The organism is Embleya sp. NPDC056575 (assembly GCF_042793325.1).
Taxonomy (GTDB): domain Bacteria; phylum Actinomycetota; class Actinomycetes; order Streptomycetales; family Streptomycetaceae; genus Embleya.
Window position 1 is genome coordinate 151048 of the sequence record NZ_JBHTVA010000006.1, and the last position, 55844, is coordinate 206891.

The 55844-nt window shown below is 69.9% G+C and carries 55 protein-coding genes and 5 pseudogenes (1 of these 60 running past the window's edge); 26 read left to right on the forward strand and 34 right to left on the reverse strand.

What is annotated here, in order from left to right:
• Nucleotides 1-138: 138 nt before the first annotated feature.
• Entirely contained in the window at nt 139-2331 is a 2193-nt protein-coding gene (locus tag ACFRCG_RS06745) for an MMPL family transporter (RefSeq protein ID WP_380029490.1), read from the reverse strand.
• 126 nt (nt 2332-2457) lie between these two features.
• Between ACFRCG_RS06745 and ACFRCG_RS06750 the strand changes: the two genes are divergently transcribed.
• Entirely contained in the window at nt 2458-2847 is a 390-nt protein-coding gene (locus ACFRCG_RS06750) for a DUF302 domain-containing protein (protein ID WP_380029492.1), read from the forward strand.
• On the forward strand, nt 2844-3092 hold the full coding sequence (locus ACFRCG_RS06755; RefSeq protein ID WP_380029494.1) for a YgaP-like transmembrane domain: 249 nt from the start codon (nt 2844-2846) through the stop codon (nt 3090-3092). Before ACFRCG_RS06750 ends, ACFRCG_RS06755 begins: the two co-directional genes overlap by 4 nt.
• A gap of 211 nt (nt 3093-3303) precedes the next feature.
• On the opposite strand, the pseudogene ACFRCG_RS06760 reads toward ACFRCG_RS06755, so the two are convergent.
• A pseudogene (locus ACFRCG_RS06760) lies at nt 3304-4151 on the reverse strand (IS5 family transposase).
• 110 nt (nt 4152-4261) lie between these two features.
• The gene (locus ACFRCG_RS06765; RefSeq protein WP_380029496.1) at nt 4262-5101 is read right to left on the reverse strand and encodes an IS5 family transposase; all 840 of its coding nucleotides are present in this window, start codon (nt 5099-5101) and stop codon (nt 4262-4264) included.
• Between the two features lie 155 nt (nt 5102-5256).
• Here ACFRCG_RS06765 and ACFRCG_RS06770 point away from each other — a divergent pair, with 155 nt between their 5' ends.
• Nucleotides 5257-5526 (forward strand): hypothetical protein, encoded by a 270-nt coding sequence (locus tag ACFRCG_RS06770; protein WP_380029498.1) that lies wholly within the window; start codon nt 5257-5259, stop codon nt 5524-5526.
• 963 nt (nt 5527-6489) lie between these two features.
• Nucleotides 6490-6927, forward strand: a complete 438-nt coding sequence (locus tag ACFRCG_RS06775) for a DUF4259 domain-containing protein (RefSeq protein ID WP_380029500.1) — start codon at nt 6490-6492, stop codon at nt 6925-6927.
• Nucleotides 6928-7037: 110 nt separating this feature from the next.
• Here ACFRCG_RS06775 and ACFRCG_RS06780 read toward each other — a convergent pair whose 3' ends face one another.
• The gene (locus ACFRCG_RS06780) at nt 7038-7481 is read right to left on the reverse strand and encodes an Imm21 family immunity protein (protein ID WP_380029502.1); all 444 of its coding nucleotides are present in this window, start codon (nt 7479-7481) and stop codon (nt 7038-7040) included.
• A gap of 35 nt (nt 7482-7516) precedes the next feature.
• Here ACFRCG_RS06780 and ACFRCG_RS06785 point away from each other — a divergent pair, with 35 nt between their 5' ends.
• On the forward strand, nt 7517-8479 hold the full coding sequence (locus tag ACFRCG_RS06785) for a class I SAM-dependent methyltransferase (RefSeq protein WP_380029504.1): 963 nt from the start codon (nt 7517-7519) through the stop codon (nt 8477-8479).
• Nucleotides 8476-8979 carry an oxidoreductase gene (locus tag ACFRCG_RS06790; RefSeq protein ID WP_380029506.1) on the forward strand — a complete coding sequence of 168 codons (504 nt, stop codon included), beginning with the start codon at nt 8476-8478 and terminating at the stop codon, nt 8977-8979. Before ACFRCG_RS06785 ends, ACFRCG_RS06790 begins: the two co-directional genes overlap by 4 nt.
• Nucleotides 8980-9173: 194 nt before the next feature.
• Here the strand turns inward: ACFRCG_RS06790 and ACFRCG_RS06795 are convergent, their stop codons facing one another.
• Nucleotides 9174-9671 carry an Imm21 family immunity protein gene (locus tag ACFRCG_RS06795; protein ID WP_380029508.1) on the reverse strand — a complete coding sequence of 166 codons (498 nt, stop codon included), beginning with the start codon at nt 9669-9671 and terminating at the stop codon, nt 9174-9176.
• Here ACFRCG_RS06795 and ACFRCG_RS06800 point away from each other — a divergent pair.
• Nucleotides 9626-9775: pseudogene (locus ACFRCG_RS06800) on the forward strand (hypothetical protein); the annotation flags it as partial. The gene ACFRCG_RS06795 and the pseudogene ACFRCG_RS06800 overlap by 46 nt on opposite strands.
• On the opposite strand, the pseudogene ACFRCG_RS06805 reads toward ACFRCG_RS06800, so the two are convergent.
• The 9 genes and pseudogenes from ACFRCG_RS06805 to ACFRCG_RS06845 form a co-directional block, all read right to left on the reverse strand.
• Nucleotides 9724-9858 (reverse strand): annotated as a pseudogene (locus tag ACFRCG_RS06805) (transposase); the annotation flags it as partial. The pseudogenes ACFRCG_RS06800 and ACFRCG_RS06805 sit on opposite strands and share 52 nt — an antisense overlap.
• 165 nt (nt 9859-10023) lie before the next feature.
• Nucleotides 10024-11487, reverse strand: coding sequence for a phytoene desaturase family protein (locus tag ACFRCG_RS06810; RefSeq protein WP_380029510.1), 1464 nt, complete (start codon nt 11485-11487; stop codon nt 10024-10026).
• Nucleotides 11484-13265 (reverse strand): ABC transporter ATP-binding protein, encoded by a 1782-nt coding sequence (locus tag ACFRCG_RS06815; RefSeq protein WP_380029512.1) that lies wholly within the window; start codon nt 13263-13265, stop codon nt 11484-11486. The genes ACFRCG_RS06810 and ACFRCG_RS06815 overlap by 4 nt, the downstream gene beginning before the upstream one ends.
• Nucleotides 13262-14017, reverse strand: a complete 756-nt coding sequence (locus ACFRCG_RS06820) for a methyltransferase domain-containing protein (RefSeq protein ID WP_380029514.1) — start codon at nt 14015-14017, stop codon at nt 13262-13264. The genes ACFRCG_RS06815 and ACFRCG_RS06820 overlap by 4 nt, the downstream gene beginning before the upstream one ends.
• Before the next feature lie 30 nt (nt 14018-14047).
• Nucleotides 14048-14983 (reverse strand): hypothetical protein, encoded by a 936-nt coding sequence (locus ACFRCG_RS06825; RefSeq protein ID WP_380029516.1) that lies wholly within the window; start codon nt 14981-14983, stop codon nt 14048-14050.
• Nucleotides 14984-15144: 161 nt separating this feature from the next.
• The gene (locus ACFRCG_RS06830) at nt 15145-15360 is read right to left on the reverse strand and encodes a linaridin-like RiPP (protein ID WP_380029518.1); all 216 of its coding nucleotides are present in this window, start codon (nt 15358-15360) and stop codon (nt 15145-15147) included.
• 178 nt (nt 15361-15538) lie between these two features.
• Nucleotides 15539-16120, reverse strand: a complete 582-nt coding sequence (locus ACFRCG_RS06835; protein WP_380029520.1) for a hypothetical protein — start codon at nt 16118-16120, stop codon at nt 15539-15541.
• The gene (locus tag ACFRCG_RS06840; protein WP_380029522.1) at nt 16117-17040 is read right to left on the reverse strand and encodes an alpha/beta fold hydrolase; all 924 of its coding nucleotides are present in this window, start codon (nt 17038-17040) and stop codon (nt 16117-16119) included. The genes ACFRCG_RS06835 and ACFRCG_RS06840 overlap by 4 nt, the downstream gene beginning before the upstream one ends.
• Nucleotides 17041-17259: 219 nt before the next feature.
• Nucleotides 17260-17592 carry a helix-turn-helix domain-containing protein gene (locus ACFRCG_RS06845; RefSeq protein ID WP_380029524.1) on the reverse strand — a complete coding sequence of 111 codons (333 nt, stop codon included), beginning with the start codon at nt 17590-17592 and terminating at the stop codon, nt 17260-17262.
• Nucleotides 17593-18482: 890 nt separating this feature from the next.
• Here ACFRCG_RS06845 and ACFRCG_RS06850 point away from each other — a divergent pair.
• A pseudogene (locus ACFRCG_RS06850) lies at nt 18483-18701 on the forward strand (helix-turn-helix domain-containing protein); the annotation flags it as partial.
• A 531-nt stretch (nt 18702-19232) separates the two neighbouring features.
• Nucleotides 19233-19595, forward strand: a complete 363-nt coding sequence (locus tag ACFRCG_RS06855; protein WP_380029526.1) for an acyltransferase domain-containing protein — start codon at nt 19233-19235, stop codon at nt 19593-19595.
• On the opposite strand, the gene ACFRCG_RS06860 is transcribed toward ACFRCG_RS06855, so the two are convergent.
• The 4 genes from ACFRCG_RS06860 to ACFRCG_RS06875 form a co-directional block, all read right to left on the reverse strand.
• Nucleotides 19585-20469, reverse strand: coding sequence for a hypothetical protein (locus tag ACFRCG_RS06860; RefSeq protein WP_380029528.1), 885 nt, complete (start codon nt 20467-20469; stop codon nt 19585-19587). The two genes, ACFRCG_RS06855 and ACFRCG_RS06860, sit on opposite strands and share 11 nt — an antisense overlap.
• 181 nt (nt 20470-20650) lie before the next feature.
• On the reverse strand, nt 20651-21706 hold the full coding sequence (locus tag ACFRCG_RS06865; protein WP_380029531.1) for a ribosome-inactivating family protein: 1056 nt from the start codon (nt 21704-21706) through the stop codon (nt 20651-20653).
• Between the two features lie 253 nt (nt 21707-21959).
• The gene (locus ACFRCG_RS06870) at nt 21960-22145 is read right to left on the reverse strand and encodes a hypothetical protein (RefSeq protein ID WP_380029533.1); all 186 of its coding nucleotides are present in this window, start codon (nt 22143-22145) and stop codon (nt 21960-21962) included.
• A gap of 199 nt (nt 22146-22344) precedes the next feature.
• Entirely contained in the window at nt 22345-23235 is an 891-nt protein-coding gene (locus ACFRCG_RS06875) for a helix-turn-helix domain-containing protein (protein WP_380029535.1), read from the reverse strand.
• A 147-nt stretch (nt 23236-23382) separates the two neighbouring features.
• Here ACFRCG_RS06875 and ACFRCG_RS06880 point away from each other — a divergent pair, with 147 nt between their 5' ends.
• Nucleotides 23383-24927 (forward strand): MFS transporter, encoded by a 1545-nt coding sequence (locus ACFRCG_RS06880; RefSeq protein WP_380029538.1) that lies wholly within the window; start codon nt 23383-23385, stop codon nt 24925-24927.
• Nucleotides 24928-25609: 682 nt separating this feature from the next.
• Here ACFRCG_RS06880 and ACFRCG_RS06885 read toward each other — a convergent pair.
• A complete protein-coding gene (locus ACFRCG_RS06885) occupies nt 25610-27469 on the reverse strand; it encodes a type IV secretory system conjugative DNA transfer family protein (protein WP_380029540.1) in 1860 nt (619 codons plus the stop codon).
• Between the two features lie 899 nt (nt 27470-28368).
• Here ACFRCG_RS06885 and ACFRCG_RS06890 point away from each other — a divergent pair.
• Nucleotides 28369-28968: a cysteine dioxygenase gene (locus ACFRCG_RS06890; protein WP_380029542.1), complete on the forward strand. Its 600-nt coding sequence runs from the start codon at nt 28369-28371 to the stop codon at nt 28966-28968.
• A 332-nt stretch (nt 28969-29300) separates the two neighbouring features.
• Nucleotides 29301-30088 (forward strand): annotated as a pseudogene (locus ACFRCG_RS06895) (DUF1266 domain-containing protein).
• A 220-nt stretch (nt 30089-30308) separates the two neighbouring features.
• Here ACFRCG_RS06895 and ACFRCG_RS06900 read toward each other — a convergent pair.
• Nucleotides 30309-30548, reverse strand: a complete 240-nt coding sequence (locus ACFRCG_RS06900) for a hypothetical protein (RefSeq protein WP_380029544.1) — start codon at nt 30546-30548, stop codon at nt 30309-30311.
• A 402-nt stretch (nt 30549-30950) separates the two neighbouring features.
• Nucleotides 30951-31328, reverse strand: coding sequence for a hypothetical protein (locus ACFRCG_RS06905; RefSeq protein ID WP_380029546.1), 378 nt, complete (start codon nt 31326-31328; stop codon nt 30951-30953).
• 382 nt (nt 31329-31710) lie between these two features.
• Between ACFRCG_RS06905 and ACFRCG_RS06910 the strand changes: the two genes are divergently transcribed.
• The 3 genes from ACFRCG_RS06910 (at nt 31711) to ACFRCG_RS06920 (ending at nt 33357) form a co-directional block, all read left to right on the forward strand.
• Complete coding sequence (locus ACFRCG_RS06910) at nt 31711-32553, forward strand: DNA polymerase beta superfamily protein (RefSeq protein WP_380029548.1); 843 nt, start codon at nt 31711-31713, stop codon at nt 32551-32553.
• A 262-nt stretch (nt 32554-32815) separates the two neighbouring features.
• Nucleotides 32816-33022, forward strand: coding sequence for a hypothetical protein (locus ACFRCG_RS06915; protein ID WP_380029550.1), 207 nt, complete (start codon nt 32816-32818; stop codon nt 33020-33022).
• A gap of 20 nt (nt 33023-33042) precedes the next feature.
• Entirely contained in the window at nt 33043-33357 is a 315-nt protein-coding gene (locus tag ACFRCG_RS06920; RefSeq protein WP_380029552.1) for a transposase, read from the forward strand.
• On the opposite strand, the gene ACFRCG_RS06925 is transcribed toward ACFRCG_RS06920, so the two are convergent.
• The gene (locus tag ACFRCG_RS06925) at nt 33313-34713 is read right to left on the reverse strand and encodes an IS30 family transposase (protein ID WP_380029554.1); all 1401 of its coding nucleotides are present in this window, start codon (nt 34711-34713) and stop codon (nt 33313-33315) included. The genes ACFRCG_RS06920 and ACFRCG_RS06925 overlap by 45 nt on opposite strands.
• 52 nt (nt 34714-34765) lie before the next feature.
• On the opposite strand from ACFRCG_RS06925, the gene ACFRCG_RS06930 reads away from it, so the two are divergent.
• The gene (locus ACFRCG_RS06930; RefSeq protein WP_380029556.1) at nt 34766-35047 is read left to right on the forward strand and encodes an integrase core domain-containing protein; all 282 of its coding nucleotides are present in this window, start codon (nt 34766-34768) and stop codon (nt 35045-35047) included.
• A 218-nt stretch (nt 35048-35265) separates the two neighbouring features.
• Here the strand turns inward: ACFRCG_RS06930 and ACFRCG_RS06935 are convergent, their stop codons facing one another.
• The 4 genes from ACFRCG_RS06935 to ACFRCG_RS06950 form a co-directional block, all read right to left on the reverse strand.
• Nucleotides 35266-35646 carry a hypothetical protein gene (locus tag ACFRCG_RS06935; protein ID WP_380029558.1) on the reverse strand — a complete coding sequence of 127 codons (381 nt, stop codon included), beginning with the start codon at nt 35644-35646 and terminating at the stop codon, nt 35266-35268.
• Between the two features lie 403 nt (nt 35647-36049).
• The gene (locus tag ACFRCG_RS06940) at nt 36050-36589 is read right to left on the reverse strand and encodes a flavoprotein (protein ID WP_380029564.1); all 540 of its coding nucleotides are present in this window, start codon (nt 36587-36589) and stop codon (nt 36050-36052) included.
• Nucleotides 36586-37005, reverse strand: coding sequence for a hypothetical protein (locus tag ACFRCG_RS06945; RefSeq protein ID WP_380029566.1), 420 nt, complete (start codon nt 37003-37005; stop codon nt 36586-36588). The genes ACFRCG_RS06940 and ACFRCG_RS06945 overlap by 4 nt, the downstream gene beginning before the upstream one ends.
• Before the next feature lie 174 nt (nt 37006-37179).
• Complete coding sequence (locus ACFRCG_RS06950; RefSeq protein WP_380029568.1) at nt 37180-37656, reverse strand: hypothetical protein; 477 nt, start codon at nt 37654-37656, stop codon at nt 37180-37182.
• Nucleotides 37657-38491: 835 nt separating this feature from the next.
• Between ACFRCG_RS06950 and ACFRCG_RS06955 the strand changes: the two genes are divergently transcribed.
• Together ACFRCG_RS06955 and ACFRCG_RS06960 are read left to right on the forward strand one after the other, a co-directional pair.
• The gene (locus tag ACFRCG_RS06955; protein WP_380029570.1) at nt 38492-39079 is read left to right on the forward strand and encodes an RNA polymerase sigma factor; all 588 of its coding nucleotides are present in this window, start codon (nt 38492-38494) and stop codon (nt 39077-39079) included.
• A 5-nt stretch (nt 39080-39084) separates the two neighbouring features.
• Nucleotides 39085-39813: a hypothetical protein gene (locus ACFRCG_RS06960; RefSeq protein ID WP_380029572.1), complete on the forward strand. Its 729-nt coding sequence runs from the start codon at nt 39085-39087 to the stop codon at nt 39811-39813.
• Nucleotides 39814-39837: 24 nt separating this feature from the next.
• Here the strand turns inward: ACFRCG_RS06960 and ACFRCG_RS06965 are convergent, their stop codons facing one another.
• The 3 genes from ACFRCG_RS06965 to ACFRCG_RS06975 form a co-directional block, all read right to left on the reverse strand.
• Complete coding sequence (locus tag ACFRCG_RS06965; RefSeq protein ID WP_380029574.1) at nt 39838-40089, reverse strand: hypothetical protein; 252 nt, start codon at nt 40087-40089, stop codon at nt 39838-39840.
• Nucleotide 40090: 1 nt separating this feature from the next.
• A complete protein-coding gene (locus ACFRCG_RS06970) occupies nt 40091-40369 on the reverse strand; it encodes a hypothetical protein (RefSeq protein ID WP_380029657.1) in 279 nt (92 codons plus the stop codon).
• Nucleotides 40370-41325: 956 nt separating this feature from the next.
• On the reverse strand, nt 41326-41694 hold the full coding sequence (locus ACFRCG_RS06975) for a hypothetical protein (RefSeq protein WP_380029576.1): 369 nt from the start codon (nt 41692-41694) through the stop codon (nt 41326-41328).
• 918 nt (nt 41695-42612) lie between these two features.
• Here ACFRCG_RS06975 and ACFRCG_RS06980 point away from each other — a divergent pair.
• Both ACFRCG_RS06980 and ACFRCG_RS06985 read left to right on the forward strand, forming a co-directional pair.
• The gene (locus ACFRCG_RS06980; RefSeq protein ID WP_380029578.1) at nt 42613-45177 is read left to right on the forward strand and encodes a tetratricopeptide repeat protein; all 2565 of its coding nucleotides are present in this window, start codon (nt 42613-42615) and stop codon (nt 45175-45177) included.
• Nucleotides 45178-45397: 220 nt separating this feature from the next.
• Nucleotides 45398-46054, forward strand: coding sequence for a hypothetical protein (locus tag ACFRCG_RS06985; RefSeq protein ID WP_380029580.1), 657 nt, complete (start codon nt 45398-45400; stop codon nt 46052-46054).
• A gap of 692 nt (nt 46055-46746) precedes the next feature.
• Here the strand turns inward: ACFRCG_RS06985 and ACFRCG_RS06990 are convergent.
• Both ACFRCG_RS06990 and ACFRCG_RS06995 read right to left on the reverse strand, forming a co-directional pair.
• Entirely contained in the window at nt 46747-47844 is a 1098-nt protein-coding gene (locus tag ACFRCG_RS06990; protein WP_380029582.1) for a methyltransferase domain-containing protein, read from the reverse strand.
• 197 nt (nt 47845-48041) lie between these two features.
• Nucleotides 48042-49379 (reverse strand): hypothetical protein, encoded by a 1338-nt coding sequence (locus tag ACFRCG_RS06995; RefSeq protein WP_380029584.1) that lies wholly within the window; start codon nt 49377-49379, stop codon nt 48042-48044.
• Between the two features lie 356 nt (nt 49380-49735).
• On the opposite strand from ACFRCG_RS06995, the gene ACFRCG_RS07000 reads away from it, so the two are divergent.
• Nucleotides 49736-50368 (forward strand): DUF6368 family protein, encoded by a 633-nt coding sequence (locus tag ACFRCG_RS07000; protein WP_380029586.1) that lies wholly within the window; start codon nt 49736-49738, stop codon nt 50366-50368.
• A gap of 120 nt (nt 50369-50488) precedes the next feature.
• On the opposite strand, the gene ACFRCG_RS07005 is transcribed toward ACFRCG_RS07000, so the two are convergent.
• A complete protein-coding gene (locus ACFRCG_RS07005; protein WP_380029588.1) occupies nt 50489-51073 on the reverse strand; it encodes a nucleoside 2-deoxyribosyltransferase domain-containing protein in 585 nt (194 codons plus the stop codon).
• Nucleotides 51070-51390 carry an HIT family protein gene (locus ACFRCG_RS07010; protein ID WP_380029590.1) on the reverse strand — a complete coding sequence of 107 codons (321 nt, stop codon included), beginning with the start codon at nt 51388-51390 and terminating at the stop codon, nt 51070-51072. The genes ACFRCG_RS07005 and ACFRCG_RS07010 overlap by 4 nt, the downstream gene beginning before the upstream one ends.
• Before the next feature lie 327 nt (nt 51391-51717).
• Between ACFRCG_RS07010 and ACFRCG_RS07015 the strand changes: the two genes are divergently transcribed.
• The 4 genes from ACFRCG_RS07015 (at nt 51718) to ACFRCG_RS07030 (ending at nt 53881) form a co-directional block, all read left to right on the forward strand.
• On the forward strand, nt 51718-52059 hold the full coding sequence (locus tag ACFRCG_RS07015; RefSeq protein ID WP_380029592.1) for a hypothetical protein: 342 nt from the start codon (nt 51718-51720) through the stop codon (nt 52057-52059).
• A gap of 223 nt (nt 52060-52282) precedes the next feature.
• A complete protein-coding gene (locus ACFRCG_RS07020) occupies nt 52283-52813 on the forward strand; it encodes a hypothetical protein (RefSeq protein WP_380029595.1) in 531 nt (176 codons plus the stop codon).
• 172 nt (nt 52814-52985) lie between these two features.
• Entirely contained in the window at nt 52986-53324 is a 339-nt protein-coding gene (locus ACFRCG_RS07025; protein ID WP_380029597.1) for a hypothetical protein, read from the forward strand.
• A 164-nt stretch (nt 53325-53488) separates the two neighbouring features.
• On the forward strand, nt 53489-53881 hold the full coding sequence (locus ACFRCG_RS07030) for a hypothetical protein (protein WP_380029599.1): 393 nt from the start codon (nt 53489-53491) through the stop codon (nt 53879-53881).
• A 142-nt stretch (nt 53882-54023) separates the two neighbouring features.
• Here the strand turns inward: ACFRCG_RS07030 and ACFRCG_RS07035 are convergent, their stop codons facing one another.
• Nucleotides 54024-54695 (reverse strand): DUF6461 domain-containing protein, encoded by a 672-nt coding sequence (locus ACFRCG_RS07035; RefSeq protein WP_380029601.1) that lies wholly within the window; start codon nt 54693-54695, stop codon nt 54024-54026.
• 600 nt (nt 54696-55295) lie between these two features.
• Between ACFRCG_RS07035 and ACFRCG_RS07040 the strand changes: the two genes are divergently transcribed.
• Nucleotides 55296-55844 carry the 5' portion of a DUF6461 domain-containing protein gene (locus ACFRCG_RS07040; protein WP_380029603.1) on the forward strand. 237 nt of this gene lie beyond the right edge of the window, so only the first 549 of its 786 coding nucleotides appear in the window; it begins with the start codon at nt 55296-55298; its stop codon lies beyond the right edge, outside the window.

A 55844-nucleotide genomic window follows, 5' to 3' on the forward strand; every position in this document is an offset into this window, starting at 1 on the left:
CTCGTCCCCGGTCATGGGGTCGCCTACGTTCCCTGCCCACCCTTGGCACCCGGGGGGGTTTGGGGGGGGGGGGGTGGTGTGGCGGGGGGTGGGGGGGGGGGCCCCGGCCCCGCCGCCGAAGTCCCGCCGACGGGCGGGTCAGTCGTGGGAGAAGCGGACGTCGGGGAGGACCCGGCGCAGCCACCTCGGGCTCCACCAGGCCGCGTGGCCGGTCAGGCGCAGGAGGACGGGCAGCAGGACGAGGCGTACCAGGGCGGCGTCGAGCAGCACGGCCAGGCCCAGGACGATGCCCATCTCCTTGGGGGGCAGTGGTCCGGAGAGGGCGAAGGTGAAGAAGACCGCGACCATGACCGCGGCGGCGGCGAAGATGACGCGTCCGGAGTGGCCGAGCGCGCCGACGACCGCTTGGCGGGGGTCGCGGGTCTTCTCGTAGTGCTCCTTGGCGGAGGCGAGCAGGAAGACGGTGTAGTCCATGGCGATGGCGAAGATCATCGCGAAGAAGAACACCGGGGCCCAACCGTCGAGGAAGCCCTGGGGGGTGAAGCCGAGGAAGCCGGAACCGTGGCCGTCCTGGAAGATCAGGCGCGCGGCGCCGAACGCGGCGGCGGTGGCGAGCAGGCTGGTGGCGGTGCCCAGCAGCGCGGCGAGCGGGGCCTGGAGGGCGAGGACCAGCAGGAGGAAGCCGAGTCCGAGGACGACGCCCAGGACGAGCGGGGTCTTGGCGTCGAGGGTGGCCTGGAGGTCGAGGTTCTCCACGGCCGCGCCCCCGATCTTCGCGTCGTCGGGGAGGGTGCCGCGCAGGCGGTCCACGGTGTCGGCCAGGTGCGGGTCGGACGGGTCGACGGCCGGCATGGCCTGGAGCAGGGTCAGGGCGGAGCCGTCGTCCGCGTGCCGGGCGGGCATGACCGCGGCGATGCCTGGGTCGCCGGCGAGCGCGGCGGCGGTGGCGTCGGCCGCGGCCGTGGGCGTGACGATCTGGAGCATGCCGGGGGCGCCGCGGCCGAACGCCTGCTGGACGGCGGTGTATCCGGTGCGGGCCGAAGAGTCCTCGGGGACCACCGTGATGGACGGCATGGCGGTGCGCAGCCCGATGATCGGGGCCGCGAGGGCGATCAGGACCAGCAGGGCGGGGAGGCCGTAGCGCAGCGGGTGGCGCCACAGCCGCTCGCCCCAAGAGGTGAACGCGACGGAGGCGCCGGCCCGGTCGGCGTTGCGGCGGGTCCAGGGCGGGGCGGCGGCGTTGACCTTGTGGCCGAGGCGGCCCAGCACGGTGGGGAGCAGTGTGAGGGTGGCGGCGAGGACGAAGGCGACGGCCAGCATGATGCCCAGCGCCATGGAGCGGAACGCGGGGGCCGGGACGAGCATCACCGCGGACAGGCTCACCAGCACGGTCGCGCCGGACAGCAGGACGGCCTTGCCGGCGGTGTCCATGGTTTCGCCGACCGCGCGTCGCCCGTCGCCGTGCCGGGCCAGGGCCGCGCGGAACCGGACCACGAGGAACAGCGCGTAGTCGATGCCGAGTGCCAGGGCGAACATCATCGCGAAGTTCATCGCCCACACCGACGTGGGCGTGACGTGGTTGAGCAGTACCAGCGCTCCGGCGGACGCGGCGAGTCCCGCGAGGGTGAGCAGCAACGGCAGTCCGGCCGCCACCAGCGATCCGAACGCGAGGACCAGGATCGCGAGGGTGACGGGCCAGGACAGCATCTCGGACTTGATCATCGCGTCGTGGTTGGCCTTGTTGAAGTCGCTCCACAGGACCGAGGCCCCGGTCGCGGAGACCTCGACGCCGCCGCCGGACAGGGCGGCGAGCGGCCTCTTGAGGTCGTCGGCGGCCCGGACCATGTCGTTGGTGTCGGCCCGGGCGCCGGCGAGCAGGATCGCGGTGCGCCCGTCGGGGCTGATGGTGACGCCGCTCTGTGGCGGGATGACCTCCGCGATGCGGGAGTCCGCGCGCAGTAGGACGGTGGCGCGGTCGACGACGGCGCGTACGGACGGGTCGTCGACCGGACGGTCGGCCGCGACGACCACCTGGAGCGCCGAGGAGGCGTTCCCGCCGAAGTGCGCCTGGGCCAGGTCGCGCACCTCGACGGACTCCGAGCCGTTCGCCTGCCAGCCCGCGCCGGCGAGGGCGGAGGTGACCTGCGGGGCGAACGCGCCCAGTCCGGCGACCAGTGCCAGCCACAGCACCGCGACCAGGCGCAGGCGCCCGGCGGCGAGGACGCCGAGGCGCCCGAGGAGCCCGAGACGCGTCGGCGGGTCGGCGGCGGCGCCGGGCTGCGGCGCGGTCGCGTTCCGCGCCGTGGCGCGGGTGGGGTCGGTGGTCGTCACAAAGCCTCCTGATGGATACCCCCGGGGGTACGTTCAAGACAACGGTAGTCGATACCCCCACCGGTATACAAAAATACGGGTGGGGGTATATTGGGGCTGCTCGGGGTTCACCGAAGGAGGCCTGACATGGGCTATGACCGCACCGTGAGCGTCGACACCGACTTCACCACCACCGTCGCCGCGGTACGCGACGCGCTCGCCGCCCACGGGTTCGGCGTGCTCACCGAGATCGACGTCACCGCGACGCTCCGGGCCAAGCTCGGCGCCGAGATGGAGGACTACCTGATCCTCGGTGCCTGCAACCCGGCGCTCGCCCACCGCGCTCTGGACGCCGATCGCGCCATCGGGCTGCTGCTGCCGTGCAACGTGGTCGTGCGCCGCGACGGCGAGCGCACCCTCGTCCAGGCACTGGACCCCATGACCATGGTCGCGCTCAGCGGCGACGCGGACCTGGAGCCGGTCGCCCGCGAGGCGGCCGGCCGCCTCGACGCGGCCCTCGCCGCCCTCGTCGCGTGACCAGCCGTACCCGACGCCGGGACCAAGAGCAGCGGGTGACCTTCCTCGCCTTCATGAGCAGCCCGCCGGGACGGGTCCTGCGCATCGCCGCCGGCACCGCCATGATCGCCGCCGGCGCGACACTCGGCGGCGGCTGGTGGACCCTCGCGGCCCTGGGCCCGCTCCCGCTCCTCACCGGCGCGGTCGGCATCTGCCCAGTCACCATGCTCGCCAACCGCAGGTCCCGCCTCCGCAAGCACGGCTGACCCGACCCTGGGTTCCGTGTCAGAACTGTGATGGGTCACGCCGCCGAACGGCGGACGAGCCGCTCATCAGGGCACGGGGCGGGCCAGGCCGACGCCGGCACCCTGGCAGACGTCTCGAAAAACAAGGTAGCCCGTGGGCGCCGGTTCCGATGTGGGTCATGCCCGAGTACCGGCGACAGCCCGGCAGTAGAGGGCGTCTGAGAAGGGTTGCTCAGGAGCGCGTTCTTGCTCCGGTTCGGTGGAGCAGAAGCATGATGGTGGCGAGGTAGACGGCGCTTTCGGAACTGCCGAGGCAATATTCGTAGTCCTTGGACAGTCGCCGGTACCGTCCCAGCCAGGCGAAGGTTCTCTCGACGACCCACCGGCGGGGGACCAGGGCGAACGGGGGTACCTCTCGTGGCGGGCCCCGGCCGGGGCCCGGGTGCTTCGGAAGCCGCCGTCGCGGCGTTGGACGACCCCGATGGTGATCCCGTGGGTTTCGCGGATGCCGTCCGCGAAGTCCCGGCCGCGGTAACCCCGGTCGGCCCACAGGTACCGAAGTCGCGGGAACTTGCCGGCGGCGCGGGCGAGAAGGACTTCGGCACCGTCGCGGTCGTCGACGTTCGCGGGACTGATGCAGACCGCCATGACCAGCCCGAGCGTGTCGACCAGGAGGTGACGCTTGACGCCCGTCACCTTCTTCCCGCCGTCGTATCCGTGCCATCCGCCCCGTTCCGTGCCCTTGACGCTCCGGCTGTCCACGATCCCGGCGCTCGGTGTGGGATCACGGTCCGGACGGACGCGTTCCCGCTCGCGGAGCGTCGCCGGGATCGCTTCCCACCGGCCCTCGATCCGCCACGTTCGCCAGTAGTGGTAGACCGTCTGATACGGCGGGAAGTCGTGCGGAAGCAGGCGCCACGCGCAGCCGGCCCGAAGCCAATACGACAAAGCGCTGAGGATCTCGCGCCGAGGGTGCTTGGGCGGTCGACCACCCGGCCTCGGCGGCGGCACGAGGGGAGCCAGGACCTTCCACTCCACATCGGACAGATCCGTTCCATACACGGCACGTGGCCCGACCATGACCCGCATCCCCCGAGAGAAGCGACTACCAAGTCAGCTTCCCTGAAAAACCCTTCTCAGACGCCCTCTGAAAGAGCGTTTTGTCCTGTGAATCGTGTTTGGTTCCGGGTTCAGGGGTCGCGCCAGTTCGGGGTGTTCTCGTGGGTGAGTCGTCTGCTCATGAGGTCGATCATGGCGAGGTGGATCATTGCTTCGGACCGGTGTGGGTGGGTTTCGTAGTCGCGGGCGAGACGGCGGTGCTGCATGAGCCATCCCAAGGTCCGCTCCACGATCCAACGTCTGGGGAGGGTCCTGAATCCCTTGACGGTGGGGTCGCGTTGCACGACCCGGACATCGATGCCCAAGGTCGCGCCGTGCTCGATCGTCTTGGTGCGGGAGCCGGCGTCGACCCAGGCCTTGGTGACGCGCGGGTGGGCGGCGGCGATCGCGGAGAGCAGGTGGATGCCGCCGGCGTTGTCGGAGACGCTCGCGGCGGTGACCCACACGGCGAGCAGGAGGCCGACGGTGTCGACGCCGACGTGGCGTTTCCTTCCCACGATCCTCTTGCCGGCGTCGATGCCCTGGCCTGCGGTGGGGACGTTGGCGGAGGTCTTGACGCTCTGCGCGTCCAACACGCACGCGCTCGGTTCCGCGTCGCGGCCCTCCCGTTCGCGAACCAGGCGCCGCAGGACCCCGTTGAGCTTCTCGAGGATGCCGTCCCTCTGCCAGTGGGCGAAGTAGCCGTAGGTGGTTTCCCATGGTGGGAAGTCGCGGGGAAGGTATCGCCAGGGGATCCCCGTGCGGTCGACGTACGGAATCGCTTCCATGATGCGACGCAGATCGTGCTCGGGTGGGCGTCCGAAGTCCAGTCCGTTGCCCCGGCGTTCGGCCCGCCAGGCCGACAGGGTTGGTTCGAGCAACTTCCAACGGGCGTCGGACGGATCACTGGGATAGCGCCGATGTCCGGTCATGCCTCGTTGGTAGCGCCCGGCGGCCGACCTGCCCAAGGTGTGAACGGGGGCGGACCGGGGCGTCGTGGGATCAGACAGGAGTGAAGGTAGCGAACCGGACAGATTCGGAGCGTCTTGAGCCGCTTCCGTCACGAGAGACGCCTACGGTCCCAACCTTGCGGATCAATCCAACGCTGCGAAGCCATATTGCACTCATGCAGGAACAAAACGCTCTTGACAACCCGTCTCGCAACCGAAGAAGGCCCCGGGGCACGATTCTCCAGGTCGAACGCTTCTTCAACCGGCATGACGAGAAGCCCTCCAGCTCGGTGGACGACACGAACCTCTTCGGCCGGCGCCTGGACCGCGCGGTGGTGGACTTCCTTGCCGCAACCGGCGCGGATCTGGACGTCGGCGAATACGACATGACGCCCAGCGACGACTGACCCCGCCTTTTCAAACTGGGGCCACCGCTACGTGTCGTCGGGAGCCCCTCGACCCGCATCCCGAGACGGCACCGCATGAGTGCGACTCGTCAGTGTCCTGTCCAGGGCGAGCCAGTCCGACAGAACACGATGTGACGGAGCGTCACATGGCGTAGCGCGGCGGGAGCGCGCACCGGCTCGCGGTTCGGAACCGAGTGCCAGTGACCGACCGTGGCGACTCCCCGTGATCGCTGCCAGATCTGGCCGACTGGGAGAGGATTCAGGACGCCGTGTAAAACGCCGAACACGCGGACCGCGAAGAGCCGTTCACCGCCGACTGACCGGGGTCGGGACGCACCGCGTACCTGCGCCTCGTCGCCGACGACCCCTACGTCGTCGAGGTCCACGACGGCCCCGACACCGGGATCGTCGTGTCCGTTCCGCTCGACATGGGCCCGGGATGGATCGCCGAATCTCGGCAACGACCGGCCGCCACCCGGCGCCCTCGGCATCGACACGGCCCGCACGTGAGGCGCGACGACCTCGCGGGGATGCTCGCCGGGCAGACACCGGCCTGCGGCCCCGCACGCCAAGCCCTCCTGTCCTGAGGCACGTTCGAGCTGTGGGACGGCGCAATCCCCCCGACCGACTCCTACGCACCTACCGGAGCCGACTCCGACACCCCCGCCGGCGCAACCTCGCGACACTCGGCCTCGCCGAAACGGTCACCATCCTCGAACACGAGGAACACCGGCCGCTGCGCCTGGGCGCGGGACCGCCGATCGAGCCTGGGTATTCACGCTCTTCCTCGACACCGCGGCCACGACCGTGAAGGCCTGCGCGCGCAGCGTTCGGCGCACCGATCCCTGACGCCCGGCCGTCGCGGCCCCCCGGTCGGTCCGGGTGGGACCTGTGATCGCGTCATGAGCCGCGTGTCGGTGACTCATGCGAACGTCGGCGAAAGAGCAACGTGAGAGGAACGGCATGGGCACCTGGGACATCGGTCCCTTCGACAACGACATGGGCGCCGACTTCGCCGACACCTTGGACGAAGCTCCCGCAGCGGACCGCGAAGGCATCATCCGCAACGCACTCACCACCGCGATCGCCACACACGGCTACCTCGATGCCTTCGAAGGGACCGAAGCCGTCGCCGCCGCCGCACTGATCGCAGCCCAATGTCCCGCCGGAGTGCCGATCGACTCCTGCCACGGCCCCCAGGGGTCCGTCCCGCCGCTCTCCTTCGACCTGCGCGCGCTTGCGGTCGAAGCACTCGGCCGGGTCCTGGCCACGGATTCCGAAGTCGCCGACCTCTGGGACGAGACCGGCGACGGTCCCCGATGGCGACGCGGCATCACCCATACCCGGAGGATCATCGAGGCCCAAGTCCAGCCCCGGGAAGACGAGATGCCGAACTCCTGACTTTGCGTCACGGCTCCACGCAAGTGGATCCGGACCTCGGCAACATCACCCTTCGGCGGCACAGGCTGCTTCCCCTGCCGATTCGACGCTGCCGCAGCTCCACTGCGGGCTCAGCCCGGCCTACGGTCGAGCCGGGTTCGGACTCGGGCGCAAATTGATCCTGCTGGAATGATCCTCAGCAGCGACATCCTCAAAACCTGACAACGTCGCATCAGATCAGCTCGGCGACCCGGTGAACGCGAAAGGGACGGCTCGTCGTCGGGATCGATGCTTGCCGAGTCCACGCGGTGACGGCCCATTGCGAGTTCGAGAGCGGCACTGTCCGTGTGCGTTCCGGCCTCGGAGCCGGAGTAGGCGGCATCGAACATCACGCGCTCGCCGGTGGTGCCCAGCACGGGCCCCTCGTCCCACTCGGCGGTGGGAAGCCCGGCCCGGACGATGTCGGCGACACCGTCCTCCCTCGCTTTCCGCGAAGCGCCGGCGGACGATGAGCCCGACGAACAGGAAGGCGCCGAGGAGTCCGACGAAACGCCCCATTCCCGAGGCGACTTCACCGCCCGGCGCGGGACCTGCGGCGTATCGTGCTCCGGTGTCCCGTCTCGAAGTCTCCGACCTGATCGTCGCCCACGCGCCCGGCTCGCTCGAGCGGGTCCCGGTCGCGCGCGCCGACGTGGTCGCCACCCTGCGCGCCGCGGGTCAGGCCCGGGGCGCGCGGATCGCCGCGCGGCTGCCGGTGCTCGACGGGGGCCTGCTCGATCCGGCGTACGTCGACCGGCGCCTGGTCGCCGTGCACACCGAACTCCAGCGCCTGAGCGAGGAACTGCGCATCCCCGAACGCCTCGCCCACCTGCTGGGGCCGCTGCTCACCGCGATCCGCTCCACCCCGGGCGCGCCCGATCGCATCCGCGTCGTCGACGTCGGCTGCGGCCTCGGCCATGTCGTGCGGTGGCTCGCCGCCCACGAAGTGCTGGGCCCCGACGTCGAGTTGGTCGGCGCCGACCTGCACGCCGCACTGATCACCGAGGCGACCCGCCTCGCCGACGACGAACAACTCCCCTGCCGGTTCGTACGCGCGAACGCCTTCCGGCTCGACGACACCACCCCCGAGGCGACCACCGCTCAGGGTGCCGCCACGCGTGCGGCGACGGTCTACATCTCCACCGGCCTCCTGCACCACTTCCGCGGCCCCGACCTCCACGCCTTCTTCGCCGCCCAGGCAACCCCCGGCACCGTCGCCTTCTGCCACTACGACATCGCCACCACCCGCATCGCCCCCTTCGGCGCCTGGCTCTTCCACCGCGCCCGCATGCGCGACCCCCTCGGACGCCACGACGGCACCACCTCCGCCCGCCGCGCCCACGACGACACCACCCTCCTGCACGCCGCCCGAGCCGCGCACCCACTCGTACCGCTCATCCACGAACCCACAGGACGCAGCAACCCCCTGTGCACGACACTGCGCCCGATACTCGGCGTCCGCCCCGACCTCCTCGCCCCGCTGCGCGCCGCCCTCGGCAAGGACGCCCGCAGGCTCCAGGGGGCGACCGGATGAGCGTGGCGCTGCTGGTCGCCCTCGGCATGATCGACGCGGCACTGGCCGGCTACCGGGCCTCCAACGGCCGCAACGGCCGCATCCGTCGCCGTGCCGCCGACCTGCGAGCCGCCCGACGCGGCCTGCCGGCGGGCGCGCTGGTACTCGCCGCGAGCGCCGCCGTGGCCTTGGCCCTACTCGGCGCGGCCGACGACCACGCCGCCCGGTACGCCGAACTCGACGCGGCCGCATGGCGGATGCTCGCGGTCCTGCTGCCCTACGCCGGGATCGTCGCGGCCTCGATGCTCTGCTACCTCACCGGCTCGTTCCGCCTCGCCACGTTCGCCATCCTCGCCGGACTCGGCCCGCTGACCATGGCGCGACCACTGATCGTCGCGGGCGGCGTCGTCGCGGCCGGGTGGGGAACACCCGCAGGCGCCGCCGTCGCGGCGACCGCGGGCAGTGGAATCCTCCTCGTGGAGCCGTACGTGCACCGACGCTGGTACCGGACCCCGATATAGGCACATCGCCGGTAATCGCCCATATCGACGCTCCTTCGTCCGAACCCGATTCCTCCGGCGCGGGAACACCCGCGCGGATGATGCGATCGCGCGGGAGAGTCCGAGCTTTCCGTTCGGTCCGTGGTGGCGTCGCTGCCCGGATCGAGAAGGTGTCATCCGATGCCGCTCGACAAACCGGCGAACGCGAAAGGACGTCAGGTCATCAGGTCATCAGGTTCGATGTTTGCCGAGTCCACCTGGTAGTGGCCGGCTGCGAGTTCGAGAACGACACCGTCCGTGAGCGTCCCGACCTCGGCGCCGACATGGGCGGCATCGAACATCACGAGCTCGCCAGAGACGCTTAATACGGGCCCCTGTTCCCACTCGGCGGTGGGAAGCCCGGCCCGGATGATGTCGGCGACACCATCCTCGCTCTCCGCGTAGTACCAGCGGACGATGACTCGGAACTCGGGAAGGTAGGCCGTCGACAGGGGTTCATCCCCGAGGAGCAGTGCCTCTGCTCCGTCAGGCAGTGCGAGGTTTCCGACGCAATCCATCACCTCGCATGCCCGGTCATAGTCGCCGTCCGTGCCCGACCTGAGCTGACCCGGGTTTCGTAGAGTCGTTCTTCGGTTGTTCAGGCGGTCCCGTTGTTCAATGGGTCGGCTGGTACAACGAGGAACGCCTGCACTCGGCGCTCGACTACGTGCCACCAGTCGAGTACGAGCAGCAACACCAGGAAGCGCGATCGCCAGCCACGCGGTTCGGGAAGTCGGGCGGGAGGTATTTCCAGGGGATTCCGGTTCGATTGACGTAGAGGATCGCGTTGAATACGTCGCGGAGTTCGACCTTGGCCGGCTGCCCGGTGGGTCTGCCACACCCGAGCCTTTCCAACAAAGCTGCGACACTCCGAGGACAAGCCCCTCACGGCCCTGGCCCGGACGCCCACGAAACGTTCTCACCCAACCTGCACCACCCCACCCCAGCCCGCACCCACCACACACCACACACCAACCAACCTCACAGGCTCATTGGCCTCTTCCACCGTTGACTCGGACCCGCCGACTACCCCCCGCGCCGTCCCGCGGCGGGCGCGAGGCCAGGAGTGGAGGTGATGCCGAACTCGCGCCGCAGCGCGGCTCGGGCGGCCAAGTGGCCGCACATGCCGTGCACTCCCGGGCCGGGCGGTGTGGAAGCGGAGCAGAGGTACACGCCGGGCAGGGGAGTGCGGTACGGATGCCACGCGGGCACCGGCCGGAACAGTGACTGCGCAAGCGTCACGGCGCCCGCCCCGATGTCGCCGCCGGGGTAGTTCGGGTTGTACGCCTCGTATGCGGCCGCCGACATACCCCGCGCCGCGATCACCGTGTCCGTGAACCCGGGCGCATACCGCTCGATCCGGCGGGTGATCAGCGCGACCGGGTCGCGTACGTCCCCATTCGGCACGTGAGCGTACGCCCACACCGGGCGGTGACCCGCTACCGCGCGGTCGGGGTCCGTCACGGCCGGATCGACAACGAGCACGAACGGCTCTGGGGCCGCCCGTCCCAGGGCCGCCGCGTTCTCGGTCGCGAGGATTTCGCCGCGCGTTCCGCCCAGGTGGACGGTCCCGGCGCGGCCGACGTCGGGATGGGTCCAGGGGATCGGCTCACCGACGAGGAAGTCCGCCTTCGCGGCGCCCGGTCCGTACCGGAAGCGGTCCAACGCCCGGCGGTGGCGCTGCGGGAGGCGGTCCCCGGCCAGCGCGAGGAGTCCGCGCGGTGTGGTGTCGAGCAGCACGACGCGGGCGTCGAGTTCCGCGAGGTCGGTGACCCGGTGCCCGGTGAACACGGTGCCGCCGTGCGCCCGCAGGTCGTCGGTCAGGGCTTCGGCGATGCGGGCGCTGCCTCCGTGCGGCACCGGCCAGCCGGTTGTGTGGGCCAAGTGCCCCAGCAACAGCGCGACAGTGCCTGCGGGCAGGCTGGGCAGTCGGCCGACGGCGTGGGCCGCGACGCCGGTGAGCAGCGCTCGGGCCGGTTCGGTTCGCAGGCCGTTCACGCGCGTGAAGTGCCCGAGCACGCGCGGGCCGAGCAGCGCAGGGGCGATGAGGTCCGGTGGCAGGGAGCGCAGATCGGACAGGAGAAGGTCGGTGACCCCCAAGCCGCGTCGGATCAGCGGTTCCATCAGCCGTCGCCAGCGCGGCCCGTCCGGGCCGAGCCCGTCGCAGGTGAGGTCGAGGTCGCGGTGCGCGAGGGCGGCGGCACCCCCGTCGAGGGGGTGCGCGTACGAGATCGCGGGCGCTGTCAGCGCGACGCCGCGCGACACGAGGTCGAACTCGCGGAAGAAGGGCGAGGCCGCAGCCATGGGGTGTACGGCCGCGCAAAGGTCGTGCCGGATCACCGGGTCGAAGAGTGCCTCGCCGCGCAGGCCGCCACCGATGGTGTCGGCCTGTTCGTGGACGTGAACGGTGAGCCCGGCTCGGGCCATCGTGACGGCGGCGGCGAGGCCGTTGGGGCCGCTGCCGACGACGGCGACATCCGGGCGGGTCATGCCGGCGCCTCCAGCGTAGCGAACTGCCCTCCGGCAAGCCGCCGGTAGACCTCGTCGGACACGAGCAACTCCCGATGCGTGCCGACGGCTCGCACCCCGCCGTTCTCCAGCACGATAATGCGGTCGGCGCGCACGATCGTGGACAGTCGGTGCGCGATGGCCAATACCGCGCATTCCCGTGAGACTTCGGTCATGGTGTCCCGCAGGGCAGCCTCGGTGTCGCTGTCGAGATGCGCGGTGGCTTCGTCCAGCAGGACCACCTCCGGTCGTTGCACCAGCGTACGTGCAATGGCGAGCCGTTGCCGCTGGCCGCCGGACAACCCGGCGCCGCGCTCGCCGAGTTCGGTGTCGAGCCCGTTGGGAAGGTCGGCGACGAAGTCGTCCAGCCCGGCCAGCCGCAACGCGCGGTGGATCTCGGCAGGTTCGGGGTCCGGGTTCGCGTACGTCAGGTTGTCTCGGATCGTGCCGCGAAGCAGCGGCGCGTCCTGTTCGACGTAGCCGACCCGGGAGCGCAGTTCGGCGAGCGGGCAGGCGGCGATGTCGCGGCCCGCGACGCGGATCGTGCCCGCATCGGGCCGGTGGAAGCGCTCGACGAGCTGGAACAGGGTCGTCTTCCCGGCACCGGAGCCGCCGACGATCGCGGTCAGTCCGCGACGCGGTGCGGTGAAGGACACGCCCCGCAGCACGGGAGCGTCGGCGTGGTACGCGAAACGGACCCGGTCGAACTCGACCGCGGATGCCGACTCCGACGGCCCACCAGCGGGCTCGCCCGTCCATCGCCTCGCGGACGTCTCGCCGCCTCCGCTCGGTTCGACCCAGTCGTGCCGCGGCTCCTCCTCGTGTTCCTCCTGCGGGATCGTGCCCAGTTCCCCGACGCGTTGGATCGCCGCGCGCCCCTGCTGGATCTGGCCGATCGACAGGAACAGCAGGACCAGCGGTGTTACCAGATAGAACAGGTACGTCACGAATGCGGTCAGGTCCGCGGCGGGTAGCGAGCCCGTGGCCACGCGAGCCATGCCCCAGCACATGACGGAGGCGAGGGTGAGCTGGGTACCGATGTTCATCGCCGGGGCGAGCAAGGAGCCGAACCCGGCGACGCGGATCCCGCTGCGCCGCGCACCATCCGCGAGGCGGGCGAGTTCCTCGGTCTCCCGCTGCTCGGCGCGCGACGCCTTGACCGTGGTGAGCGCGCCCAGCACCCGTTGCAGCCCGGAGCCGAACGCCCCCACGGACTCGCGGCTTTGGAGCGCGGCGATGCGCAGCCGGCGGGCGAGAAGCAGCGCGCAACCGGCGGCCAGACCGAGGCAGCCGACGGTGACGAGCAGCAGTTGCCAGTCGATCCTGGCCATCAGGACGATGCCGCCGACCAGCATGAAGACCGAGGTGACCAGTTGGGTCGTCGACTGGGCGACGACCAGGCACGCGATGGACGTGTCGGACACGACCCGCGCGAAGACGTCGCCGTGCTCCAGGCGGGAGAAGTCCGGGATTCGGCTGCGCAGCAGGCGACCGCCGAGGTCGCGTCGGGCGTCGTAGACGATGTTCTCCCCGGCGCGGCCGATCGCGTAGGCCTGTCCCGCGGCGAGGATGGCATCCGCGACGAAGAACAACACGATCAGCGTGATGGGCCCGACGAGCGACGCGTCGAGGGCGACGGCCTTGATCAGGCGGCCCAACATCCACGGCTGGGCGAGCTTGGCCGCGGCGCCGACCAGGCTCATGACCAGGCCCGCGAGCAACAGAACGCGGTGCCGGCGCACCGTCTCGCGGAGGTTCATGCCGGCTTGGTGTAGGAGGCGACGAAGACCCCGCCCTCGGGGGCGTACTCGTGCAGCCGCCAGTCGCCGAAGTGCCCGTCGGGCCGCAGCCCGGCGCTTTCCGCGTAGGCGTCCACTTCGTCGGGCGTGAGCAGGTGCGCGATCTCGGTGCCGATGCGGTGGGTGCCGTCGGCTTCGAAGAGGATGGTGGACACCTGCCAGATGCGGTTCCCGGCGAGGAGTGTGGCGTTCAACTGGACGCCGGTGTCCGGGTCGGGGTACGGCATGAAAATCGTCGTGCGCGCCTGCCCCTGGTGGAGTGCCTCGACACCGGGACGGTTGTGCGTCTCGACCAACAGTCTGCCGCCGGGCCGCAATCGCGCCGCCGCGCGCGCGACGGCCTCCCGCTGTCCGTCGGGGTCGAGGACCAGGGCGAGGGTGGCGCAGACGCAGTAGACGAGGCCATATTGCCGATCGTCGGCATAGGTGCGGATGTCGCCGAGAACGGCGGTCACCATTCCCTCGTCGGGCTTCTTCTCCAGCACCGCCAACATCTCGGGCGAGGAGTCCACTCCGGTGATCGGGCCGACGCGGTGCGACAGCGGCAGCGCGATGCGGCCGGTGCCGACGCCCAATTCCAGTGTGCCCCAGTCGGGTTCGGGGTGCAGCGAAGCCAGGGCGGTGACGGTGGTCCGGGTCGCGGCTTCGTCTTGGAACATGCGGTCGTACCAGGCGCCGAACTGCCTGCCGTAGCCGTTGTCCGCGATCGTCATGAGTTCTCCGTTTCCGTGATCGGTCGCGGTTCAGGCGACGGGTGCCGCGACGGGCCGAGGCGTTGTGGGCCGGGATACGGTGCGCCGGGCCGGCGCGTCTGGACGCGCCACCGGCTGCGGTTCGACGGCCAGTTCGCACCTACGTCGGGTCAGCACGTAGTGAATTGCCGGGTGTGTGGCGCCGAACGCGAGGACGAAGCGGTTGAGCCCCATGAATTCGCCGATGCCGATGTGGAACGCCGTCATCGTGCCGAGGTAGACGCGGGCCGCGGGCTTGGGGAGCACATAGATGAGGGGGAACCCGCACTCGATGACGATCGTGCCCCAGCACAGTGCCTTGGCGAGCGTCGGGTAGCGGGACAGGACCTTGTGCGCACGGGGGTCTCCGTAGTTCTTGGTGCGGATCACTCCCGCCACGGCTTCCCCCTTCAGCCAGACCGGGGAGACGAGTTTCACCAGTCCCGAGGACACGTAGGAGATCGTGGTCTCCAGCGCGAGGGTGCGCATCGCGAGATCGTCGGCCCGTGCGCGGTCGGCGATCAGCCCGGTGGAGGCCATGGTGACGTTGATGACCATCTGCAACTGGTCGGCACCGTCCCGGCCGAAGGGGATGACCTGGGCCTGCACGCTCTGCAGGGCGGCCAGAGTGGCGCCGCCCACGACGCGGAGCGCACGGTTTCTCGGCCAGATCAGGGTGGCCGCGGATATCGCGGCCTGCGCGCCGAAAAGGGCGTACGGGAACGCCGTCGACGCCAGCGCACGATGCAGGCCGGGCAGCCGCGTGGCGAACTCCGGTTCCAAGGCGTCGATCTGACTCCCCAGTAGATCACCCTTCGCGAAACGTTCGTGCCGGCTGAGCGTCTCCAGTGCGGCGATGAGTGTCCCGGCGGAGGCGAGTCGGCGCGCGGTGACGGCGGGGTCCGGCGGGGTAAGGGACGCGGCCCTCCGGGCCAGACGACGGAGCACGGGTTCTCCTTGCGGTCTCGCAGTGGGCAACGGTCGGGCACGGGTACGGCACGTGCGCATGTCCGGTACAAGGGCGGGTACCGCCGACCCCGACGCGCGTGCGCGTCGGGGTCGGCGGTCCCGAATGCCGGACCGGCGGTGTTCAGGCCGTCGGCCGGGTGTCAGCCGTTGCGGGAGACATAGTTGTAGACGTTCGCCGCCAGCGCCCCGGTCGCGGCGCCGACGAGGGCGACCACTTCGGGGCAGGTGACGGTCAGGAAGGTGGCCATCACGGGGTCGGCAGGGGACTCCAGCCCCGTGGCGACATCGGCCGCCGTGAGCAGCCCCGGCGACACCTCGATCAGGCGTTCGTTCGCGAACTCGGTTACGAGAGACATTCGATCCATACCTTTCTTGTGGATCCGGTGACGGATCTCCTCGATGGTGCTCGGACATGACGTCGACCACTCCCCAGCGGCGCGTCAGGCGCCCGCTTCGGCTGGGGATTCCGTCCTCACGCGCGCAGGCGACCAGCGCGCACGGCGGCCTGAGGGCGGAATCCCCGGTCGACGCGACCTACCGCGCAGGGACGGCCGCGGGGGTGTCGGCCGGCGGTTGCGCGGGCTTGAGTGGTATGTGCTCGGAGGCGAACATGGGCTGCACCCGGTACCGTTCGGCGGTCTCGGGATGCCCCTGCAACATCATGAACTGCGTGTGTTGGGCACCTGGTTCGTGTGCGACGCACGTCGTCAGGTAGCGCCGTATGAGTCGGTAGCCGGAGCTGGCGACGAGGTTGGGCATCTCGGAGCCGGACTCGTGGGCCGCCTTGACGATGATTTGGAGAGCGTCGAAGACGACCTTGGGGACTCGGTTGCCCGCGTTCCAGAACAGGCTGTACCAGGGCCGCTCTCGGATCGCCTCGATCTCCGACCAGGGAGTCGCCGCGCCGTCGACGATGTCGCGGTAGAGCAGATGCATGTCCGACACCCCGGGATTGGGCCCGAAGAAGCGCCAGTTGGGTGCCCGCAGGAGGCGCAGCGGCCCCTTTTCGAGCAGGTGGTCGAACCGTTGGTCCGGAAGTTGCCCGGCGGCGGTGTTGACGAGCCACACGGCGAGCCCCGTGGATACCGCCGCGTACACGGCGCGTTGCCCGTTCACGGCCGGCTCTCGGGGGAGGCCAGGTGCGCGAGAGCCTTCGCACACCTCTCGTCGGCGACGACGCCCATGTGGTCGACGCCCTCGTACACGTGATGTCGGGAACGCTCCGACAGCGCCAGCATCCGTTGCTGCGAGGCCAGATGGCGCTCGGCGATCGTGCCCTTGAGGGCGGTCACCACGTGCAACGGCACGCCGAGGCCGCGGACCGGTCGGTAGGAATGCGCGGCCAGGTACTCCCGGTAGGCGGTGGCCCATGTGCGAGGCAGCGCGTGATACTGGGTGAGGCCGGCCCTGATCTCGTCGGAGAAGTGTCCTCCGAACGATCCGAGAGGCCGCAGGACGTTGAGCCCCGCCACTGCCCACACGCGTTCCATCAACAGCCGTTGCCGTGTCCACGCGTCGGCGGAGTCGCCGGCCCGGGCCCGGAGGTCGGCGGTGACGGTGGGATCCACCATGACGACGTGGGACAGCCCCGTGTCACCGCGAAGTTCGGCGTACGCGGCGGCCAGGTGGCCCCCGAGCGAGTGCCCGACGAGGACGACCGGCAACCCGTCGAGGTAGCGGTCGCGCAGCTCGTCCACGATCTCGAACTGTTCTTCCAGAGTGACCCCGTCGCGCGGGCTGCTGAGGCCGTGGCCGGGCCGGTTGTAACCGACGTGTGCGGCGGTCTCGGGCAGGTACCGGCGAACACCGGTCCACTCCTCGTGTGGCAGGCCGAGTCCGTTGAAGAAGACCACGCCGAACGCGGCGTCCGGCGGGCGCCGTTGATCGACTTCGACCACGGTGCCGTCCCCGCGCGGCATCACGGAGAACTCCGCCTCGCGTCGGCGCCTGCCGGCGCGCCTCGCACGCGCACCGATCGCCCAGCTCCACGCGGACAGTCCCGCCACGCCGATGGCGAACTTCCGTTCGAGCGACATCGTCGTCACCGTCGACGCACCTCCTCTCGTTCGTGGGTGCCGAATCGTGTGTTGTGATTGGGGTTTCGAACACGAGCACGCCCGACCAACCCCGCATAGGCCGATCGATTGTTCCGAACGGGCACCAGACTGTCCGTATTGAACGAAGCCACCCGTACGAAGGCTCGTCCGCAGTCAGGAGGATCGGTCATTCCCCGGAACCAGTGTGTCGAGAAACGGTCAGAAAGTTCTTGTCGTGGCCTGCGCGGCTCTTGTCAGTTCTCGCACGGCACCAAAGTCGTGAAGGTGGCGATACTCTCCGGGAGGCATGCCGTATGCAGCTCGAAAAGCGCGGCTGAAGTTGGCGCCATCCGTGAAACCCCACCGGGCTGCAACGGCCAGGATCGTGCGGGAGCGCAGAGCGGGATCGGCGAGATCGTGCCTGCGGCGTTCAAGCCGACTTCCGCGGATCCCGTCGGCCACTGAAAGACCCTGTTCTTGGACGAGCTGGTAGCGGTGGCGAGTGGAAATACGCGTACTCATTTCACTTTGACCGGCCTCAACCACACTCATGGACGGGGGAGTTCACGACACCGGCGCTTGGCGTCGTCGGCGCGGGTCGGACGGGGACGTTACGGACGATCCCGACCCACGACCTCGAGAGCTTTGCGGAGCGCACCCGGATCGTCGTGACGGTGTGCCCGCCGTGGTGATCGTAGGGTGACGGGCGCCTGACATGATCGAGGTCGTCATCGCACCGCGTACTGGCCGGCCCGTACCCGCCGGGGATCGCCCCGGACGCAAATGGTGCGAGCCCGCCGCCGATGACCCGCCGGAGTCGGGGGCACCGGACGCGTCCGGCCGAGGCACGAACCGCCCTGCCCGGCCGGGCGTGACGCGGACGTACGGTAAGGGACCGCGAGCAGGCCGACGCTCATCGCGGTGGCGGCCGCGACGGTGGTGATCTTCCTGATTCCGTTCATCGGTTACTCCTGTACGTGTCGTGGTGTGGGTCTCGGCTGTCGGGGCGGACGTGCGCCCCCGGTGCATGGATCCCGATGACAAGACGAAAGGCTGGCCAATCCCCGGAGACCAGGCAAGGACGGATCGTCGTCCCGGACAGTCCGGGAGCTGTCCGGCCTGGTCAGCGCCTTGTTCGGAACGTTTCCCGTTCTTGTTCGGGACGCCGGACGCGTGACGAGAAGGGAAAGTCCCCTTCTTGCGGGGAGGCGGCCGTGTCGGCCGGTGCGTGGGTTCCGAGAGCCGACCCAACTGCGGAGCAAGCTCTTCGTCGCCGCTCAGCCGTGGGACCGGTCGTTCTCGCGGGCGTGTTCACGGGGTTGGGCGAGTGACGTGTGCAGTCCCAGGAGTTCCTTGACGCGGAAGTCGCTGGACATGATTGACGGTCGCAGGAGGTCTTCGGCGGTCCGGGGATGTTCTTGACGGTCGTCGTTGCGTTGAGCATGATCGAAATACCGGAATCGCCTGCGGCAGGGCACGAGGACTGGACGGTGGAGCATCGGTTCCGTGCGGTGGTCGAGGTGCTCGACGGGTCGACGGTGGCCGAGGTCGCCCGCCGGTACGGCACGTCGCGCCAGTCCCTGCACACGTGGCTGCGACGATTCCGCGAGGGCGGACGGGACGGCCCGAAGGACCGCTCGCGGCGGCCCCACACCCGTTGCCGGGCGCGTGGAGCCTGAAGTTCAGCCCGTCATTGGTCGGCCGGACGGTCACCGCCTGGATCTCCCACCGCACCGTCCACGTCCTGCTCGACGGGCAACTGATCCGAACCCGCTCGATGTCCTTCACCGACGCCGACCTGCAATTCAGGTCCAGGGCATGCATCCCGACGAATTGTCCTGATCGAGGTCAGGACTTGCCCGGCTCGGTCCTACCGGTCCGCCGCCTCCGGGTGCTCGTCGGGTGGCGCGAGGCTGTGCTCCGGCTGTTCGCGGTATCGGGCAACTCTCCGCAGTCCCTGGCCCGTGCTGTCTCCCGACTCGTCGCCCGGTCCGAGGGCCCCGGCGCGCACTCGAAGCTGCCGGACGTGGCACACACCCTGGCACAGCGACGTTCGCACGCGGAGTACCGGCGACGGTCGTCGCGCGGGATCGCCGGCAACTGGCCTTTCGCGCCCGTGCGTTCGATGCCGACGAGGCAGTGGACGGGGTGGTCTGGGGTTCACCGCTGTTGCCCCCGAGCACTCGGGCCCGGTGTTCGTCTTCACCGGACAGGGTTCACAGCGGCCCGGCATGTGCCGAGGGCTGCCGGCCGGCGAGCCGGTGTTCGCCGCGGCGATCGACGAACTGCGGCCGCTGATCGAGGCGGAGTCCGGATTCTCGCTGTGCGAAGTGGTCGAATATTCAGAGCGGTTGGTCGGGCTGCGGGGAATCCAGCCCGCTCCCTTCGGCGTCCGGGTGGCGCTTGCCGCCGTCCGGCGGTCCCCGGGGACCCACAGTCCGCGACAGGGATCAAAAACGCCTCTCCTGAGAGACGTCAGGACGTCCCCGGCCCGAGGGAGACGGTCCGCCGCGAGCCTCGACGGACCGTCATGGGATGCCGCCGCTATTTCGTGATGTCCGAGATGTAGAGTCGGGCGTACTTCTCGATCTGTCGGCGGGTCTCGACCGTCCCGTTCTGCGCGCCGAAACGGAACGGCCTCGGCAAAACGTAGTCGGGATTGCTGTTCCGCAGAATCTCCCGCGATTCGTACAGGTAGTGGGAGAAGGACACCGTACTTGTCTGGAGTTCCCGAGTCTGCGGGGTGTAGATCCGGGCTTCGTTGCCGTCGAACGGCAGGGCCATGGCGTTACCCGCCCGGTCGCGCCAGCTCGTGTAGCGTACGCCTTCGCTATAGGCAGCGGACAGGGCGTTCATGGCGTCCGCGACGATCCTGCGGAAACGGGGGTTTTGTTCGTAGGGGATGATGTCGAAGAGGCGACCTGCCTCGTGAAGGAAATCCGAGGCGTCGTATGCCTCCTGAGGACTGCCGCCGGTCAGCTCGATCTCACGGTTCCAGTCGGCGTACGAACCGGTTATCGCCGCCTCCACCGCGCGCCCGCCGATGCTCGAAGCGAAGTTCCGCATCTCCGAGATGGCGATCGCATTCGCGTCCATGAAATAATAGACGACGTTTTCCCGTGTCATGAATCCTGCGATGTAGAGCGAGTGGGGATTGATAAACAGAACTCCTACGCGCTGGTTCACCACGTTGCGGATGTCGAGTGCGATCAATCCGCCGTTGTAGGGCTGAGTTTCTCTCAGTGAACCGGCGACGGGATGACCCGCTACACGACGGATCTCGTCTATCGTGTCGTAATATATCTGCCTGCCGTCTTGGCCGGTGCTTTGCAGGGTGACGATATGGGTGGTAACCCACGTTACCGTGCCGGGGCGGACGTCCGCGGAAGACGGCTGGACGGTACCCCCAAGGATGGCGAGAGCGACCACGACGCATGTGAGTGCACGGGAGACGATTTTGCTTCTGCGGATTCTTGACATCATTACTCTGCGGACTCCGAATCTGATCGAATTGGACTTCCGGGCGGGTAACCCACGGGCATCGGAGGCAGTGGCGTGCGGCCGAAGTCTTCTTCTCCCGCGCTGCACCGACGCGGGACCATGGCGAGACCTAGCCGTCTTTGCCCTTGATGCTCCTGACGTACGTGCGTACGTCCTGCCAGTCGCGCAGCGTTGTGCCGAGTCCCGGTATGTAGCGTGGGGAGGTGTTCGGGTTTTCGGTGACAGCGTGGGCGAAGTTCGATATGTCCTGCCAGGACGACCTCAGTCGCAGAGCCTCGTCGTCGAGATAATAATGGTTGCTGCTGCCGTCCAGGGCTGCGGAGAACTCGTCGCGGTAGTGGGGGAAGCGAGCGGCTTCGGAGAACGCCGCCATGAATTTGAACATCGCCAGGGAGACCTGCTGACGCATTGTTCCGTTCGCGCTCTGGCCGTCGAGGACACTGCCCAGGGTGTATGCGGTGGACCGCATGTCGTACACGTCCGTTCGGGTCGGCTCCGCCGGCACGTTCTTACGAAGATCGGCGTATGTTCCCGCCAATCCCAGCAAGATCGGGGCGACACCGCCGTCGTTACGCCGCACTTCGTCCGCCACATACCCGGGGGTGTCCGAGAAGACGTAGGATTTGCCATTCCTCGCTCGAAACCCTGCCGTGTACAGGTTCTGCGGGTTCAGGTACAGCCAACACAGTGGGTCGCCGTGAGCGGAGTTCAACTGAAGAGCGACGAGTCCCGCCGTACTCGCTTTCCCCATTGTTTCGTAGACGTCACCCCGGTAGACGTGCCCGGCCGCCTTCCGTAGTTCCGTGACGGCTGTCTGATACCGGTCCGTGTTGTATGCGTCCGGCAGTTCGTCGTCCAGTGTCAGAACGACATATCTGGTCGTGTGGTCCGGAGTGTCCGCGCCGGCGGACGGTACGGGGGCGCTCAGCGAAAGCGCGAAGGCACTCAGGCAAAGCGCGACTGCGCGGCGCGGGTGACGGCGCCGCCGAGTTTTCGATGTCATCACGGCTTGATCCATGCTCCAGTCGACGGGGAAGGGCGGCCGGCAGGCGCGGGACATGTTCGTCGCGTCATTCGTCTCCGAGTCGTGACCGCGGTTCTCGGGGACGAACTCGAACTCTCCTCCGATCGGCGAGACGACGGTCTGCGTGCCGGCTTCATCCAAGTGACCGTGCAGGGCGCCTACTTGTGACAGGCGAAGCGAGCGGTCGGTGGCGGCCCGGCCGGCGGGGTCGGCCTCGAGGAGGGCGTTCGAGAAGGGTTGTTCGGGGGCGCGTTCTTGCTGCGGCTCGGTGAAGCAGAAGCATGATGGTGGAGAGGTGGACGGCGCTCTCGGAAGCGCCGAGGCGGGTCCTTTTCCGCGCGGCCTCCCGCCGAACCGGACGTGACTGTTCCCTTGTCATCCGGCTCTCCGGTGACTACTGCGTGTGTGGTTTGGCCTGCCGTTCGTGCAGGTCGGACCGCAGGGTGCCGGAGTGACCGGCGGGAACGTCGTAGGCCACGCGGACCCGCCGGTGCTCGAAGGTGGTCACGCCGTGGCGGCCGGCGTGACCCCGTTCGACGGACTGGCTCGCGGAGGTTTCCACGCCGGTGCTCGCGCCCATGCCGAAGGTGTGGCCGATACCTCCACCCCGACGGAGACGCCGACGGTGCCCACCGTGCTGCGGAAGAACTCCGCCGACCGGTCGTTCGAGACGCCCTGTTCGATCTCCTCGGAGATCTGGCCGCGCCCCGTCCGCGGAAGTCGGCGTGGCGGACGAGGTCGTGCCGGGAGGCGCGTGCGACCCGGGCCGGGGTGTACCGCTAGCGCGGTTCCGCGGCTGCGGTCGGGGGTGCGGTCGCGGGCGGGGCGGTGTTCTCGTTGCGGCCCAGGCCGGCCAGGCGGCGTAGTGCGTGCTCGGATGCGGAGCCCGGCTCGGCGGCGAACAGGTCGAGGCCGCTGTAGTCGAGGTCGCCGGGCAGAGTCACGAGTTCGCCGTACAACTCCAGGTCGCCGACGACGGGGTGGTGCAGCCGGTAGAAGCGGTGGCCCGTGCGTGCGACGGGATGGGACGACCACATCCGTGCGAACTCGGGACTGGCCGCGCGCAGCCGCTCGATGTGTGCGGTCAGGCGCGGGTCGCCTCGGTAGCAGGCGGACAACACCCTCAGGTGCGCGACGTGTTCGACCGCCGTGCGCTCCCAGTTGTCGCCGTGCATGTCGCGTATGTCCGGCCGGAGGAAGATCAGGTCGGAGATGCTGCGACCGCCCTCGGGCATGGCCGCGAAGTCGCCGAAGAGAGCGGTCGCGACCGGGTTCCACGCCACCACCTCGGTGTGCCGCCCGACCAGGATCGCCGGGGTCGCGTCGAAGGACGCCACCAGGTGCCGCAGGCCCGGGCGCGGCGGGACGGTGGTCCCGGGGCAGGTGCGGGCGTCGGGCCTGGCGAGTTGGTTCAGGTACGTCCGCTCGTCCTCGTCCAGGCGCAACGCCCTCCCGATCGTAGCCAGGATCTCCGCTGAGACGCTGTCGGCCCGGCCCTGTTCGAGGCGCGTGTAGTGCGCGACGCTGACACCGGCGAGACCCGCCAGCTCCTCGCGGCGCAGGCCCGCGACGCGGCGGCGGCCGCCGTACGCCCGCAGCCCGACGTCCTCCGGACTCAGACGGGCGCGGCGTGACTTGAGGAACTCGCTCAGTTCGATACGTGCGTCCACACCGCGACCATAACCGGGACGGTGCGAGGGTGATCACGCGGTGCGTAGGCAAAGTCGGGACCTGGGTAGCCCGCGGCGGTGCGCCCACGCTGGGAAACGACCCAGCCGCCCGCCTCACTCCCGAGGCCATTTCCGGAGGTCGGCCTCATGCCGTCGCCTGCCAACCCCGTACGCCCCACCAACCTCACACGCCCCGCCTGGACACTCGCCCTCCTCGCCCTCGCGGGCCTGATCACCGCGCTCGACTTCACGATCGTGTACGTCGCTCTGCCCGAGATCGCCGGCGACGTCGGCTTCTCCGACCGCGGGCTGCAGTGGGTCGTCAGCTCGTACGCCGTCGTGTACGGCGGACTCCTGCTGCTTGGCGGCCGCCTCGCGGACCTGCTCGGCAGACGCCGTATGTTCGTGCTCGGCCTGGCGCTGTACGGCGCCGGCTCGCTGCTGGGCGGCCTCGCCACCGCGCCGGCGGCACTGATCGGCGCGCGGGCCGTGCAGGGCGTGGGCGGCGCGGTCCTGTTCCCCGCGACGCTGTCGCTTGTGAACACGCTGTTCGAGGAGGGGCATTCGCGGACCCGAGCGCTGACCGTGTGGGCGGTGTCGGGAGCGGGTGGGCTGAGCCTGGGTGCGCTGCTCGGCGGCGTACTGACAAGTGTGTTCGGTTGGCAGGCGGTGTTCTATGTGAACGTGCCGCTGGTCGTGGTCGCCGCGTCGGCCGCGTTCGCGCTGCTGCCCGCCGACGCGGCGTGGCGCGGCGGACGTGAGGGGCGCGAAGTGCGCGAGGGCCGGAATGGACGCGGCGAGCACGACGGGCGCCGCGGTGTGGGTGTGGCGCGGCCCGGCTTCGACTTCCCGGGCGCGTTGACCGGCACGGTCGGGCTCACCCTGCTGGTGTTCGCGATTGCGCAGGGGCCGGAGTGGGGTTGGACGGATCCCCGGGTGCCGGGCGCGGCGGGAGTGGCACTGCTGTTGCTCGCGGGATTCGTCGCGGTGGAGTCGCGGACGGCCGATCCGCTGCTGCCGCTGCGCCTGTTCAAGCAGCGCGGTCTGACGGCCGCGACCGGGGTGATCCTGGTGTTCGGACTGACTCTGCAGGCCGTGCCGTTCTTTCTGACGTTGTGGTTCCAAAACGAGATGGGCTTTTCGGCGCTGCGCACAGGGGTCGCGTTTCTGGGGCCGACGCTGTCGATCACAGTGGGCAATCTCGCGGGTGAGCGCCTCGTGGGGCGCCTGGGCGTGCGTCGCACACTGATGGTCGGGTTCGCGGTCGCGGCGCTGGGGGCCGCGGTGCTGGCGCTGGGGATGACGGACGACTCGACGTACGTCGGACTGCTGCCCGGCATCGTCGCCTTCGGGCTGGGCACCGGCACCTTGTTCACCACGATGTGGGTCGCCGCCGCGTCGGGGGTCGCGGACGCCGAGCAGGGCGCCGCGACCGGACTGGCGTCCACCGCACTCCAGTTCGGCTCCGGGGCCGGCCTGGCGGTGCTGGTTTCCGTGGGCGGGATCCGGACGGCCGTGGCGGTGGTCGCGGTGGGCGCCCTCATCGGTCTCCCGGCCGCGTTGACTCTCCCGAAGGCCGTGCGGCCTTCTGCCGATCCGGCCGGGGCCGGGCCCGCCGATCCGATCGGTCGGTCTTCTTCGTCCTCGTCCTCGTCCTCGGCGCGGTCGCGCTCGGCCCGCGACGTCTCGTAGGCGTGGGCGGTCTGCTCCGATGTGGCGTCTGCGTCGGACGGGCGCATGTCGCTTCCCCGCACCACCACGCGCGGCAGCGAGTGCATGCCGTGGTGGTCCCCGTGAAGCCGGTGCTCGCCACACCTCGGTGTCAGGGATGGAAACCTCCTGCGGCATCGCACCCATCGGTGCCGGGTGCGATGCCGCTGTGTCTCCGGCGTGTGACGGATCAGGGCGGCGGTGTACCTCGGTGCCCTCGGTCGGTTGCCGCGAACGCACGAAACCGTACACACGGTCCGCAACCGGACGCCGTGTGCGCGGGCGGCGATCACAGGTGTCGGCGATGTTCCGTCAGCGGTCGAAGAAGCGAACCACTCGATGTTCCACTCCATCGATGACCTTCGTTTCCCCGGCGTTGGAGTAGAACTCGGTGGGACCCAGGGGAGTTTCGTCGGGATCGGCATCGTCGGGGTTGAGGATGTGCGCGTTGGTGACACACCGCCGAGTCGACGGCGACACCACTCAAGGACAGACGGCCCGGACGCGGCCGGCGACTTCGCGACACGGATCGCGGGCACGACCACCGGTGCGAGTCGGCGGGACGTCGGTGCTCATGACGGTGCGTCGGCGTCCGGGGCAGCACCACCGCCCGGCGGTGACGCCGCCGCAGGGAGCGATCCGCCGACCCCGCCCGCCCCCGCGGTCAGCGCCGCGCGCCACGAGGGCGCGGGCCACTCGCGGGCCCCGCGAGAGCCCCCGCCCCGGCCGATGTCGCCCGCCGCGAAGGTCGCTCGCGTACGACCCGGGGCCGCGAGGCGGCGGCTCGCACCCACGGGTTCGCCCGAGCCGACGGCGAGTGGGCCGTGATCGAAGCCCGGACCGCGTCCGCGTACGGCCCTTGCCACCACGGCAGCGGCTCGACCAGGACCGGGCGCCGTCCGCTCATCAGCACCAGCGCCCGCCCGCGCGGCATCGACGCCAGGTCGGCGACATCCAGAACCGGCTCGGACCGAGACGAACGCCCGACCGAATCGGGCCACCATGCCGACGAACGCCGCGTGGTGCTCGTGGTGCGCGGCTCGAACACTCCCGTGGCGGCGGACAGTACGCCCAGGAAGCGGGTATCCGACACGCCACCGCCGTAGACCCGGACGTTGGCCGCCCCCCACAGCTTGGCCATCCCGACCTCGCCCCACACGGCGGCGCCCTGTGCCCAGGACTGCAGGATCGTCATCATCACAATGCCCCGCGAGCCGTAGTGGCTGTACATCGTCGGGAGTTCCTGCCACGGGCAGACGTTCGCGGCCTCGTCCAACACGAACACCGTCGGCACGGCCAACCGGCCACCCGGACTCCCGATCGCCGCACCCTCGCTCGCGTAGGCGATCGCCGTGGTCAGCGCCAACACCAGCGGCGCCGCCATCTTGCTCGTCTCCTCGGACAGCAGATAGATCGTGCCGCCGACCACGGAGGCGAACCGCGCGTGCGAGAACTCGCGCCGCGCGGGATCGCCACCCGGCGTCACCCACCTCGTGACCTCCGGCGCGGACAGGAACGACGCCATCTGCAGCGCCGTCCCGTACACCCCGGCCCGCTGCGGCCCGGGTGCCGTCAACACCCCCTCCACCGCGGCGGCCGCCGACGTGTGCCCACGGCGACGCAGGATCCGAGCCGGGGTGTCGTCGGTTGCCCGGGTGAGCCAGGTGTACACGTCGGTGATCGGCCGCCCGTCGACGGAGGCGGCGAGCATCAGATGACCGAACAGATCCTGCCCGGCGGGCTCGAAATACCCGTCACTGCGCGTGTGCGGGGCACGATTGACGCTCGCGAAGATCGACGCCAACGTAATGGCGTTGACCACGTTGTCCCCGATGAACGTCAGCGGATTCCACCACCACGTCGCCGGCTCGCCCGCCTGGGCCTGCGGGTCGAACACCCACACCGGGCCTCGTCGCCCACGCACACCACGCGTCGCGTCCAGGATGTCCCGCTTGTTCGAGGTCACCACCACGGTGCCCGGCGCCGACACCACGGCCGGGATCGCACGCGTGACGGTCTTGCCGGTACGCGGCCCCCAGATGTCCACGTGCATGTCCTCCCACGAACCCCACAGGTCCCGACCGCCGCGCACGGTCCGTCCCACCCGCAACCCGGGCCCCGCGCCGCGACGCACCCCCATCCGGCGCGCCGCCGCACGAGCGCCGCGCGTGGTCGTCTCCCGCAACTCCCATCGGGAGGCCAGGTATCGCACGGCCCGGTCGATCCGGTGCACCTCCCGACTCCGCACCTCACGTCGGACGGCGAACCCGCACGCGCCCACCACGCCCGCCATCACCACCGCGGCGACGGTTGCCCACCCGCCCGGCCAGGAGTACTCGCCGGCGACCCACTCGACGACGAACACCACCGGGGGCGGCGGCGGTTGCGCCCCGTGCAAGCGTGCGCCGACGTGGGCCGCCAGCCACAGCCAGGCGCAGACCAGGACGGCGCCGCCCACCAGGACGACGAGGAAAACGACAGGATTGTGCAGGGAGGGGCCTCGGCCCCGATGGGTGGCGCTCACCGCGTGTCCGCTTTCGATCGACCGAATACCGGCAGGGTTCGATCGCGCAGATCCACCGACTACTTGCCGACGACGTCCCGTCACCACACCGCGGGCATGGCCTCACTCCCGGGCCGACCCACACACCGGGACGAGGCCGCCGGCCCCGACACCACACACGCGGCGAACACGAACGCCGCCGCCCTTTCGGCGGAAGCTACGCGTACCGGCCGCGACAACGGGTCCCCGGCGGAACCGCGCGGTGACAAAGGCGATGACGGCACCACACACCACGCCGACCGACCGAGCGGACGGGCGAACAGGACAACGCCGGGCGAGACCCACCGCCGACCGTGTCCATGTCCACCGACCTCCGAGACGAGTGCGCTTGCCCGGCGCTCGGATCACCCCACGAAAGGTCGACGATCGAACGAGCGCTCCCCCAATCCTAGACACCAGTCCCCGACTTCACGCCACACGCCCCCCGACGACGCCACACCGCGCGGGGCAACCGGCTTGACACACCGGGCCCTTCACTGGTTGTGTCCCTCGGCGTGAACGGTCACACGATCTTGTTCCGACGCACCCACGTGGACCTCGTCCGGCACGCGGGCTGCCTGTGTAGCGGCCGGCGCTGACCTCGCCTCCAGCTCTTCCCCAGCGCACTTCGCCGTTGCCCCGGCCGTAGCCGTCGAAGCGATCGAGGGCGTCGAGGGCCGGCCTTCGCCACCCTCCGCTTTCGTCGTCCCGAGGGCCTGCTGCCGCATGCCCGATCATCCCCATCCCACCGTGCGTCGAAGTCCCGACGCCCGGTGCCGGATCGACCCCTTCCGCGTCCGTCGGGAGGTCGGTGCCCGAGGTCGGATCGGCACATGAGGGAGTCACCGCGAAGCGCCGCCGCACCGATCCGAGGACTCTGCATGCCCACATCGCCCACCACCTTCGGCCACCCCGTCGTCCCGAGGTCTCGCACGTCTTCCGGTACGACCGCCGAACCCGCGGCCGTGCCGCACCCGACCGCCCGCGCCGAACGCCGAACGGACCCGCTCCTGGGCTACGCGGTCGAGACGGCGGCCGATCCCACGCTCCTCGACCGGCTGCCTCTCGACGCCACCCAACGCACCTGGATCCGCCTTTCCGCACCGGCCGGATGCGACGCCTGGCTCATCGGCTGGCCCCCCGGAACACGCACAGGATGGCACGACCACGGCGGCTCACGCGGCGCGTTCCACGTCCTGCGCGGCGAACTCGTCGAGTCCACCATCCGCGTGAGCACCCTCCCCACCCGAATCCGAGAACGAGTACCGATGGCGCCGCATCAACCCCCGCCCCTGCGCCTGACGACCGGCCGAGGCCGTGCCTTCGGCCCCTCCCACGTCCACGACGTCCACAACGATTCCCCAACGGTCCACGCCGTCTCCCTCCACCTCTACAGCCCTGCCCTGCCCCTGATGCGCCGCTACTCGATCACCGACGGCGACTTCCTCCTGGAAACGATCGAACGCGCCGAGGACTGGTGATCCCGGGCCCCGCCCACGACGGCCGCCGTACCGATTCGCGCCTGTGCCAAGGCGGTTGCCCGATGCGAGGTCCGCCACCGGCATCCTGGGCAGGGGGCGCACCGGCCGCCACGGCCTCCACGCGGTCATCCGCCCGAACACCCACGCCCACACCATCCGTTCCACGGCGCCGCCGCGGGCGTGAGTTTCCTAGTGCTGCTCCTGGTTGCGCGCCGAGGATGGCCTACCGCCGGCCCCGCACACACGTTCACTCGTGTCCCCGACGGCGTCCACAACCACGCGACATCGGACCTCGACTCGGTCATCCGGCAGTCGTCCCGACGACGGCGGGCATGTCCGGTACGACGCACGACGAGGAGAACCCGGTGTTCGGCCGAAGAAACAAGCAGCCCGAGCCGACCCTGATCACCGACGACGACGGGTACCACGCGGGTCCGATCGCCTTCGGCCTCGCCTGTGGCGCGCACCTCGCGATCGCGAATCGCGTCGCCTGGAACAGGATCGGGCCGCACTTCGAAGGACCCCGCCGTGACCGAATCTCCCTGGACCTCGCGTGGGGCATACGCGACACACGGACGTGGGAGCGGGTCACCGCGCGCCTGTTCCAGGCCGACCGCATCCCCAAGGACGCCGAACTCGCCCTGCACCTTCGTCATCGGCTCGCCCTGACCGACCCGACCCGATGGCGGTCGGAGACGGAACCCCTCCTTCCCTCCGCCGTGCCGGATCCGCGCGATCGCCAGGAGTTTCCGGACCCCGTCGGGCGCATCCTGCGCTACGAGAAGCGATTTCGCGCGGACGGCCTGCTCGCGCCGGACAAGGTGGTGACCTCGGTGGCGGCGTTCGACTTCGCCCGGGCGGTGACCATGGCCCGATGGGCGGTGGGGCCGGCTACTGCACGGTGGCGCAGGCGGTCCCGACCATCGTCGAGGCCGGACGCCTGTGCCGGGCGGCCTACGGTTCCTGGGAGGCGTTCTCGGCGGGCTACACGCTGGGACGTGTGTTGTGGTTCGACGCCGACACCTACGGACGGTGTTACCAGGAGGCCCTCGCCATCCACCACCTCCTTGCCAGCGAGCAGCACAGCCCGTGGTCGACCCTGGCGTGGACACAGCCGTGACGGACCGCCGATGGCGACCAACCGCCGGCGCTCCCACACGGCCCTCCCGTCCGATCGAGCCCGGCCCCGCGGTGGCCCTGCGACATCGGTGCCTCCGTAAACACACCCCCGCTCCTCGCCCCGTCTCACGGAGCCCCCGCCCCGACCGGTCCGCCGGGGTCGGGACACACCTTCGAACATCGTGGCCCGGGTGGACGCGGATCGCGTCGGCGACCTCGGGTCACTCGTCGCCTTCGTACGGGTTGTAGACGAAGCGCCTGCTCTCCAGGTCCAGGCTCACGGGCAGGGCTATGGAGGTGAGGAGTTCGCCGGCGCGGTTGGTTGTCCGCCAGAGCCGGAAATCGAGAAAGCGCAGGTAGCTCCGCAGGATCGATTCGTCCGCACCTCGCCACGGGGTGAGCCACGGGTTGCCCCAGTCGACGTCCGCGCCCTCTGCGCCGATGGCCGACAGGATCTCCACGTATTGTGCGGTGTCCGATTCCTCGTACGGGCCCGTGTGCGGTTGTACCCGTTCCTGCCCCTGCTGCGGCGGCCCCGTGGCTCGGACTACACCACACCGGGGCACGGGCCGTGCTGGTGGCCGTGTGTGTGCTCGGCCCTGTACACGGAACACGAGCCGGCGGAACGGGAGTACGAGGAGCCGTGGCCGATCCCGCCGTCGGCCCCGGGCCGAACACGACGGACACGGCGACGGGCGAACCGGCCCCGCGATGACAATACGAGCGTCACCAGTACCGAGGCCAGACGAGGCCCCCGCTCGGAGTTGGGCGGGGACCTGCTGGTTGTGGCCGCCAGTCGTCAGCTGCGGCGGCGGCCGCGCTTCCCGGCGACGAGCCCTGGCGAGTGCAGCCCGGCGGGCGTCTCAGCCCATGCCGTCGACGAGCGCGATGCGGATGTTCTTGACGCCGCCGCTCTCACTGAAAGTCCCGATGCTCCGGGACTGGCCGGTGAATTCCAGGTACGTGGAGGCTCCGGTCTTGTAATCACGGTTGCCCGAGTTCGCTTCGCCGGATATCACGAGCGTGTGCCACCCGCCCCCTGTACACGTTTGTGTGATGCGGCCGGTCAGCTCGTAGCCGAACCAGGAGCCGACGTGCCAGTAGGAGTAGTTGCCGGAGAACTGAGCGCAGGCGCTTTTGCGGGTGATGTTGGAGGCCGCCTGGGCCGTACCGACCAGGGGGGTTGTGAGCGCCAGGGCGACACCCCCGGCCACTGCCATCGTTGCGATCTTCTTGCGCATGTGACTCCTCTGTCATAGGACACAACAGCGCGGTGTTTGCCGATGGGCCGTTGCGCGAGCACGGGTCGTCGCTCGTGAGCGGCCCGCTGCCGGTGCGGGCCAATCCTCGAACCCACATGGCTGTCCCGGACAGGCCGAACCGCGTTCGGGACATGTCCCGAACAAGCCCGAGCCACCGCGCCGGCATGGGCAGTCGGTGCCCGTCACCCTTCCGCGACTCCCCGGCGCACCCGCGACCGCAGCCGACGTGGTCGAGGACACGCTGTTCTGAGCACAGAACTCCTGCACAACGGGCGGTGTTCGGGAACGCGGCTTCCGAAAACGGACCGTGCTCGCCGGTCGTCTGCGGACATCGGTGCGGAACAGCCCCGATGGTGTCGGGATGCAAAGACCGACCGGCCACGGCCGCCGGTTAGGATGCCGGTTCTCGTGGCACCATCCCGAAGGGCAGTCCGCCGTGGCGTTGGAAACAGAACCGGACCGTCTCGCGGCCATTGTGGCCGAGCAGCCGGATCCGCTGGTATTCGCCACCGTGTCCGGCGCGCACCTGTACGGGTTCCCTTCGAAGGATTCCGATGTCGACCTGCGCGGCGTGCACCTGCTGCCCTTGGCCGACCTCATCGGACTGCACGAGGGCGAGCACACGCGCGGGCGCATGTGGCAGGCCGACGCTGTGGAAAACGACCTCGTCACCCACGATCTGGGCAAGTTCACGCGGCTGTTGTTGCGCCGCAACGGCTACGTCCTCGAGCAGTTGCTCTCGCCCCTGGTCGTACACACCACGCCCGTGCATGCCGAGTTGGTGGCGCTCGTACCGCGCTTGGTGACTCGACACCACGCCCACCACTACGCCGGGTTCGCCCGCACCCAGACGCGGTTGTTCGACCGGACCGGCGAACTCAAACCGCTGCTCTACACCTTCCGGGTGTTGCTGACGGGAATCCACCTGATGAGGACAGGGCAGGTCGTTGCCGACCTGCGGGAACTGGCCGACCTGCACCCGGACGTGGCACCGGCATACCTCGACGACCTCATGGCGGCGAAACGCGAGGCGGAACACGGAGCGCTGAACGGACAGGTCGCGGTCGACGTGGTTCGGGCGGACATCGAACGGTTGCGCACGGCTTTGGACGAGGCCCACACGGCATCCTCGCTCGCGGAACGGCCCGATGCCCACGACGCACTCCACGACCTCCTGGTGAGAGTACGCCTGACCGGACTCTGAACCGACACGAGCGGCCCTTCACGAATCGGGCAGCATCGGCCTCGTGCCGCAACGACCCCCCGAGCCCGTGCAGCCGGCACGTTGCCCGCAAGCGTTCCAACGGATCGTCGTGTCGCGGGACACCACATCACGGTGTACGGAATCCTGTGCGACATCGAGGTCACTCGAGCGCGGCCTCCCAAAACTGTGCAGGTGGGTCGACGGCGTCTGCCCGCAACGTCGTGCCGGTCCGTGGGCGAACGAGAAACGAAAGGACAGAAGCGTGGAACGGCTCACCTGGGATGCGTTGTCGGTGCGCACGCGCACGGCCGTGCACGCGCTGACCGGGCCGATCCACACGGCCACGCCCGTGGAGGCAGGACACCACAGCGCGCTCGCGGTGCACCTGGACACCGCCGACGGCCCGGTGTTCGTGAAAGTGAGGTGCCACGAAGGTTCCGGACAGGGACCCAATAGGGTTGTCCTGTAAGGAATCGAGGAAAGCAGCACATGGCACGTCCCAGCTCGTACACGCCGGAGTTCCGCGAGGAAGCGGTTCAACTGGCGCTGAAGTCCGCTCCTCGGCCGATCGCGCAGACCGCGCGAGAACTCGATGTGCACCCGGAGACGCTCCGCAACTGGGTCCGGGAGTACAAACGCGAGCACAAGAGCACCGACGAGGCGTCCTCCGTGGACGAGCGCGCCAGGCTGAAGGAACTCGAACATCGCGTCCGTGAGCTGGAGATGGAAAACTCCTTCCTGAAAAAAGCCGTCCTGGATTCAAGGGGTCGTCGCAACAACACCGCCTTGTTGGATCAACAGTAGTTGTTCGTTGAGGACTTCGGCTGGTGTCTTCCAGTCGAGGGTTTTGCGGGGTCTGCCGTTGAGTGCGGCGGCGACGGCTTGGAGTTCGTCGGCGTTCCACCGTGACAGGTCGGTGCCTTTCGGGAAGTACTGACGCAGCAGGCCGTTGGTGTTCTCGTTGGTGCCGCGCTGCCAGGGTGAGTGCGGGTCGGCGAAGTACACCTGCAGGCCGGTGTCGATGCGCAGTTGGGTGTGCTGGGCCATTTCCGTGCCGCGGTCCCAGGTCAGCGATCGGCGTAGTTGTTCGGGCAGTGTGGTGATGGTGGTGGCGATGGCGTCCTTGACGGCTCCGGCGCCGCGGCCGGCGAGCGCCGGGCCGTTCTTCACCCGCGCTTCGATGCCGAACCCCTCCATCCGCGGCAGGTGCAGCAGCATGGTGAACCTGGTGGTGCGTTCCACCAGGGTCCCGATCGCGGACCGGCCGGTACCGATGATCAGGTCGCCCTCCCAGTGGCCGGGCACCGCCCGGTCGGCCGCCTCCGAGGGCCGCTCACTGATCACCACATCCGGCGTGACATGACCGCGAGCGCGGTTGCGTGCGCGTTCCCTCGGGACGCGCAACGCCCGTCCTGTGCGCAGGCAGGCGACCAGCTCACGCTTGAGTGCCCCACGTCCTTGGACGAAAAGCGCCTGGTAGATCGCTTCGTACGAGATCCGCATGGACTCATCATCGGGGAAGTCCGTCCTGAGTCGGCGAGAGATCTGCTCCGGGCTCCACGACGTCGCCCACCGACGGTCCTGACGGCGGGGCTTGTTCCGCCCCTTCCACCGCGACGCCTGCGGCCCTGCCGCGGGCGTGCCGTCCGGGAACCGGACCTCGCCCGCGAGGCGGTCCTGCACATACGTGCGCAGCCGCTCGTCGCCCGCCGGCTTCGCGGTCTTGGGCCGCCGCGCCGCCAACTCGGCCTTCCATTGCGCGGTCGACGCCCGGTACTCCAGCCGGCCGCCGCGCGTGGCCGCGTTGCGCCGCAGCTCCCGGGAGACCGTGGCGGGATTCCTGCCCAGGCGGCGCGCGATCTCGCGGACCCCCACGTCCTGGACCGTGAGCAGCGCGATCTCCTCACGCTCGGCGAACGACAGGTATCTACCCGACGGCGGATCCAACTGCATCGGCGGCATGCCGCCACCCTTGCGGAACCACCGCGAACCGACCGGACCCGACACACCGCACGCGATCGCGGCGTCCTCGCTCGTCAAGCCCTCGGCGATCCTCGCCCAGAACGCCCGCTCCACCTCCCGCCGGGGAGGCGGACGACCCGGCGAACGCATCGCCGGACGCCCGGTGAACTGCGTAATCCACCCGACCGGTCTTCCCATGCAACACCTCCACATCCAAGTGTTGCGACGACCAGTTGAATCCACCAACTACATGTCGGTCGAGTACGCGAGCCTGTTCGATGAACTCGGCCTGCGCCGATCCGTCGGCCGTACCGGGATCTGCTTCGACAACGCAATGGCCGAATCCTTCTTCGGGGTATTGAAGAACGAGCGGGTCTCACGCGTGAATTATCCGACTCGCGACGCAGCCCGACGGGATATCACCCGGTACATAGAATTCTGGTACAATCGCAAACGCCTTCACTCGGCTCTGGGTTACCGCCCTCCACGCGAAATACACGCCGAGTTTGAAGAGTTGCGACTGGCCGCATGAACCAACAGCCGGGCCCTGTCCGAAGAACGCGAGGCCCCTCACGGGCCGGGTGTGCTGTTCGCCCGGACGAACGCGCGAAATACCCGAGGGTGCGATGCCCGTGTCTCCACCCCCTCAACGGCGCCCACACCGGAGGGTGTTTCGATCGAAACACCCTCCGGGTTGGCCGACGGCATCGACGTCCGGCTGGAATGCGCGCCGACCCAGGCCAAGCAAGCTCAGTAATCGATGAGCGCGATGCGGATGTCCTTGACGCCGCCGCTCTCACCGAATTCGAAGTCCGTGGCGCGATCACCTCTGTAGGACAAGTACACGTCGGTGCCGTTGCGGTAATCGCCTTCGCCGCCCCCCTGCTGGTCGCCGGTTATCAAAAGCGCGGCAGACCCGCCGCCCGAGCAGGTTCGTATGAAGCTGCCGGTCAGCTTGTAGCCGAACCAGGAGCCGACCTTCCAATAGGAGTATTTGCCGTCGAACCTGGTGCAGGCGCTTGAGCGGGTGATGTTGCTGGCCGTGGCCGCTTGGGCCGTATTGGCCAGGGGGGCCATGAGCGCCAAGGCGGCACCCCCGGCCATGGCCATCGCTGCGATCCTGTTTCGCATGTGACTCCTCCGTCGTAGGTCACGGACAGACCGTGTTGCCGCCAGCGTCTGACGGCTTGGACGGGTGGGACAACACCCACGGCTGTCCCGAACATGTTCGGAACAGGTCCCGGACAGAGCTCCCGCAGTAGATGCCGGTTTCACGGTCGGCACGGTAGGCCATGCGTCCCGCCCATCCGCTCGACGGCGAGCGGGCCCGGAACCGCGACCCGCCGTTCGCGTGGTTGAGGGCGTGGGACTGTAGGCGCGACATCCGACGGACGACGGAATCGGCAGACGCAGCAAAGCCCGGACGAGCAGGTGAGGAGCACACCGCCGTGCGCATGGTTCGCTGGCAACCCTCGCAGCTGGCGAAAACCCCGCCCGCATTCATTCGTACGAGGCCTTCCACACCCCGGAGCCCCTACGCGAACTCGGCGAACAGCAAGCGCCACGGGTACGCGTCGACGCGGTCGCCTCCGGTGCCGGGCTCGTGCAGCTCGTGGACGTCGGGCCCGTACAGCACCCTGACGCCCCGCTCCCGCAACTCCTCGATGCTCCGCTCGAATTTCGGGTGGGCGGCCTGGGCGCGGTTGGTGAACGGCATCGCCGTCACCGGCAGCCCTTTGCCGATGGCCTCGGTGAGCAGCCCCAGTGCGAGGGTGTCGGCGATGCCGAGCGTCCACTTGATCACAGTGTTGACCGTGGCCAGCGCGACGACGATCGCGGTCGGCGCGGGCAACACGTCGGCGGTGCCGGGTTGTTTGTACTCGCTGCGCACCGGATGCCCGGTCAACTCCTCCACCGCCAGCACGTCCACGAAGCCGCGTCCGGCCGGGGTGGTGATCACGCACACGTCCCACCCTCGGGTCTGGGCTGGGCGGACCGGGACGGCGACGTCGCGCGCGGGCGGCGCGCCGCAGGCGATCACATACAGGACACGGGGGCTGTCGGGTGTGGTCATGCGGATAGTCCAGCCCGGTCGGCGAGTTGCCGCAATGCCCAGGGCGGGCCGGTGCGCGAGCGGCGGAGCAGGTCGGTGACCACGACCCGGGCCGGCGGTCTGCACCTCACCTCGGCCGGCGCCAGGGTCTCCACGTCGAGGATCGTGGTCAGCGCCCGGTCGCCGTCACCGGTTTGCAGGTGGGCGCGGGCGACGTCGACGAGGTGGTTCGCGCGACGCTCCGGCCGTAGCGTCGCCAGGCTGGCCGGGGTGATCTGCTCGGCTGCGGCGATCGCGGCCGCGCCGTCGCCCAGTTCCACGCACGCCGACACCCGGTGCACGCCCACGTTTGTGGGGCCGAACGCGGTCCAGTAGTCGTCGCGGCCGTCGCCGACGTGCCGGGCTGCGGCGTCGGCCTCGTCCAGCAGGTGTCGCACCTCGCGAGTGTGCCGGGAGTCGCGCGCCGCGGTCACCAGTTCGGTGCGGAACAGCCCCAGGAGTTCGGCGGTGCGGCTGGTCGGGGCTCGACGGTCGGGGGTGTCGACGATGGCGGTGGCGCAGGCCTGCTCGACGTCGCCCTGGGCGAGTTGGGCTCGGGCGAGTTCGAGGGTTTATATCCGCCGGTTGCGGTCCAGCCAGGCCGGGGCGCAGCAGGGCGAGGGCGTGGTGGGCGTCGGCCTCGGCCGCGGCCGGATCGCCCAGGGTGAGGTGGACGATCCCGCTGAGCCCGGCGAGTTCGGGCGGTCGTAGAAGCGCACCCAGCTCGGGCGGGCGAGTTCGGGGTCGGCGCGGTCGAGGTTGTGTCGGGTGTGGTCGAGGGTGCGTAGTGCGGCGCGGTGATCGCCGAGTGCGGCGTGGGCGCAGGCGGCGCGGGCGTGTCCGAGGCTTCGGTAGAGGGGGTCGCGGCGTGCGGCGGTGGTGCGGGCACAGGCCTCGGCGGGGCGGTCGCGTTCGCGGGCGAGGATGGAGGCATGGCTCCACACGCGCCACCGGGTGGGGGAGTCGCCGGAGAGGCTGGCGAGGTGGGCGGCGCGCTCGAGGTGGCGTTGGGCGTTGGTGTGGCGGGCGTCGTCGGCGGCGGCCCACATGGCGGTGCTGAGGTAGCCTTCGGTCCGCCTGCGAACGCGAAGATCCCCGGCCTCGAACGGCCGGGGACCCGATGCCCGTTCCGGGACAGTCCGCACCGCACAACCCGAGAGATGGGCGAGGACCCGGTAAGTCGGCGGCCCCGGCATCGCACCGCGCACGAAGCCTGTGCGCGAGGTTCACCCGCAGGAGTGGCGAAGTCCCCGCCGGACCGAAGCGCCGGTCGTCTGGGCATTCGGCCCATGCCTGCGGACACGGTAGCCACCGCCTCCCCAACCCAGGGGCCACGCCTCCTCGATTCCCCAGCACCCGCTCGTGCGGACGGCCGTCCTTGCGCCAGTCCCCGGCAGGCTCCCGAGCGGTACACGGAACCGGGCCGCGCGTCCGCTCTCAGCCGCCCAGCACAACCTTCGGCCGGCCGTTCCATAGCAACTCGACTGCCGCCGATGAGAGTTTGTCGACAAATGACCGTAGGGGTGGCGGAAATGATCAAAATGTTGAACACATAGAGCTATTTATTTCATACATTGAGTGATGATGCGGTTGCACAATCAGCTGTTCGAAGCGATTGGCTGTTCTCCGGGAACACCCACGTTCCACCTGCGCCGGCGCCTGCGAAACGGTGCCCGCGCGGAGTTCGAGGAGAAATGAGGAACCTGTGACAACGATCGATGTTGTCGTGGTCGTGCTCCGGACGTCGGCGATACACGCCCCCGTCCGGAACACGCCCGTGCGGGCGCAGTGTTCGGGCGAGGCCGTCGACAGCGGCTTCGTCGGTGGTGGTCGCGGGATCGCGGCGGGGGAGGTGAGGTCTCCCGGCGTGGGGGTGGGGAGATCGTGACCGAGGAGACGGCCGGCGGGATGCCCGCTGCGGTCGGCGGTGCGTCGGTGGAGGGGTTCGAGCGCCGGTTGGCGTTGTCCTTCGAGGCGTTCCACGACGTCCGGAGCCGGCCGTGGCACGAGTACGCCCACTTGGAGCTGGGCGGGCGCAGGGCGGCGGAGGAGGCGGTGCGGGCGGCGTTTCGCGAGTTGAGGGATGCCTGGCCGCGCGTGTTGGAGAGCCCGTCGGTGGAGGCCCACGCCTGGGCCCTGCTCAAGGAACACGTCGCCCGTCGCAGGAGCCGGGGCCGGGGCCGCAAGACGGTGCTCGTGCAGACCGCGGCGTTCATGCTCGCGCAGGGCCGCCCCTGGTTGGAGGAGTTGGGTGCGCTCGAGCATTCGATCGGGCTGTACACGGCGATCGCGAGATTACCGGAAAGGCAGTACGACGTGGTCATGTTGCGGTACGTCCTGGAGTATCCGGACGACAAGGTCGCGCACCTGACGGGAATGCCCCGGGCGACCGTGCGATCCAACGTACGGTGGGCCAAACGGACACTCGCACGCGAACTGGGCATCGACCACTCGGAGCCCGAAGGAGGGTGACGCACGTGCGCAGCAGGCAGGACCACGGCAGGACGGTCGAGGAAGTACTCCGCAGCGCGAGGATCCTCGCCCACGAGTACGACGACCTGGACGTGGCCGCCTCCCGCGAGGACATCACCCGCGACCGACCCGGCCCGACCCGCGCACCCGGCCGGGTGGTGGGCGTCTCGATGCTCGGCCGGGGCCTGGACCTGTCGCGGCACGAACGCGCCGCCCGCGAACTCGGCTCCACCGACGCGATGGTCCTGAACTCCCCCTACGCGGCGCACCGACTGTCACGGCTGGTCAACGACCGCCGCATCGAGCCGCGGGGAGCCCTGGTGTTCGCCTGCCTGCTGCACATCACCGGACGCGACGAGGCGGCCGGCTTCTGGTGGCGCTTTGCCGCCGGGGCCGGCAGCCACACCGCCGCCTACTGCCTCTACCTCGACCACCGCAGCCGCGGCGAGATCCACGACGCCCACTTCTGGCTCGACCAGGCCCACCAACTCGCCCGCACGCCGGCCCCGGCGGACCATCACGACAACCGGGACCGCCCCCTGTTGCCCGACCACGCCCGCGCCGCGATCCTCGAACAATGCCGCCGCGGGGACCTGCCCCGCCTGCCCCACGCCCTCGAGGCCGTCGTCCACCGACTGCGCGTCGAGGCCGACGACGAGGACTACGGCGAGATCCCCCAACCCGACGAAGACCTGCCCCACGCCCTCGTCATCGCGGGCACCGCCGGCACCTGACCCCCCGCCGCCACGAGTTCGCGGTCAGCCGAAGGGAGCGACCAGGCGCAGGACGGTGACGACCAGGACACCGGAGCTGACTTCGTAGCGCAGGACGACGCCGGCGACGGACACCTCGCGGCGATCCCGGTCGCCGCGCACCGGGGCGGAACCGCAGCCGTAGGGGTCGCGGCCGATGGAACCGTTGATCCCGGAGCGGACCTCGCGCTGCCGCGAAGCGCTCAGTTTGGTCAACTCCGCCTCGGCCGTGCTCGCGTACTGCACGAGATACGCCATCTCAGTCCCCCAACTCGCGTGGCTTTCCCTCGTGGTCGAAGAACCCGAACCTCTCACCCGCCCGGGCCTGTGCCGCCGCCTCGTCGTCCTCGGCGTCCGCCTCCGGCGGCAACGCCCACCCCAACAAGGCCCGCGCCTGGATCTGATCCAACGGCGTGGAGTACATCTCCTCGTCGAACGCGGCACGCCGCTCCTCCGGCAGCGCGGCCCGGATCTTGCCGAGCGTGTTCGGCAGTTCGACGCGTTCACCGCGAACCACGGTGGTGTACCCCTCGGCCATCGACACTCTCTCGTTCCTCGCCACGACCCGACGACTCCAGCGTGACATCCCGCCGACGTTGATCGGTAGCCGGCGCATGATGGGCCTTGTGCGCCTTCGAGCGCGCGAGCATGGATCTTGACGGTCGTGCCCACCCATCGGTCCGTGTCCGTCGCGCCCAGGAACAGGTCAGCCTTCCACAGGCCGGCGATGCTGCTCGGCAGTGCCGCGCGTGCCGACTTCTTCGTCAGCGCGGATGCCACCGAGGCGATGTGGCGCTTGAGTTTCACCGGCCGCCCGCGAGGTCCCGAGGCCAACGTCGACTCGGATGTCAGTCGTTGCTCGGCGGTGTCGATGAGCTGGAGCGAACCACTCTTCTCGGCACCGAAGAGAATGGAGGTGATGTCGTCCCCCAAACTCTGCACCGCTCCAGCGCGTCGGCCGCACGTTCGACCACAACCGGGTCCTGCCGGTTCAGCGCATCGTGAACCGCGTACTCGAAACAGATTCCACAGTCGCCGTCCCCGGGGCGCTGGAGCCGTGCGAGCGTGCGCAGCTTGATCTTGTCGTGTCCCCCTGCTCGTCTACTACTTCCCGTTTCAGCCCGTACGGGATTCCGCGCAGGATTGGACGAACGACTGCCGTCCAAGATCACGTTGCCGAAACCGGCCAGTCCGGCGGGCACACATCGATGATGTCGGCGGCCATGATGAGGATTCCCGGAATCGGCTGTGATGCACATTTCGTGATGGTTACTTCCGAAACCAAACATTCCCGAACAACCGGAGCAGGTCGCCAGCAAGCTGACGACCTGTCACGAAAAACGTTGGCTGCGGAGCGCAGTGTCGCGATTTCCGACTGGAGGGAAGTCGTCGTGACACAAGAGCATGCCGGCAAGACGCCTCACGCCCGACAATCACCGCAGCGTCCCACCCCGTCCCCCATTCCTCCGCTTCGGTCGGCCGCAGCGGAATGCTCTACTCCTCGATCCAGACAAGCCGACCCTCAGGCGAACGGACCAAAACCTGCCGATCCATGACGACGGCGCGAGTAGCCATCCAGGTGGCGAACATTTGATGCGCGGGGTCATCGTCGCGGACGCGATCGGTTTGCAGTTGCTTGCCGAATGCGAATAGAGCTTCTTCCGCCTTGTCGGCAATCCACATGAGGTACTGCGGCGCCGACAAGTTCACACTGGGCGACTCCTTCGCCAGACGCTCCCAGAGCATCGGCGGCAGGAACCGAATTCGGTCCTCCGAGAACCGCTGGCGAATCCGCGTGCCGTCGACGTCCTCGACCCTCCAACCCCCACCGCAATCATCGTCCACTGCGTACTGCCGGACCATGCGGCCTCCCCGATCGGGAACGAAAAGTACCTCTCCGGACCATGGTGACACCAAGGGCGGGTCTCCCGTCTCGTTCCGCCAATCTTCTGTACCCTGCGACGAGTTGAGTGCTCCGAGTGTTTCGAAAGCCCTCACCACACGCGCCTCGGGCAGTCCGTGTCGGCCCGGATGCCACGGAACACCACCATCGACAACTCTGCGATCGGGCGGCGATGACGAACCCTACGGGTCGGGATCCGCCACCCCACGAACGCGAACTCGTCCGTAACGACTCCGCCTCGCGTTGGCGGACCGGGGACTGTAAAACTAACGGCTCGGAAGTGAGACAGGTCCGTTCGATTTACAGACCCGCGGACCGCGGCGTCACGATTTTTGCCATCGAGGCGGAGGTTGGCCTGGGGGCGCCGAACCTGGGACTTGATCATGGTCCGGGGTCGATGATGGGTGCATGACCGGGTGGCTGAGGGCGTTTTGGTGGGGGTTGGGGGCCGTCGGGGCAGCGGCTGCGGTCGGGTTGCTCGTGTGGGTGACGGCTGCGGATCTGGAACGTTCGAGTCAGGTGTGGGGCGTGGCGGGGTCGGCTGCCGGAGTCGCGGCGTTGGGGATCTCGGCGTGGCAACTCTGGTCCTCCGGGACATCGGTGCCTGCCGTGACGGCGTCGGCAGGGTCGAACGCGGCGGGCGGGAGCATCCGCAACGCGCGAGCGCGTGACGCCGCGCCGGGAGCGGGGGCGGCGTCGCCCGGCAACGGAGGTGTTTCGGCGTCGGGCGGGTCGAACGCGGCTGGCGGCGACATCGACGGGTCGACGGCCCGGCACGGCTCGTGATGCGATGGCGCCGGAATCGCCCCTCGGAGGGCGGACCCGCCTCGGTGCCGGGTGTCTCAGCGGAGCAGGGCTCGAACGCAGCGGGCCGAGACGTGATCAACTCGGTGGCGATCCACGTGCAGCATGCGGTGGTCCTGCCGGCGGAGGCGTATGGCGCGATCCCGGAGGGCGCCGCGTCCCGAGGGGTCTCGAACATTCCCGCGACGAGGTTGTTCGTGGGCCGCGACGGTGAGTTGGACGCGCTGGACGCGGCGTTCGCTGCGGCAAGCGGGGTGGTGCTGCACACGGTGCACGGGCTGGGCGGGGTGGGCAAATCCGCGCTCGCCGCGCACTGGGCCGCGCGCCGCCCGGAACGGCTGCGGTGGTGGATCACTGCGGACAGCGCCGCCACGGTCAACGCAGGTCTGGTGGCGCTGGCCATGGCGTTGCAGCCGGGCCTGGCGGGATTACCCGCCGAGTTGCAGCGCGAACGCGCGGTGCAGTGGCTCGCCGAAAACAACGACTGGTTGCTCGTGCTCGACAACGTCGAGAATCCGCACGACGTCAGCGCGCTGCTGAACCGGGTGAACTCCGGCCGGGTACTGGCCACCAGCAGACGGGCGACCGGCTGGCATCACCTGGCCGCCACCGCGCGCCTCGGCGCGTTCGCCCCGGCCGAGGCGCTCGAACTGTTCACCCGTGTCCTGACCCACGACGGCTCCCGAACGTGCGACGGCGCCGATGCGGTGTGCGCGGAGGTCGGGCATCTGGCGCTCGCGGTGGAACAGGCCGCCGCGTACTGCGCGGAAACCGGCTCCAGCCCCCGCGACTACCTGCTCATGCTGCAAGCGTGGCCGACGCGGATGTACGCGGAGACCGCCGAAGGCGGCGACGCGGGGCGTACCGTCGCGCGGATCTGGCGCATCACCCTCGACCGCCTCGTCGACACCCCCCTCGCGGGCGACCTGCTGCGCACTCTGGCCTGGTACGCGCCCGACCGCATCCCGCGCGACCTTCTGGACGACGGCGCCGACCCACCCGAACTCGCGCGCGCGCTCGGCCGACTGGTCGCCTACAGCATGGTGACCGACAACCACGACGGCACCCTCACCGTGCACCGACTCGTCCAAGCCCTCGCCCGCACCCCCGACCCCGGCGACCCACACCGCCAGCCCGAACCCATCCACCGCGCCCGCGACCGCGCCGCCGCCCGACTCGCGGACGCTTTCCCGCGCGACGTCAACCTTCCCCGGCACTGGCCCCGCTCCCGGGCCCTGCTGCCTCACCTCGACGCTCTCGTCCGCCACGGCAATCCCGAACACGACACCCTCGCGACCGGCTACGTCCTCGAGTTGGCCGCCCTCTACCAGCAACACCAGGGCGCACTCGGATCCGCCGACACGTATCTCCAACGCGCTCTCGCCGTCAGACGGCGACTCCACGGCGAGGTGCACCCGAACACGCTGACGACGTGGCACTACGTCGCGGACGTGTACCGGGAGTCGGGGGATCTGGCACGGGCGGTGCCGATGTTCGAAGGAATCGTCGCCGACCGGGTCCGGGTGCTCGGCAACGACCACCCCGACACCCTCGCCTCGCGGACCAGCCTCGCGTTCGCGTACCAGAAGGCGGGGGATCTGGCACGGGCGGTACCGATGTTCGAAGGAATCGTCGCCGACCGGGTCCGGGTCCTCGGCAACGACCACCCCGACACCACACGGGCGCTGAACAACCTCGCGTTCGCGTTCCTGGGGGCAGGAAATCCGGCACGGGCGGTGCCGATGTTCGAACGGAGCCTCGCCGATCTGATCCGGGTGCTCGGCAACGACCATCCCGACACCCTCAAGTTGCGGGACAACCTGGCGCACGCATACCAGGAGACAAGGGACTTGGCACGGGCGGCGGGGTTGCACGAGCGGAATCTCGCCGATCGGGTCCGGGTGCTCGGCAACGACCATCCCGACACCATGACCTCACTCAACAACCTCGCGCTCACGTACCAGGAGTCCGGGGATCCGGCACGGGCGTTGCCGATGTTCGAACGGAACCTCGCCAATCTGATCCGGGTGCTCGGCAACGACCACCCCGACACCATGACCTCACTCAACAACCTCGCGTCCGCCTATCAGGCGGCGGGGGACACGGCGCGTGCGATGGTGCTGTTCGAACGAAACCTCGCCGACCGGGTGCGGGTGCTCGGCAACGACCACCCCGACACCCTCCAATCGCGAGACAATCTCGCGTTCGCGTACCGGTCGGCAGGGGATACGGCGCGTGCCGTGGAGGTGTTCGAACGAAACGTCGCCGACCAGGTCCGGGTGCTCGGCAACGACCACCCCGACACCATGACCTCACTCAACAACCTCGCGCTCGCGTACCGGTCGGCGGGGGATTCGACGCGTGCAATGGCACTGTTCGAACGGGTACTCGCCGACCGCGCCCGGGTACTCGGCGACGACCACCCGGACACCCGCCTGTCGCGAAGTGCGCTCGCTTCCGCGTTCCTGCTGGAGGCGGTGGATCCGACGCGTGCACTGCCGCTGTTCGAGCGGGTTCTCGCCGACCAGGTCCGGGTATTCGGCGACGACCATCCCGACACCCGGCTATGGCGGAATGTTGTCGCGAGCACCCACAGAAGAGTTGCTTGGCTTCGTCGGGACCCTGGGCCGAGGGGATAGGCGAGGGCCTTCGTGGGCTGCCCGGAACCCGAGACCATAGCTTTGGCTCCGGACGGCAACGGCCGACGCCCGAGTCGTCGTTCGGCCGGGGAACCGATCGGTCGCCGACGCGACAGGCGTGGGGGTGGCGGCGGGTGTCTACCGCCGCCGTGGACACGACCGAGGCCGTCCGGGTCGGGACGGTGCTCTCGTGAGGGATAGGGGTCGGCATACTCGCGGGATGCGAATGCGTGGGTGGGGTCGTGAGGAGATCGACGAGTGGTGCGTGGTGTTCTCCGGGGCGGTGGCGCGGGGGGAGTTCGGGTGGGCGCATCGGATGATGGACGGGTTGTCGAGTGGGCGCGAGGATCGCATCAGGTGGGCTTTCGGGCGGGCGATGTTGTACGTGCGACAGCGGGAGTACGCGGCCGCCCTCGATGTCGTGCGCGGCTGGTTGGAAGCGGCGGCGGCCGATGATCCGTGTCGATCGGAGTTCGAGCACATGTACGCGGACTACGCGGCCGTCGGGTTCCTGGCGGGCGAGTTCTCCGCCCCCGGGACGTCGCCCACGCTTCGCACGGCGGCCGCCGTCGTGGAGGAGGAACGGCCCGCGGGGTGTCCGGTGACGGTGGCGCTGGACGTGCAGGAAGGACGGAGCGGACGGGCGCTCTCCCGGCTGCGCCGTCATCGGCGCGGGTCGCTGCCGGGCGGGCGGTCGACGCGGGCGAACGCGGATGTGCTGATCGCGGTGTGTCTGGCGGAACTCGGGGACGTGGCCGGCGCCGGGAAGGCGATCCGTCGCGCGACGCGGCTCGCGCCGGGGTCGGCCCTGATTCCGATGGCCCACGCACACCTCGCAACGGTCGTGGCCCGCGCCGCCGGGGGAACGGGGGCGTAGCCGTTCCGCCGAACCCACCGACCCCTGCTGCCCTCCGAGGATGTCGGGCCGCCCGCCCGAGATCCGTATCGCCAACCACATGGACGACAACGTCGACCTGCATGCCCCGGCATCGGAACCGGGGATGCCACGGCGCAGTCACGGCCGCCGCCGCTCGGTCGGCCGACGCCGGCCCGTAGCCGCGGCCGGGAATCTCCTTTCGCCACTCACGCCAAGGCGGACGACGCACCGGGCCCGTCGGAAATCCCGTCGGCCTCGGTACGCGATGGTCCGTCTTCGGCGAACGCGCTACGCGCCCGGCGCGGGGGGCGACGAGTCGACGTGCGGTGACCTGGTGCCACCCGCGCAGTGTCCCCGCGACATGCCGGTTCAGGTCGGTGATCTCTCGAACCGTGGTGTCGGCCCACACCGGGTGCGGGCCCGGGACGACCGCGCGTGCTCGAGGGAAGCAGCGATAACGATCGCGGCGCACGGAACCCAGACACCGCCACCGGCCGCACCGACACCACCACGAACGCCTGCTGCGCCACCGGCCGCGCGGATCGCCGCAAGTGACCGCAGGATCGACCAACGGATCACCGCATGCGAACGGGAACTCGACGACGGCCCCGCGCCACGGGAACACAGTGTCCACCGGCCGCTGCGCAGCGGCGGTCCCCCTGCCACTGTCGTGGTTCGCCCGCCTGGATGGACTACATCTCCCAGCGTCGTTCAGGTTGTTCTGCCCAGGCCCATTGCCGACCACGTTCGACGGTGATGCCGAAGTCGTAGCCGTGGAAGCGGTGTTCGTCCTGCCATTGCAGGGCGGCGTCGACTTCGTCCCACAGCCGGCGCGGTCCGCCCTGGACGGCCTTCCCGACCCCGGGCCGGTCGTCGACCAGAGCCCAGGACCCCCCGCAGTCCCACAGTCGCCATACCGTCCCGCCACCGAGTGTCTCCAGCCGCACGTCGGGGAGTCTCAGCCCGACGGCGTGCGTGAAGTTCCCGTCCCGGTACAGCGAGTCCAGCACCCACTCCACCTCGGACTCGCCCGTGGCGGGCTCGGCCTCGCGCGCCGCCTCGAAGGCTGCCCCGGCGCCGTCGCGTTCGCCGCGCAGTTCCATGAACGCCACGCTGCGCACGAGCTTGCCGGACGCGGTTCCGTCGTCGCCTGAGACCAGGCGCAGGAGGGCGCCCGCGCCGAAGCCGGGCGACCACGGTGTGACGATCACCGCGCCGGGGCGGGTCTGTTCGATCCACGCGTAGGGGAGGCGGTGGGTGAACGCGGCGGTGGCGTGCACGCGGTCGAAGGTCTCGGCGTCGGGTGCGCCGAGGGTGCCGTCGCCGGTGATCACCGTCGGCGACAGGCCCACCCGGGCGTGGGCGGCGCGGGCGCCGGCCACGAGGGTGGGGTCGATTTCGACCGAGACGACGTTCTCACCGCCCAGCCGCCAGGCGAGGAGCGCGGCGGTCCAGCCCGGCCCGGTACCGATCTCCAGGACCCGTTGGCCCGGGTGGATGTCGAGTTCGGTGAGGAAGGAGGCGACCGCGCGGTAGTCGCTGAGCGAGCTGCTCGCCACCTTGCCGACCGTGTCGGCGGTGGCGTCGTCGACCTGGGTGACCACGGGGTCGGGGCGCAGTACCGCCTCGTCCCACGCGTGGGGGTCGATGCGTCGGTCCACTGCGGTGTACAGGCCCGTCGCGGGGTCGGCGCGCCAGACCACGTCGGGCGCGAACGCCGCGCGCGGCACGGCGAGCATAGCCTCGCGTACCCATGGGTCGGGGAAGGCGCCGACCCGACCGTGATCCATTCGGGGGGATTGCGTCGTGCCGGTGATGCGTGCCGGATACCGATCCCCATCCCCGCATCCCACCGCTCCGGACGCGGAATCGGACCGCGTTCGGCACCACTCCCGAGTCGGGACTCGCCCCGGCTGCGCCGCACGGCACCTCGACACGCGAACGCACGGATCCCGGGTCCGGAGTGTCGTCTTCGGTCGGCCGCTGTTCACGGGGACGCGGGTTCGACCACCGGCGGGCCCCACGGATCGTCCGCCGGCGACACGACGCGGGGTTTCGGCAACTGGTGCATCGCGATCGCGTCCTCGACGCGCCCCTGTCCGATCAACATGCGGGCCAGGTGCACGCGGCCGGAGCCGGTGTCGGCGGCGTACTCCCACAGCGCGGCGATCGCCTCCTCGACCCTGCCCTCCGCATCCAGCAGTTGGGCCAACTCCTCGACGGCACGCCGCTCGTCGTCCTTTTCGATCCGGGCGACGACCTCGGCGATCGCCTCCTCACCCCGTCCGGCCTCGGACAACAACCACGGCCGCAGACTCCTCGCGTGCTCCGCGACGTGCGGATTGCGCTCCGCCGCTGCGGTCACCAGCTCCAGCGCCGCCACCGCGCCGCCGGCGGCGACCAGGACGTCCAGGAACCCGTACAGCAGGCACCCGCAGTCCGCACCGTCCAACGCCGGGCCGACCGCCTCCACCGCCTCGCCCGGGCGACCGACGCGCGCGAGCAGCAACGCCAACGCGCCCGCCGCGTAGGGCATGCGTTCCCGGGCGGCGCGGCGCCGCACCTCGATCGCCTCGTCGACGCGACCCGACTCCTCCAACCGCTGCGCCAGGGACGAGAAGGCCCAGCGGGCGTGCGGGCCGTCGGTGAGCAGCCGCAGCTCGTCCAGGCGGTCGTGCCGGGCCAGGACCGCGGTCAACTCCTCGACGTCGTTGACCTGCATGTGCGCCGGGTCGTCGATCCGCACGCGCAGCACCTCCACGGCCTCGTCCACCCGACCGCCCCGTTCGAACACCCGGGCCAGCATGATCGCGCGATTCCACGGCCCGCCCCCGCCACAGACGCGGCGCAACAGGTCGATCACGCGGGCATCACGCCCACGACCCTCGGAAACCTCGACCAGGGCCTCGAGGTGGTACCAGTCGCACAGGCGCGGGCGCAGCGCCTCGATCGCCTCGTCGATACGGCCGTCGTCGGCAAGGAGCCGGGCCAGGGTGTTCCAGGCGTCTCGTACGCCGCCCTCGGCGTGCGCGCGCACCATCGCGATCGCCTCCCCGCCACGCCCGAGGGCGCGCAGGACCGGGGCGGCCTCCCGGACGGCCGACCACCGACCGGTCGCCACGAACGGCGCGATCACCCCCCACGCCTTCCCGGGTTCGTCGCACGCCAGGAAGTGCTCGACCGCGCCGCGGGCGCACTCCCACTCCCCGCGGTGCGCCGCCTCGACCACCGCGTCCACGTGTCCGCGCTCTAGCAGGAAGGTGACGGTGTTCGGTGGCACCCGGTCGAAGAAGTCCTGCTGCGGATGGCGAAGTTCGATGTCCATCCGCCGCACCGTAGGGGCCGGTGCCGACAATCGATCCCGCGCGTGCGCGCCGCGGCCGACGGCCGGACGGCACCCCACGGCGCGGGCGGGCGGGACGGCGCCCCGCCTGCCGGAGTGCGGACGATCCCGGGGCGGGGGCGTGGTGGATGGTGACGGTCGGTCCGGGGCCTCACGGGCTTGGTGTGCCCGGGAACTCGGCCGAGGTCGTTGCGGAGAAGGGATCGACGGGACGGGGTTGACGGGGCGGGGCGCCGGCGACGGGCCCGTGCGGGCGGCGGGCGGCGTGACGATCGTCGTTGGACTCGGTGTGTGAATGATTCGAGCGGTCGTGGCGCCGATCAATCCAGGCTCCCGGCATGTCTGGTCCGACGTTGGTGATCGAGTTGGCGCAGCCGCTCTCCCCGGCTGCGCTGCGGGAGTTCCGGGCGTTGATGGTGGGGCTCTCCTCGCATTTCGCCGAGGAGCGGCCCGGGTTCTTCGACGTCAACGTGCCCGCGGAGCGCCTGGGTGTCGAGGACGGGCGGGAGGAGGACCGGCGAAAGCCGTTCCCGCTTCCGCTCCTCGGCAACGCCTTTGCGGACCAGGAGCTCACGGCCATGGTGGGCTTCGATCCGCAGCGCGAGGACCGGCGTCGGCCCTTCCTGGTCCACGTGATGGGGCCGGGCGTCGGCGACGAGAGCGTCTTCGAGGCCGCGCACGCGGACGAGCCGGAGGTGGAGGCCATCCTCGGCTTCGGGCCGACCCATGCAGTCGATGTCGGCGCCGGCTGCGATCGCGGGATCGACCACGTGGCCACGGCCCTGCTGACCGCCGCTGTCATGGACGTCATCGGGGGCGTGGCCAAAGCCGAGCCGGCGGACGGGCAGGCGTCGGTCGTCGCCGGCCTTCCGGGGGCGCTGGGGATTGCGGACGACGACCGGATGGCGCTGGGAACGGCGGAGTTCCTGCGGGCCTGGGTCGGGCATCCCGCCCTTCGACTGGTCAAGTAGCCCGAACGGATCCGCGGCGGAGGTGGTGCCGTGACCCGGACCGTGCAACCGGTGACGAGAGATCCCCGCCCCGTACGGACCACACTTCCTCGAAGGCAAGGTCCGGTAGGCAGGTGCCGGTTACGCTCCGGACTCGCGATCGGGCGTCGTGAACGAGCGGGGGAGTGGGCGGTGGCGGTGGGGACTTCGGTGGGTATTTATCCGGACTGCCGGGGTATCCGGCGCGGCAAGCAGGGCGAGGGCGGCGGCTGTCGCGTCGGCCAGGGTGGTACACACGGGAACGCCATGGCGGCGAGCCACGTGGATCAGGTAGCGGTTCCTCTCCGGGTCGGGGCAATCGGGCGGGCAGCCGAGGACGGCCCGGCCGCTTCTCACGTCGAGGCCGAATTCAACGTTCGTGGTCATGCCGGGCATGGTCCGCAGGTCCCGAGGAATCCAGAACAGGATCGCGTCGGCCGTGGCCCGGGCATCGGTTTCCCAGTCGACCTGGTCCTCGTAGCGGGCGGCCCGACGGCCGTCGCGGGATTCGGGACTCAGCACGGTGAGCAATCGGGTGCCGGTCCATTGCTCCGCGAGGGCGGCAACGGCGGCGGGACGCCAGGACGGTACCGGGGTGGCCCGGTCCGGGGTGGGCCCGGCCAGGAACACACTCGGGCCGGTGGGGATCGGCTCGCGGGCCATGACGAGGTCGACGGTGGCGGTCACTTCGTGGCTCCGTTCCGCGCGGCGGTGGCGCGGGCGGTGTGCTGTGGGGTCCAGGGCAGTGGCAGGGCGTCGTCCTCCCGGCGAGGCACGACGTGGACGTGCAGGTGAAGGACGCTCTGGGACGCCGCCTTCCCCTTGCTGGTGACGATGTTCGCGGCGGGATGCTCCGCCATCAGCTCCGCCGCCCGGCGCATCACCGCCGCAGTCGTCTCCGGGTTGGTGCCGGCGTCCTCGACGTGGACACGAGGTAGGACGAAGACGTGCCCGTTGTTCACGCCGCCGCCGCGCGGGCGGACCGCGAGGGTCAGGCCACTCACGGATGACGACGGCCGGATCCTCCCCGACGGCGATGGCACGAAAGCGCAGTTCTTCAGGTGCTGGTGATCACGACTCGTACGAGCCCTGTGTGTCGTCATGGATCCAAGCCTGGCCGGCTCGCTCGGCCACCGGCAGGGGTTGCCCGTTGCCCTCGAAGGGTGGCCACGACTGCCGATTCGACCTTCCACAAGCCCGCCGAGTGCATACGAGATCACCCGAATCGGAGGAGCACCACGACCCGCCGCCTCGAGCAGGGCGACCCGAATCCGGTCCGTGTCGGTCCATCCCGCCATGCGTCATCGCCGTCCGTGTGGGAGGAAGCGGCCGTGACCCCCGTCGAGGAACGCTCCGCGCACCACTGGCGTCCGACCGCGTGCACCGCGTTGCGCAGCGCGCTGATGACCCGCGCCGGATTGCGGTGGAACGCGTACGGATCGCGGGCCCGTCTCGTGCCGCCCCGACGCAGCAACACCACCCGATGCCTGCGCTGGGACCGCGGCCACGACGGCGACCGCATGGTGATGATCCTGACCACCGGCGCGGTCGCGATCGACGGGGCTGCGCACCTGGCCGGGCGCGACGAGTCGAACGTGAGCGTGTTGCGGCTCGGGGAGGCGGCCGTCGAACTCGGCGGGCCCTTCCGGCGCGACCCCGCCCCGGCGGCATGAACCTCGGGCGAGGACACACCTGCGATTCCCGGTCCGTTGATCTTGGGAGGCCACCTCGAAGAGGCCGCCGTCCGGGTTCCCGGGTGGCCGAAGCAGCGGTCCCACCAAGTGGTCGGCCGGCCGGTGACCCCTTCTCTCGGGCGCCCCTTGGTTCCGGCACCGCCGTCGACCGTTCGAGGGACCCGACCTTGTGCCGGCGCCTTCTCGAGCCGAGGAAGGTCGAGTGAACGATCCGGAACCCAAGCCTGTGCCGCTCTTCTCGTGTCCTTCGTGGTGCAACATGCGAGACACTCCCGACAAGCACCCCCGGGTGCGAGCGGATGATCCGACCCGAGTGCACGTCGGCGAGAACGCAGGAATCGACCTGTACCCGTTCTCGCCCCGGCACGTCCACGTCGGGTACTCCGCCGATGTCATGGCCTACTCGCTTGCCGATGGTTCTCCAGGTCGACCGTTCCTGCGATTGCGCTCGGCCGAGGAGCAGTTTCCCTTCGACGAGGACGGAGACGACCGCAACTCCTTCTTCGACCTTCACGAACTGCGCGACATCAGCGAACTCATGGCCCAATATGCGGGGAGCCTCGCCCACCTGGCGCTGCTGCAGCGCCGGATCATCGACTGGGAGGCGCAACACCCCTCCGCGCCCTCACGGTTGCACCCCGACGGCCTATTGCCCGCGCCGATCGGCCCGTTCCGGGAACACGTCCGCGATGCGTTCGATATCCCCCCGAGCCACGGCACATCCTCGACGTAGGACCCACAGCGGCGGACGAGGGCACAGCCGCAGGCTTCGGCCGCTTCGAGGAGGACACCGACCCGGTGCGGCCCCGCCATGTGTGCGCTCACATCCTCCCCCGTCATTTGAGTACTTGGCTGAGTATGTGTGCGGACGCCCCGGAACGGGGCGGGCTCGTAGCGTGCTCGGCATGGAGAAGAGGGTTCCGGCGCCGCGCGGTGGAATTCACGGGTTCCTGGCCGCGCTGGCCGGGGTCGCGATGCTCGGGGTGTTCGTGGTGATGGCGATGGCGGATCTGATGGCGCTCTACGGTGTCGCGGACGGGTCGGGAGTCTGTGATGACGCCGCGTGTCGGGCCCGGTATCGAAGTGACTTCCGGTGGACGCTCGGGACCTGCGGGCTCAGCTTCGTGGTGACGCTCGTCGGGTTCGCGTCGGCCGCGTGTCTGCGGCGGTGGCGGTTCGCGATCGGGGTGCCGGTGCTGGTTTCGGGGCTGGCGCTTCAGTTTCCCGGGCTGGGGTTGGTCTAGCCTCGGGCTTTCATGACGGCTGGCCGACTGGCTCGTCGTAGGTCCTTGGCACTGCCTGTGAACTGGGCATTTCTGCCTTTGCCCAGGTGTCAGCTCGAGTGTGGTGCGTGCATCCGTGAGGTGAGCTTTCATGGGTCGGATGCGGTAGCTGGCACGCTGTTTCCATGGACATGGAAGTGCTCAGCGCGGATGACTACGAGTCGGTACATCGGGCGAGCCGGAGACTGGCCGACCGGTACGGGGTGGTGACGCTCAACGCCATGGTGGAGGCGTGGGAGGCGTTGGTGCGGGACGTTGAGGAGGGGTTCGACGCTGAACTCGTCTGGGAGTACCCGCAGATGCTTCGCTGCCGTGCCTGGTTGGCAGAGGCATGGCCCGAGCTCACCGACAGGATTCGGGCCGAGCGGCAGGCAGAACTGGACGCGCTGGATGTCCGCTTCGAGCTGGCTACCGTGCCACTGCACGGCCAGACCGACGAGGCGAAGTGGCACTCCCGCCGACCGCTGCGGATTGTCGGTGGCTCTTCGCTGGAACTGCCGACGTCCTGGCGCGTGTGAGACCTCGCCCGGCCTCCGGGCCCACCCGGAACGATGCCGCATGGCCCCACTCCTGTGACACCCGGTCAGCGCTCCACGCACCTGGATCGGAGCCGAAACCCGCGAACATGCGCGACTGATCTCGTAGGGAATGACGTGCTCGTCATGGCTGTGGATGTGGACGGTCGGTTCCAGTTCGGGGTCCTCGTCGGGAACGAAGGCCACCAGGAAGGCGGTTCCCGGCAGATGAGTCTGTGCGTTGGGGGCCTCGGTCCACGCGGCCGGCGCGGGCTCGGCCTCGCTCAACTCCACGGCCCACGAGTCGTCGGGCGAGGTGTAGTCCTTCGCGTAGTCCGGTGGCGAGGAGTGGGCCGTGGACGACGTCGTGGTGGGGGAGGTCGAGGCCGAACACGGTCTCGGCCATGCGCAGTTCGCATCCGTGCGGGGCGTCGTCGTCGGGGCGTGTGCCGTCCGGTGCGAGGAGCCCGGCGGTGATCACGTGAGGGAGGAGGCGGTCGGGGTCGGTGCCGATGCGGTCCTCGGGGGCGTCCTGTTCGAGACCGCACACGACCTCGCCGTCCTCGGCGCAAATCAGGTACGCGACGGGGTTGCAGTCGCTGTGGACGAGTACCGGCCTCGGTGCCGGCGGAGACCGCGTCCAGGGCACCGTCCTCGAATCCGCGGTTCCCGGTGGTTTCCACGGCGTACGCCCATCCGTGCGAGGTGCCGGCCCGGATGGTCTCGACACCGGTGTCGAAATAGGTCTCGGTGGCGTCGACGAGCCCCAGCGGCACCGCTGAGTGTGCGAGCGACATCGGACGGCAGGATCGGGCATCGAGGTGGGCGCCTGTGTTGCCCGGGGTGCGTCTGCTTCGGTGTGACCACGAGCACTGCCCCCGGCGGTCAACACCGCAGCGGTGGCGCTTCATTGCGGGACCCGTGACGCGGGTCCTGGGGACAGCCCCGCGTCCGGTGCACACGGCCGGTCGAAGTTGCCCGGGACGGCGAACTCCCACGACGTTGTGTCGCCCCCGTTCCGACACAATCCGCGCCGACGGAACGTGGATCCTCCACTCACGGCGGCGTCCGCTTGCTCGTCCGTTCGACCGCGGCATCACCGCGCCCGGCGGCAACGCCCCCGGGCGGTCGATGTGTGGCCGGGCCGGCGACGCGCGGTCGAAGCGGGACGGGATCCGAGGGATGCTCGTCCCCGAGTCCGACGGGGCGGTGTGGTCGGCGACTTCGCCCCGTCCGCACCCCCCGGTGCCGTACCCGCCGGCATGGGTGATGCCGTGTTCGACGTCGATTCGCGACCGCGGGGGCCGGAAGTCGCGCCCGATGTCGCCCGGCGGGACGTGCCTGTCGTGGGGCGGGGGCGGGCCGTTCTCGGGGGATTCGGCTCCCTGGTGTCGGTGGTCGTTGGGAGGGTGTGTGCATGAATGCGGCGACTGCGGCCGACTACGGCTGGATACGTTCCTCGTTCGTGTTCCCTCTGGGGATCGAGGTCGGGTACTGCCTGACGCTGGTGCGGGGTGTCCCGCCCGAGGAGGTGTTGCGGGTGATGGGGGCCGAGCCGCGCGGGGGGTGTCGGGGCGCGGTGGAACTCTTCGAGCGCCAGGAGGAGCTTGTCGTCGGGTCCGACGAGTGGGACGAGTCCTTCCTCGCCGGTGTGTGCGCGGTGGCGGGCGAGGGCGGGGACTGGACCCTCGTTCTGCACTTCGACGGTGGCATCGGCATGCGGCCGCGGTTCCTGGAGGTCCTGTCGGCGGGGTCACGCGCGGTCACGCACGCGAGCAACGGGGGAAAGCCCATCCACACGTTCGCATGGTACGAGGACGGCGAATTGCGGGCCGGTTTCGAGTGGCCCACGGTCCGCCACGGCAGCGCCCCCGACGACCTGGTGCCGCTGATGCACGAGGCCGGGTTCGACATGGGCGAGGAGTCCGGCGCCGACACCTTCGACCGCAAGGCCGCGGTCCTGGCA

Excerpts from the sequence above, each read along its gene's own strand:
- ACFRCG_RS06970 (WP_380029657.1), bottom strand. The coding sequence starts at position 40,369 with ATGGCCGAGGGGTACACCACCGTGGTTCGCGGTGAACGCGTCGAACTG.
- ACFRCG_RS06975 (WP_380029576.1), bottom strand. The coding sequence starts at position 41,694 with ATGGTCCGGCAGTACGCAGTGGACGATGATTGCGGTGGGGGTTGGAGG.
- ACFRCG_RS06935 (WP_380029558.1), bottom strand. The coding sequence starts at position 35,646 with ATGCGAAACAGGATCGCAGCGATGGCCATGGCCGGGGGTGCCGCCTTG.
- ACFRCG_RS07035 (WP_380029601.1), bottom strand. The coding sequence starts at position 54,695 with ATGCCCGATCCTGCCGTCCGATGTCGCTCGCACACTCAGCGGTGCCGC.
- ACFRCG_RS06790 (WP_380029506.1), top strand. The coding sequence starts at position 8,476 with ATGAGCGTGGCGCTGCTGGTCGCCCTCGGCATGATCGACGCGGCACTG.
- ACFRCG_RS06910 (WP_380029548.1), top strand. The coding sequence starts at position 31,711 with ATGCAAAGACCGACCGGCCACGGCCGCCGGTTAGGATGCCGGTTCTCG.
- ACFRCG_RS06820 (WP_380029514.1), bottom strand. The coding sequence starts at position 14,017 with ATGACGATCGCGGACAACGGCTACGGCAGGCAGTTCGGCGCCTGGTAC.
- ACFRCG_RS06990 (WP_380029582.1), bottom strand. The coding sequence starts at position 47,844 with ATGGATCACGGTCGGGTCGGCGCCTTCCCCGACCCATGGGTACGCGAG.
- ACFRCG_RS07000 (WP_380029586.1), top strand. The coding sequence starts at position 49,736 with ATGTCTGGTCCGACGTTGGTGATCGAGTTGGCGCAGCCGCTCTCCCCG.
- ACFRCG_RS06880 (WP_380029538.1), top strand. The coding sequence starts at position 23,383 with ATGCCGTCGCCTGCCAACCCCGTACGCCCCACCAACCTCACACGCCCC.
- ACFRCG_RS06925 (WP_380029554.1), bottom strand. The coding sequence starts at position 34,713 with ATGGGAAGACCGGTCGGGTGGATTACGCAGTTCACCGGGCGTCCGGCG.
- ACFRCG_RS06920 (WP_380029552.1), top strand. The coding sequence starts at position 33,043 with ATGGCACGTCCCAGCTCGTACACGCCGGAGTTCCGCGAGGAAGCGGTT.
- ACFRCG_RS06965 (WP_380029574.1), bottom strand. The coding sequence starts at position 40,089 with ATGGCGTATCTCGTGCAGTACGCGAGCACGGCCGAGGCGGAGTTGACC.
- ACFRCG_RS06810 (WP_380029510.1), bottom strand. The coding sequence starts at position 11,487 with ATGACCCGCCCGGATGTCGCCGTCGTCGGCAGCGGCCCCAACGGCCTC.
- ACFRCG_RS06950 (WP_380029568.1), bottom strand. The coding sequence starts at position 37,656 with ATGTGGGCCGCCGCCGACGACGCCCGCCACACCAACGCCCAACGCCAC.
- ACFRCG_RS06845 (WP_380029524.1), bottom strand. The coding sequence starts at position 17,592 with ATGAGTGTGGTTGAGGCCGGTCAAAGTGAAATGAGTACGCGTATTTCC.
- ACFRCG_RS07030 (WP_380029599.1), top strand. The coding sequence starts at position 53,489 with ATGGACATGGAAGTGCTCAGCGCGGATGACTACGAGTCGGTACATCGG.
- ACFRCG_RS06985 (WP_380029580.1), top strand. The coding sequence starts at position 45,398 with ATGCGAATGCGTGGGTGGGGTCGTGAGGAGATCGACGAGTGGTGCGTG.
- ACFRCG_RS06830 (WP_380029518.1), bottom strand. The coding sequence starts at position 15,360 with ATGTCTCTCGTAACCGAGTTCGCGAACGAACGCCTGATCGAGGTGTCG.
- ACFRCG_RS06775 (WP_380029500.1), top strand. The coding sequence starts at position 6,490 with ATGGGCACCTGGGACATCGGTCCCTTCGACAACGACATGGGCGCCGAC.
- ACFRCG_RS06840 (WP_380029522.1), bottom strand. The coding sequence starts at position 17,040 with ATGTCGCTCGAACGGAAGTTCGCCATCGGCGTGGCGGGACTGTCCGCG.
- ACFRCG_RS06995 (WP_380029584.1), bottom strand. The coding sequence starts at position 49,379 with ATGGACATCGAACTTCGCCATCCGCAGCAGGACTTCTTCGACCGGGTG.
- ACFRCG_RS06750 (WP_380029492.1), top strand. The coding sequence starts at position 2,458 with ATGGGCTATGACCGCACCGTGAGCGTCGACACCGACTTCACCACCACC.
- ACFRCG_RS06765 (WP_380029496.1), bottom strand. The coding sequence starts at position 5,101 with ATGACCGGACATCGGCGCTATCCCAGTGATCCGTCCGACGCCCGTTGG.
- ACFRCG_RS06890 (WP_380029542.1), top strand. The coding sequence starts at position 28,369 with ATGCCCACATCGCCCACCACCTTCGGCCACCCCGTCGTCCCGAGGTCT.
- ACFRCG_RS06815 (WP_380029512.1), bottom strand. The coding sequence starts at position 13,265 with ATGAACCTCCGCGAGACGGTGCGCCGGCACCGCGTTCTGTTGCTCGCG.
- ACFRCG_RS06930 (WP_380029556.1), top strand. The coding sequence starts at position 34,766 with ATGTCGGTCGAGTACGCGAGCCTGTTCGATGAACTCGGCCTGCGCCGA.
- ACFRCG_RS06870 (WP_380029533.1), bottom strand. The coding sequence starts at position 22,145 with ATGGGCGCGAGCACCGGCGTGGAAACCTCCGCGAGCCAGTCCGTCGAA.
- ACFRCG_RS06905 (WP_380029546.1), bottom strand. The coding sequence starts at position 31,328 with ATGCGCAAGAAGATCGCAACGATGGCAGTGGCCGGGGGTGTCGCCCTG.
- ACFRCG_RS07025 (WP_380029597.1), top strand. The coding sequence starts at position 52,986 with ATGGAGAAGAGGGTTCCGGCGCCGCGCGGTGGAATTCACGGGTTCCTG.
- ACFRCG_RS06940 (WP_380029564.1), bottom strand. The coding sequence starts at position 36,589 with ATGACCACACCCGACAGCCCCCGTGTCCTGTATGTGATCGCCTGCGGC.